The organism is Faucicola sp. SE7633 (assembly GCF_059264685.1).
Window position 1 is genome coordinate 1 of the sequence record NZ_JCADBW010000010.1, and the last position, 57,308, is coordinate 57,308.

56 protein-coding genes, 1 tRNA gene and 1 other RNA gene (1 of these 58 running past the window's edge) are annotated in these 57,308 nt (G+C 50.5%); 40 read left to right on the forward strand and 18 right to left on the reverse strand.

The genetic code is table 11. The features are described 5' to 3' along the window. The 4 genes from AC5L4R_RS05300 to AC5L4R_RS05315 form a co-directional block, all read left to right on the forward strand. The coding region (locus AC5L4R_RS05300) for a transposase (RefSeq protein WP_494478033.1) at positions 1 to 197 on the forward strand (197 nt) is incomplete at its 5' end. 211 nt (positions 198 to 408) lie between these two features. Next, positions 409 to 1,119, forward strand: coding sequence for an HAD family hydrolase (locus AC5L4R_RS05305; RefSeq protein ID WP_494473023.1), 711 nt, complete (start codon positions 409 to 411; stop codon positions 1,117 to 1,119). Between the two features lie 81 nt (positions 1,120 to 1,200). Further along, positions 1,201 to 2,296 (forward strand): peptide chain release factor 2 gene (gene prfB, locus AC5L4R_RS05310; RefSeq protein WP_494473024.1). Its coding sequence is split into 2 segments (ribosomal slippage): positions 1,201 to 1,272 and positions 1,274 to 2,296, totalling 1,095 coding nucleotides; the frame shifts between segments, so codons are not numbered across the junction. An 89-nt stretch (positions 2,297 to 2,385) separates the two neighbouring features. Beyond that, complete coding sequence (locus tag AC5L4R_RS05315; RefSeq protein ID WP_494473025.1) at positions 2,386 to 2,919, forward strand: gamma carbonic anhydrase family protein; 534 nt, start codon at positions 2,386 to 2,388, stop codon at positions 2,917 to 2,919. A 20-nt stretch (positions 2,920 to 2,939) separates the two neighbouring features. Here the strand turns inward: AC5L4R_RS05315 and AC5L4R_RS05320 are convergent, their stop codons facing one another. From AC5L4R_RS05320 to asd, 4 genes are all read right to left on the reverse strand, one after another. Further along, positions 2,940 to 3,542 carry a hypothetical protein gene (locus tag AC5L4R_RS05320; protein WP_494473026.1) on the reverse strand — a complete coding sequence of 201 codons (603 nt, stop codon included), beginning with the start codon at positions 3,540 to 3,542 and terminating at the stop codon, positions 2,940 to 2,942. Positions 3,543 to 3,640: 98 nt separating this feature from the next. Next, a complete protein-coding gene (locus AC5L4R_RS05325) occupies positions 3,641 to 5,410 on the reverse strand; it encodes a hypothetical protein (protein WP_494473027.1) in 1,770 nt (589 codons plus the stop codon). A gap of 64 nt (positions 5,411 to 5,474) precedes the next feature. After that, positions 5,475 to 6,959: a type IV pilus assembly protein FimV gene (locus tag AC5L4R_RS05330; RefSeq protein ID WP_494473028.1), complete on the reverse strand. Its 1,485-nt coding sequence runs from the start codon at positions 6,957 to 6,959 to the stop codon at positions 5,475 to 5,477. Between the two features lie 334 nt (positions 6,960 to 7,293). After that, entirely contained in the window at positions 7,294 to 8,427 is a 1,134-nt protein-coding gene (gene asd, locus AC5L4R_RS05335) for an aspartate-semialdehyde dehydrogenase (protein WP_494473091.1), read from the reverse strand. Positions 8,428 to 9,063: 636 nt separating this feature from the next. Between asd and rpe the strand changes: the two genes are divergently transcribed. The 7 genes from rpe to AC5L4R_RS05370 all read left to right on the forward strand — a co-directional run bounded on the left by rpe (position 9,064) and on the right by AC5L4R_RS05370 (position 13,946). Further along, the gene (gene rpe, locus AC5L4R_RS05340) at positions 9,064 to 9,789 is read left to right on the forward strand and encodes a ribulose-phosphate 3-epimerase (RefSeq protein ID WP_494473029.1); all 726 of its coding nucleotides are present in this window, start codon (positions 9,064 to 9,066) and stop codon (positions 9,787 to 9,789) included. Between the two features lie 49 nt (positions 9,790 to 9,838). Beyond that, a complete protein-coding gene (locus AC5L4R_RS05345) occupies positions 9,839 to 10,177 on the forward strand; it encodes a hypothetical protein (RefSeq protein ID WP_494473030.1) in 339 nt (112 codons plus the stop codon). Between the two features lie 18 nt (positions 10,178 to 10,195). Next, on the forward strand, positions 10,196 to 10,504 hold the full coding sequence (locus AC5L4R_RS05350) for a hypothetical protein (RefSeq protein ID WP_494473031.1): 309 nt from the start codon (positions 10,196 to 10,198) through the stop codon (positions 10,502 to 10,504). A gap of 187 nt (positions 10,505 to 10,691) precedes the next feature. Further along, entirely contained in the window at positions 10,692 to 11,228 is a 537-nt protein-coding gene (gene pal, locus AC5L4R_RS05355) for a peptidoglycan-associated lipoprotein Pal (RefSeq protein ID WP_494473032.1), read from the forward strand. A gap of 127 nt (positions 11,229 to 11,355) precedes the next feature. Beyond that, positions 11,356 to 12,087 (forward strand): 4'-phosphopantetheinyl transferase family protein, encoded by a 732-nt coding sequence (locus AC5L4R_RS05360; RefSeq protein WP_494473033.1) that lies wholly within the window; start codon positions 11,356 to 11,358, stop codon positions 12,085 to 12,087. A 233-nt stretch (positions 12,088 to 12,320) separates the two neighbouring features. Continuing rightward, positions 12,321 to 12,533: a cold shock domain-containing protein gene (locus AC5L4R_RS05365; RefSeq protein ID WP_067057832.1), complete on the forward strand. Its 213-nt coding sequence runs from the start codon at positions 12,321 to 12,323 to the stop codon at positions 12,531 to 12,533. A 234-nt stretch (positions 12,534 to 12,767) separates the two neighbouring features. Further along, entirely contained in the window at positions 12,768 to 13,946 is a 1,179-nt protein-coding gene (locus AC5L4R_RS05370; protein WP_494473034.1) for a DEAD/DEAH box helicase, read from the forward strand. 80 nt (positions 13,947 to 14,026) lie between these two features. Here AC5L4R_RS05370 and AC5L4R_RS05375 read toward each other — a convergent pair whose 3' ends face one another. Both AC5L4R_RS05375 and ssrA read right to left on the reverse strand, forming a co-directional pair. Beyond that, the gene (locus AC5L4R_RS05375) at positions 14,027 to 14,359 is read right to left on the reverse strand and encodes a septal ring lytic transglycosylase RlpA family protein (RefSeq protein ID WP_494473035.1); all 333 of its coding nucleotides are present in this window, start codon (positions 14,357 to 14,359) and stop codon (positions 14,027 to 14,029) included. Between the two features lie 544 nt (positions 14,360 to 14,903). After that, positions 14,904 to 15,262, reverse strand: a transfer-messenger RNA (tmRNA) gene (ssrA, locus tag AC5L4R_RS05380). A gap of 204 nt (positions 15,263 to 15,466) precedes the next feature. On the opposite strand from ssrA, the gene AC5L4R_RS05385 reads away from it, so the two are divergent. Further along, complete coding sequence (locus tag AC5L4R_RS05385; RefSeq protein WP_494473036.1) at positions 15,467 to 16,297, forward strand: hypothetical protein; 831 nt, start codon at positions 15,467 to 15,469, stop codon at positions 16,295 to 16,297. Positions 16,298 to 16,333: 36 nt separating this feature from the next. Here the strand turns inward: AC5L4R_RS05385 and AC5L4R_RS05390 are convergent, their stop codons facing one another. Beyond that, positions 16,334 to 17,083: a YebC/PmpR family DNA-binding transcriptional regulator gene (locus AC5L4R_RS05390; RefSeq protein WP_494473037.1), complete on the reverse strand. Its 750-nt coding sequence runs from the start codon at positions 17,081 to 17,083 to the stop codon at positions 16,334 to 16,336. 515 nt (positions 17,084 to 17,598) lie between these two features. On the opposite strand from AC5L4R_RS05390, the gene AC5L4R_RS05395 reads away from it, so the two are divergent. Further along, a complete protein-coding gene (locus AC5L4R_RS05395; RefSeq protein ID WP_067057959.1) occupies positions 17,599 to 18,423 on the forward strand; it encodes an ion transporter in 825 nt (274 codons plus the stop codon). Positions 18,424 to 18,499: 76 nt separating this feature from the next. After that, a complete protein-coding gene (locus tag AC5L4R_RS05400; protein WP_494473038.1) occupies positions 18,500 to 19,831 on the forward strand; it encodes an ABC1 kinase family protein in 1,332 nt (443 codons plus the stop codon). A gap of 117 nt (positions 19,832 to 19,948) precedes the next feature. On the opposite strand, the gene ilvA is transcribed toward AC5L4R_RS05400, so the two are convergent. Continuing rightward, on the reverse strand, positions 19,949 to 21,505 hold the full coding sequence (gene ilvA, locus AC5L4R_RS05405) for a threonine ammonia-lyase, biosynthetic (RefSeq protein ID WP_494473039.1): 1,557 nt from the start codon (positions 21,503 to 21,505) through the stop codon (positions 19,949 to 19,951). Positions 21,506 to 21,717: 212 nt separating this feature from the next. Between ilvA and rpiA the strand changes: the two genes are divergently transcribed. Further along, positions 21,718 to 22,380: a ribose-5-phosphate isomerase RpiA gene (gene rpiA / locus AC5L4R_RS05410; RefSeq protein WP_494473040.1), complete on the forward strand. Its 663-nt coding sequence runs from the start codon at positions 21,718 to 21,720 to the stop codon at positions 22,378 to 22,380. An 83-nt stretch (positions 22,381 to 22,463) separates the two neighbouring features. On the opposite strand, the gene AC5L4R_RS05415 is transcribed toward rpiA, so the two are convergent. Then, positions 22,464 to 23,186, reverse strand: a complete 723-nt coding sequence (locus AC5L4R_RS05415) for a Bax inhibitor-1/YccA family protein (RefSeq protein WP_067057845.1) — start codon at positions 23,184 to 23,186, stop codon at positions 22,464 to 22,466. A gap of 304 nt (positions 23,187 to 23,490) precedes the next feature. On the opposite strand from AC5L4R_RS05415, the gene AC5L4R_RS05420 reads away from it, so the two are divergent. Next, the gene (locus AC5L4R_RS05420; RefSeq protein WP_067236885.1) at positions 23,491 to 24,426 is read left to right on the forward strand and encodes an NAD(+) kinase; all 936 of its coding nucleotides are present in this window, start codon (positions 23,491 to 23,493) and stop codon (positions 24,424 to 24,426) included. Positions 24,427 to 24,584: 158 nt separating this feature from the next. Here the strand turns inward: AC5L4R_RS05420 and AC5L4R_RS05425 are convergent, their stop codons facing one another. Beyond that, positions 24,585 to 25,928: a lytic murein transglycosylase gene (locus AC5L4R_RS05425; protein WP_494473041.1), complete on the reverse strand. Its 1,344-nt coding sequence runs from the start codon at positions 25,926 to 25,928 to the stop codon at positions 24,585 to 24,587. Between the two features lie 241 nt (positions 25,929 to 26,169). Beyond that, a tRNA-Met gene (locus AC5L4R_RS05430) sits at positions 26,170 to 26,246 on the reverse strand. 333 nt (positions 26,247 to 26,579) lie between these two features. On the opposite strand from AC5L4R_RS05430, the gene AC5L4R_RS05435 reads away from it, so the two are divergent. Beyond that, the gene (locus AC5L4R_RS05435) at positions 26,580 to 28,421 is read left to right on the forward strand and encodes an FMN-binding glutamate synthase family protein (protein ID WP_494473042.1); all 1,842 of its coding nucleotides are present in this window, start codon (positions 26,580 to 26,582) and stop codon (positions 28,419 to 28,421) included. A 21-nt stretch (positions 28,422 to 28,442) separates the two neighbouring features. Here AC5L4R_RS05435 and AC5L4R_RS05440 read toward each other — a convergent pair whose 3' ends face one another. Further along, positions 28,443 to 30,095 carry a sensor histidine kinase gene (locus AC5L4R_RS05440; RefSeq protein ID WP_494473043.1) on the reverse strand — a complete coding sequence of 551 codons (1,653 nt, stop codon included), beginning with the start codon at positions 30,093 to 30,095 and terminating at the stop codon, positions 28,443 to 28,445. A gap of 10 nt (positions 30,096 to 30,105) precedes the next feature. Then, positions 30,106 to 30,741: a response regulator gene (locus AC5L4R_RS05445; protein WP_494473044.1), complete on the reverse strand. Its 636-nt coding sequence runs from the start codon at positions 30,739 to 30,741 to the stop codon at positions 30,106 to 30,108. 235 nt (positions 30,742 to 30,976) lie between these two features. Here AC5L4R_RS05445 and AC5L4R_RS05450 point away from each other — a divergent pair, with 235 nt between their 5' ends. The 12 genes from AC5L4R_RS05450 to radA all read left to right on the forward strand — a co-directional run bounded on the left by AC5L4R_RS05450 (position 30,977) and on the right by radA (position 41,884). After that, the gene (locus AC5L4R_RS05450; protein ID WP_494473045.1) at positions 30,977 to 31,576 is read left to right on the forward strand and encodes a 6-pyruvoyl trahydropterin synthase family protein; all 600 of its coding nucleotides are present in this window, start codon (positions 30,977 to 30,979) and stop codon (positions 31,574 to 31,576) included. Between the two features lie 83 nt (positions 31,577 to 31,659). Continuing rightward, entirely contained in the window at positions 31,660 to 32,091 is a 432-nt protein-coding gene (tsaE, locus tag AC5L4R_RS05455) for a tRNA (adenosine(37)-N6)-threonylcarbamoyltransferase complex ATPase subunit type 1 TsaE (RefSeq protein WP_494473046.1), read from the forward strand. A gap of 61 nt (positions 32,092 to 32,152) precedes the next feature. Beyond that, on the forward strand, positions 32,153 to 33,664 hold the full coding sequence (gene mutL / locus AC5L4R_RS05460; RefSeq protein WP_494473047.1) for a DNA mismatch repair endonuclease MutL: 1,512 nt from the start codon (positions 32,153 to 32,155) through the stop codon (positions 33,662 to 33,664). A gap of 13 nt (positions 33,665 to 33,677) precedes the next feature. Further along, positions 33,678 to 34,709, forward strand: a complete 1,032-nt coding sequence (miaA, locus tag AC5L4R_RS05465; RefSeq protein ID WP_494473048.1) for a tRNA (adenosine(37)-N6)-dimethylallyltransferase MiaA — start codon at positions 33,678 to 33,680, stop codon at positions 34,707 to 34,709. 383 nt (positions 34,710 to 35,092) lie between these two features. Next, positions 35,093 to 35,677, forward strand: a complete 585-nt coding sequence (gene hfq, locus AC5L4R_RS05470) for an RNA chaperone Hfq (RefSeq protein WP_494473049.1) — start codon at positions 35,093 to 35,095, stop codon at positions 35,675 to 35,677. Positions 35,678 to 35,982: 305 nt separating this feature from the next. After that, positions 35,983 to 36,996, forward strand: coding sequence for a KpsF/GutQ family sugar-phosphate isomerase (locus tag AC5L4R_RS05475; protein ID WP_494473050.1), 1,014 nt, complete (start codon positions 35,983 to 35,985; stop codon positions 36,994 to 36,996). Between the two features lie 24 nt (positions 36,997 to 37,020). Beyond that, positions 37,021 to 37,611 (forward strand): KdsC family phosphatase, encoded by a 591-nt coding sequence (locus AC5L4R_RS05480; RefSeq protein ID WP_494473092.1) that lies wholly within the window; start codon positions 37,021 to 37,023, stop codon positions 37,609 to 37,611. A gap of 23 nt (positions 37,612 to 37,634) precedes the next feature. Beyond that, positions 37,635 to 38,213 carry an LPS export ABC transporter periplasmic protein LptC gene (gene lptC / locus AC5L4R_RS05485; RefSeq protein WP_494473051.1) on the forward strand — a complete coding sequence of 193 codons (579 nt, stop codon included), beginning with the start codon at positions 37,635 to 37,637 and terminating at the stop codon, positions 38,211 to 38,213. A gap of 255 nt (positions 38,214 to 38,468) precedes the next feature. Next, positions 38,469 to 38,945: a lipopolysaccharide transport periplasmic protein LptA gene (gene lptA / locus AC5L4R_RS05490; RefSeq protein ID WP_494473093.1), complete on the forward strand. Its 477-nt coding sequence runs from the start codon at positions 38,469 to 38,471 to the stop codon at positions 38,943 to 38,945. Between the two features lie 45 nt (positions 38,946 to 38,990). Beyond that, positions 38,991 to 39,734 (forward strand): LPS export ABC transporter ATP-binding protein, encoded by a 744-nt coding sequence (lptB, locus tag AC5L4R_RS05495; protein ID WP_494473094.1) that lies wholly within the window; start codon positions 38,991 to 38,993, stop codon positions 39,732 to 39,734. 12 nt (positions 39,735 to 39,746) lie between these two features. Further along, a complete protein-coding gene (locus AC5L4R_RS05500) occupies positions 39,747 to 40,226 on the forward strand; it encodes a PACE efflux transporter (protein WP_494473052.1) in 480 nt (159 codons plus the stop codon). 254 nt (positions 40,227 to 40,480) lie between these two features. After that, the gene (gene radA / locus AC5L4R_RS05505) at positions 40,481 to 41,884 is read left to right on the forward strand and encodes a DNA repair protein RadA (protein ID WP_494473053.1); all 1,404 of its coding nucleotides are present in this window, start codon (positions 40,481 to 40,483) and stop codon (positions 41,882 to 41,884) included. 64 nt (positions 41,885 to 41,948) lie between these two features. On the opposite strand, the gene AC5L4R_RS05510 is transcribed toward radA, so the two are convergent. Beyond that, complete coding sequence (locus tag AC5L4R_RS05510; RefSeq protein WP_494473054.1) at positions 41,949 to 42,557, reverse strand: septal ring lytic transglycosylase RlpA family protein; 609 nt, start codon at positions 42,555 to 42,557, stop codon at positions 41,949 to 41,951. 588 nt (positions 42,558 to 43,145) lie between these two features. On the opposite strand from AC5L4R_RS05510, the gene AC5L4R_RS05515 reads away from it, so the two are divergent. The 8 genes from AC5L4R_RS05515 (at position 43,146) to argJ (ending at position 49,838) form a co-directional block, all read left to right on the forward strand. After that, on the forward strand, positions 43,146 to 43,448 hold the full coding sequence (locus tag AC5L4R_RS05515; RefSeq protein ID WP_494473055.1) for an HU family DNA-binding protein: 303 nt from the start codon (positions 43,146 to 43,148) through the stop codon (positions 43,446 to 43,448). A gap of 290 nt (positions 43,449 to 43,738) precedes the next feature. Beyond that, a complete protein-coding gene (locus AC5L4R_RS05520) occupies positions 43,739 to 44,086 on the forward strand; it encodes a lipopolysaccharide assembly protein LapA domain-containing protein (RefSeq protein ID WP_494473056.1) in 348 nt (115 codons plus the stop codon). Positions 44,087 to 44,205: 119 nt separating this feature from the next. After that, complete coding sequence (pyrF, locus tag AC5L4R_RS05525) at positions 44,206 to 44,931, forward strand: orotidine-5'-phosphate decarboxylase (RefSeq protein ID WP_494473057.1); 726 nt, start codon at positions 44,206 to 44,208, stop codon at positions 44,929 to 44,931. A gap of 30 nt (positions 44,932 to 44,961) precedes the next feature. Beyond that, positions 44,962 to 45,756, forward strand: a complete 795-nt coding sequence (locus AC5L4R_RS05530) for a metallophosphoesterase (protein WP_494473058.1) — start codon at positions 44,962 to 44,964, stop codon at positions 45,754 to 45,756. Positions 45,757 to 46,037: 281 nt separating this feature from the next. Next, positions 46,038 to 46,757: a histidine phosphatase family protein gene (locus AC5L4R_RS05535; protein WP_494473059.1), complete on the forward strand. Its 720-nt coding sequence runs from the start codon at positions 46,038 to 46,040 to the stop codon at positions 46,755 to 46,757. Positions 46,758 to 46,861: 104 nt separating this feature from the next. Further along, entirely contained in the window at positions 46,862 to 47,695 is an 834-nt protein-coding gene (locus AC5L4R_RS05540) for a Cof-type HAD-IIB family hydrolase (RefSeq protein WP_494473060.1), read from the forward strand. A 75-nt stretch (positions 47,696 to 47,770) separates the two neighbouring features. Then, a complete protein-coding gene (gene xthA, locus AC5L4R_RS05545; protein ID WP_494473061.1) occupies positions 47,771 to 48,583 on the forward strand; it encodes an exodeoxyribonuclease III in 813 nt (270 codons plus the stop codon). Positions 48,584 to 48,620: 37 nt separating this feature from the next. Beyond that, positions 48,621 to 49,838 carry a bifunctional glutamate N-acetyltransferase/amino-acid acetyltransferase ArgJ gene (gene argJ, locus AC5L4R_RS05550; protein ID WP_494473062.1) on the forward strand — a complete coding sequence of 406 codons (1,218 nt, stop codon included), beginning with the start codon at positions 48,621 to 48,623 and terminating at the stop codon, positions 49,836 to 49,838. Between the two features lie 100 nt (positions 49,839 to 49,938). Here argJ and copM read toward each other — a convergent pair whose 3' ends face one another. From copM to AC5L4R_RS05565, 3 genes are all read right to left on the reverse strand, one after another. Further along, positions 49,939 to 50,640, reverse strand: coding sequence for a CopM family metallochaperone (gene copM / locus AC5L4R_RS05555; RefSeq protein ID WP_494473063.1), 702 nt, complete (start codon positions 50,638 to 50,640; stop codon positions 49,939 to 49,941). Between the two features lie 51 nt (positions 50,641 to 50,691). After that, the gene (locus tag AC5L4R_RS05560; RefSeq protein WP_494473064.1) at positions 50,692 to 51,468 is read right to left on the reverse strand and encodes a TrmH family RNA methyltransferase; all 777 of its coding nucleotides are present in this window, start codon (positions 51,466 to 51,468) and stop codon (positions 50,692 to 50,694) included. 84 nt (positions 51,469 to 51,552) lie between these two features. Continuing rightward, on the reverse strand, positions 51,553 to 52,542 hold the full coding sequence (locus tag AC5L4R_RS05565) for a class 1 fructose-bisphosphatase (protein ID WP_494473065.1): 990 nt from the start codon (positions 52,540 to 52,542) through the stop codon (positions 51,553 to 51,555). Between the two features lie 130 nt (positions 52,543 to 52,672). On the opposite strand from AC5L4R_RS05565, the gene AC5L4R_RS05570 reads away from it, so the two are divergent. The 3 genes from AC5L4R_RS05570 to AC5L4R_RS05580 all read left to right on the forward strand — a co-directional run bounded on the left by AC5L4R_RS05570 (position 52,673) and on the right by AC5L4R_RS05580 (position 57,086). Further along, complete coding sequence (locus AC5L4R_RS05570) at positions 52,673 to 54,616, forward strand: DNA cytosine methyltransferase (RefSeq protein WP_494473066.1); 1,944 nt, start codon at positions 52,673 to 52,675, stop codon at positions 54,614 to 54,616. Between the two features lie 75 nt (positions 54,617 to 54,691). Next, a complete protein-coding gene (locus AC5L4R_RS05575; protein ID WP_494473095.1) occupies positions 54,692 to 55,666 on the forward strand; it encodes an aspartate carbamoyltransferase catalytic subunit in 975 nt (324 codons plus the stop codon). A gap of 259 nt (positions 55,667 to 55,925) precedes the next feature. Then, positions 55,926 to 57,086, forward strand: coding sequence for a dihydroorotase (locus tag AC5L4R_RS05580; protein WP_494473067.1), 1,161 nt, complete (start codon positions 55,926 to 55,928; stop codon positions 57,084 to 57,086). Positions 57,087 to 57,122: 36 nt separating this feature from the next. Here the strand turns inward: AC5L4R_RS05580 and AC5L4R_RS05585 are convergent, their stop codons facing one another. Continuing rightward, on the reverse strand, positions 57,123 to 57,308 hold the 3' portion of the coding sequence (locus AC5L4R_RS05585) for a hypothetical protein (protein ID WP_494473068.1). It continues 174 nt past the right edge of the window; 186 of the gene's 360 nt are visible here — the last part of the coding sequence; its start codon lies beyond the right edge, outside the window; its stop codon occupies positions 57,123 to 57,125.

Sequence of the window (57,308 nt, forward strand, 5' to 3'; positions counted from 1 at the left end):
AGAAACATACCAATACCCAAAAGAGCCAAACTAGAAACACCGTTGAGCGAGTATTTGGGCATTTTAAACTGCATTATGGCATGAATAAGGCTCGTCACCTTGGGTTAATGCAATTTCATACCAGTACTCTGCTTGCAAGCATAGTGCATAATTTAAAAACTGCCCTAGGCTTGAAGCGAAAATATGGGGTCGCTTAGGGTTATTGTGTCTATCGGTTGGTAAAACTAGCCAATAGACGTTAATTTACGGCAATTTAGGAGGCTTTTATGCCAATTCGGTGACTTTCTTCACTTCTTTAACACCAATTCCAGTTTTTAGTTGAGTTTGAAATTGGTGTCGAGAGACGGTCGCTGGTTTGTGCAAAGGTCTCAAATATTTACTATGGCTTAACATAATAAAGGAACTATCATGCCGACCCAATCGACGCTCCAACGTGAACTGGCGGTCTTTGACCTTGACCATACTTTGATTGACGCAGACAGCGATTACTTGTGGGGCGAATACTTGGTCAAAAACGGATTGGTTGATGAAGCCGATTTTCGCGCGCGCAATCAGCGCTTTTATGAGCAGTACGTCGAGGGCACGCTGGACGCGACCGAATATGCCGAATTTGTCGCAGGGTTTTTGGCGCAACACGATATACCAACGCTACACGCGTGGCGTGATGACTACGTGCAACACACCATCGCGCCGCATGTGCGCCCCAAAGCCCAACACGCCATACAGGCGCATATCGACGCAGGGCATGACGTGCTGATCATTTCAGCAACCAATGATTTTATTGTACAGGCTGTGGCGGCGTTGTTTTTGGAGGATACAACGCGAATTATTGCCACTCCGTTTGCCATTGAAAACGCGCGTTATACGGGCAAGCTTTCAGGGCGACCAAGCTTTCAGGACGGCAAGCTGTTTTATCTGGAGCAATGGCTGGCAACACAACAGGCGCAAGGCGTGACATACAGCAAAACCTATGCCTATTCAGATTCCAAAAATGACATTCCGCTGCTGACGTGGGCGGATGTGGCGGTGGCGGTATCGCCCGATGATGCCCTGCGCGCACACGCCTTGGCGCACCAATGGGCGATTGAGGATTGGCGGATAAACGCCAACGCCGACTGATACGATGTAAGCCTATATTGGCTAAATTGATGTATAATAGTAAGTTTTTAGAGTCAACCAACGCTAGCCCAAGGAGCTGTCATGGAAATCAACCCCTACCTTGAACGTATCAAAGACCTTGCCGAGCGCGGCGACCAACTTCGGGGGTATCTTTGACATCGATGCCAAAATCGAGCGTTTAGAAGAAGTCAATCTTGAGCTTGAAAACCCCGACCTATGGAATGACCCCGAGCGCGCAACCAAAATCAGCAAAGAAAAAGCCCAGCTTGATGGCGTGATTGGCGTGATAGACACGCTAAACGACAAACTCAGCGACGCGCGCGCGATGTTGGACTTGGCGGTAGAAGCTGACGATGCCAGTTTGTTGGATGATGTGCAAGCCGAACTCGATGCCGCCGATGAGCAAGTTGCGGATTTAGAGTTTAAGCGCATGTTTAGCGGTGAGATGGATGCCAACGACTGCTATTTAGACATCCAATCGGGCTCTGGTGGCACTGAGGCGCAAGACTGGGCCGAAATGCTGTTACGCATGTATCAGCGTTGGTGTGATGCGCATGGCTTTAAAGCCGAGCTGATTGAGCTGTCCTCGGGTGCGGTGGCGGGCATCAAATCTGCGACCCTGCATGTCAAAGGCGACCATGCGTTTGGTTGGCTGCGTACCGAAACAGGCGTACATCGTTTGGTGCGCAAATCACCGTTTGACAGCAACAACGGCCGTCACACGTCGTTTTCTGCCGTGTTTGTATCGCCTGAAATCGATGACAATATTGAAATCGACATCAACCCAGCCGATTTGCGCATTGACACCTACCGCTCAAGCGGTGCAGGCGGACAGCACGTCAATACCACGGATTCTGCCGTACGTATCACCCACCAGCCAACAGGCATCGTGGTGGCGTGCCAAAGCGAACGCAGCCAAATCTCCAACCGCGAAACCGCGATGAAAATGCTACGCGCCAAGCTATATGAACGCGAAATGCAACTACGCATGGAAAAACAGCAGGCACTAGAAGACAGCAAGTCTGACATCGGCTGGGGCAGTCAAATTCGATCCTACGTCCTTGATGATTCGCGCATTAAGGATTTGCGTACGGGTGTGGAAACATCAAACACACAAGCGGTGCTAGATGGCGATCTAGATAAGTTTATCGAAGCGAGTTTAAAAGCGGGTTTATAATGCTAAAAAAGGGCGCAGCAAACGCCCTTTTTTAAATAAAAGTTTTAAAAAAATTAAAAATATTTAAAAAAATACACGAGAATTGAACCATGCTCTATCAATACAACGGCAAACAGCCCACCTACCCATCACCATTTACTGGCTGGATTGCCGACTCTGCCCAAATCATCGGTGATGTGCATCTGGGCGACGCAGTCAGTGTGTGGTTTGGTGCGGTTATTCGTGGCGATAATAGCCCAATTTATTTGGGTGCGCGTAGCAACGTGCAAGAAAATTGTGTCATTCACACCGATGCAGGCATTGGCGTTGAAATCGGCGAGGGTGTGACGATTGGGCATTTAGCCATGTTGCATGGCTGCTGCATTGGCGACAACAGCTTGATAGGGATTGGCGCGATTGTGCTCAATCATGCTGTGATCGGCAAAAATTGTATCATTGGCGCAAATGCACTGGTCACCGAAGGCACGCACATTCCTGACAACTCGCTTGCCGTGGGCAGCCCTGCCAAAGTGATTAAAACTCTAAGCGACGCACAAATTGCCATGCTTGCGCAATCCGCCGCCCAATATGTCATCAAAGCCCAAGCGTTTAAAACAGGTTTAACCCCTGTGCACATGCGATAAAACGACGGCTACACGCGCAGTTACATCAACATCATCATCACCAGCCAACCAAACGCGCCGATCGCCAACGCAATACCAATCGCGCGCAAAATGCCTGCGGTGAATAAGTCTTCTGCGGTAGCATCGTCACGTCTGCGAAATGGCGCAAACACGATATCCAATGCTTTATTGCCAAATAACAGCCCAAACACCGCGCCTAGCACCGCCAATATCGGCAAAAACAGCCAATCGGTTTTGCCTGTGCCAATGCCTGACAGTGATTGCACCACATTGATACCCACGTCAATCAACAAACCAATGAGGGCATATAATAGCGTCACTAGCCCTGCGGTCAGTAGCCGACTGCCAAAGCTGACAGGTGCATCATCTGTCACGGGCGCGGCGGCGGTTGATGGCGGCTCAGCGTGCGCTAGCGGTGAGGCCATCGGCGCGGTAAAACGCTGATTCTCTGCCATAGGCGGCAAGTTCGTGGTACGCACTGCCGAAAAATAATCATCCGATGGCGCAACCGACGATTGTAGTGGTTTAGCCAAGTCATGCGTATCGCCAACATTGCCAAACGCATCATCGGGTACAGGCTCGGCAGGCTGGGTGATTGCGTGGGGGGAGAGCTTATCGGGCATGATGTTTTCCTTATCATGATAAAGCTTGTAACGATAAAATATAAAAAAAGGACAGCCCAAACCGTCCTTTTTAAAAAAAACACGCTAAATTTGCCAAATCAATACATTTTATCCAACAGGGCATGGATTTTGGCCTTAGCGTCGCCACTGACATGCGGTGCAATCTCATTGAGCAGGCGTTTGGCGCTGTCATATTCGCCAAGCTCAAGGTACTGCTCGGCAAGCGCAAGCGTGAGGGCGGTGCGATCCATTTGTTCAACATGGGCAAGCGCATCGCTCAAAGCCGGGCTTAGCGCGTCATCCGCCGTGGTGACAGTAGGCTCAGCGACGGTGGGCTGTGTGGCGCTAGGCGCGTACACCTCACTGCTGCTGACGGTAGGGAGTTCGGGAGTTTCAGCAGTTTCGTGGGTATCAGCACTGGTAGGCGCGCTGGTTTGGGGTTTGTCTTGATCGCTTTGTTCAAAATCTAGCTCAAAATCCGTCCAGTCAGTCGCTGTGTCATCAAGTGTTGCCAACGTTTGCGTTTGTGCAGGCGATTCGATGGCATTCGGGACATCGAGTGCCAAATCCGAAAAATCAAACTCGTTCGTTTCAATTTTTGGGGTATCGGTTGCAAGTGTGGGCGTGGCTTGCGCGGCGGTTGGCTCATCAAACGTCAAATCAATTTCGTCAAACTGCGCAATATCATCCACAGGTGGGGCATTGACCACGGGCGTGCTGGTGTTAAGTGCAGGCGTGGTTGCTGCCAGATTGGTGTCTTGCTGAGCTGGCGTGTCAAGCGTGAAATCATCAAAATCAGCCGCAGCGGTAGCGGCGTTGGTTGTGACAGGCGTGTGGACATCTGTTGATGGCTCGGCAGCCGTTACGGGTGCATCAAGTGTGAAATCATCAACATCAGACAAATCAAGCTCGGTATCGGCCGCGCTTAGCACCTTGTCTTGGGTAGAGGTGGTTTGTACCGCTGGCGCATCCGTTGCTGCCGCTTGTTGGTCGATTTGCCACAAGCTGTCATCCGCTGTTAGCTCGTCGCCAAGCGTTTGGTCAGGCGTGCGCGTATGCGCAGTGTCTGCGGGCAAGACCAGTTCGGTATCCGCGCTGGATAGGACATTTTCGTCAGGCTTGGTACTGACTGGAGCGTCGGTTGGCGCGGTTGAGGCTGGGCTTAGTGAGTCAAGCGCTAAATCAAAATCAAAGTCATCAAGCGCGGCTGTCGGTGCTGCTGCTGGCGTAGGCGTACTTGTGGCAGGCTGTGACGCGCTGATGGTGGGCTCGTCATCCAAAGAAAAATCAAAATCTAGGCTGTCATCGCTGACGTTGCTGGTGGTTGGAGCAGGCTCTGCCACCGTTGGGCTTGCGGTAACACTCGGCACTGCGCTGGTCGGAGGCGCGGCATTAAATGCCAGCTCTTCATCAACCAGTGATTTTAGGTTAGCTGCTTGCGTCTGTACTTGGCTATCATTGAAACCTTGCAGCGTTGGGTACAGGGCATTGAACGCATCATAATTTTTACTAACGGCGTAGGTGTTGAGCAGCAGCAGTGCCAAATCGCTGCGATTGGGTTCACGCGCCATGGCAGGTTTTAGCACCTGTTCGGCACGCTCATAATCGCGTTGGTCAAATAGGTTCTGGGCGGTTTTTAGCACATCCTCGCTGGGCTGGGTTGGCTGGCTGCTTGGCACGGTCGCTGGCGCTTGGTTGGCTGTATTGGCGCGCGCTTGCAGCTCTTGTTGTTGCTCAGCGAGGGTTTTGGGGCGGTTGCTGTTGGTTGTCATGCCACCATCACCGCCCGATTTTTTGCGCATAAGCACGACGGCTACGATTATTACAATCACCACGGCGGCGATAATGCCCATCATCATTGGGGTCATGGTGGATTCTCCTTGATTGAGTTATCTTAATGACTTCTTTATCAAATACTTGTTTAAGTCGGTGTCAGTTGGCTTGATTTAGCTGTTTAAGGCGCTGCTCAAGCTGGGCTAGTCGTGCGTTTTGGATTTGCAAGCGGTTCTCGGCACGCATCAGATTTTGGTTAAGCAGCCCTGCCGCGCGCGCTTGTTGGGCGGTGCGCTGGCGTTTGGATTGAACCTTGCTTAGCAGCGCATCACTCACATTGCCGTCACCTGTTTGGCTAAGTCCACCTTGTGCCGCACCGTTGGTTTGGCTGGGTGTGATGATCGTCATTTCAGTGCGACGCTTGGTGGCGCGGCGCTGAGCAACTTGGGTTTGGCGCTCGGTGGCGCGGGCCATGCGTCGCTGCCGCGCGCTGGGCTTTGCTTGGTCGTTGGCTTGGCGCGCGGTGCGTAGGTTGGATGCTTGGGTTGAATGCGTTTTATTTTTACGCGACGCGCTATGAGTGGTTTTAGCGTTGTTTCGTGCTTGCTCAGCGGCTTTAACGCTGCGCTTAGATGGGCGTGTGGCAAACGTGGCTGGAATGCTCAGCGTTGCATTGGCGTATAATTGGCTTGGGTCATCGTTGGCAAAGGCTTGCGGATTGGCCTCAACAATGCTTTGCATGATGGTTTGAATATCGGCATCGCCTTGTTTGGCTAAGTCGCTGGCAATCGTCCATAAGTTGTCATTGCGATCAACGACATAAGTGGTCGTGTCATCGTCAGCGGCAGGGGTGCGCGCACTCAAGTTGGGCGTTGCCTGTGGACTTGACAAATTGCGGGCAGGTTGTTGCATTTGGCTGGCGATAGCCTGTGGCGTCGTCTCAGTGTTGGCAGGTTTTGACGGTACTTGCCAAACAGGTGTGTTGGCTTGTGCATTGAGGCTATCCGCGCTTGTTGCACTTGTGGTGGGTGTGTCTGCCATCGTGATAGGCGCGGCATCAATAGGTGGCAATGCGTTTTTTGCCACCTCTGGGGCGAGCGTTTGCGGCAAGTTTGGCGCGGTGTTATTTTGCACTGTCGCGGCGGTATTTGGCAGCGTCATAGGTGCGTCAGCAACGCGCAAAGGCGGCGGCGGTGCTTGCTTAACCAATAATGGCTCATTGCTCACAGGCAGCTGCACCGCGTTGGTGTTGCCCACCACCACCGTGGTTGGGGTTGGCTCAATCAGCTTTGCCGCTGACTGTGGGGTGACGCGCTGTTTATTGTCTATTGGGAGCAGCAGTGTTTTGGGCAAAAGCCGCGTTTGGCCTGCGTTATTGATGGTCAAAAGTACATCGGTAAACGGCGCGGCAATCGGTTGGCGTGTGGTCAATACAATCACACCGCCATTGCTACTGGTTGGTTCAAAGCGAATTGCCATATCGCTGTCTTTATTGAGTCCCAGCTGGCGGTAGGCTTGTGGGTTGGCTAAATTCACGCTAAATGTGGCAGGGTCGATATCGGACACATTAATCCGCGCGCTAAGCGGTTGATTTTGCCCTGACTCCACATAGGTGTCGCCCACTTCAAGGGCAAAACTGGTCATGGGCAGCACCATCAATGTGCACAATAACCCATATGAAAAGTGCGGTCGAAACTGCGCAAACCTGTGCATACCATCCTCTGTTTGCCGTCATATCAAACGATTAATGGCAAAATATTTTAAAATATATCAACCACCAAATCACCATATTAAATTTTAATTATTAAAATATCAAACGGTTTTGGTAGGTAGAATTCTGCAATATGTTATAACAAAATTGCTCATAAAATACCAGTGGCATTGTTTTAATGTGCCTAAAATAAGCAACGAGCGGTAAAGCCATGCCTTACCGCTCGTGATACCGCGCTGCCCAAATCCTCAGCGGCGCAGTCAAGCCTTATAGCTGCCCACGAATGATTGCCAGCATACGACGCAATGGCTCTGCCGCGCCCCACAGCAGCTGATCGCCAACTGTGAACGCCGCCAAATACTGCTCGCCCAGCTGCATTTTACGCAAACGCCCCAGCGCCACCGTCAGCGTACCTGTCACCGCAACAGGCGTTAAACGCTGCATTGAGGCGGCTTTGGTGTTCTCAACCACATCCAACCACGGGTTGTTGCTATCTTTGAGCGCCTGCTCGATGTGATTGAGGCTGACATCGTGTTTTAGTTTGATCGTCAAGCCTTGTGAGTGGCAACGCATCGCACCGATACGCACGCACACGCCATCAATCGGCACGACCGCGCTATCTTGGCGGCCCAAAATCTTGTTGGTTTCGACCATGCCTTTCCATTCTTCACGCGATTGCCCGTTGTCAAGTTGGCTGTCGATATAAGGAATCAAGCTACCTGCCAAGGGCGCACCAAAGTGGGTCACATCATAATCCGCGCTGCGTTGTAGCGTTGCAATTTGACGGTCAATGTCCAAAATCGCCGCCGCAGGATCATTTAATTTGTCCGCCACGCCTTGGTGCAAAAAGCCCATCCCACGAATCAGCTCACGCATGTGGTTAGCACCGCCGCCACTGGCCGCTTGGTAGGTCATCGCAGACACCCACTCGACCCAATCTTGGCGGAATAACTCGCCAATCGCCATCAGCATCAATGACACCGTGCAGTTACCGCCGATAAAGTCCTTTTGCCCTGCCGCCAATGCCGCGTCGATCACCCCGCGATTGACGGGGTCAAGCACAATCACGCTGTCTGCTTGCATACGCAGCGTACTTGCCGCGTCAATCCAGTAGCCTGTCCAACCGCGTGCGCGTAACGGTTCATGCACGGCTTTGGTATAGTCACCGCCTTGGCAAGTGACGATGACATCACAATCTGCCAACGCTGCCAAATCGTGCGCATCTTGCAACTTACCTGCCTTGTTAATGACACCAAAGTCAGGCGCATCGCCACCTGCATTACTGGTTGAAAAAAACACGGGCGCAATGCCATCAAAATCGCCTTCTTCAACCATGCGCTGCATCAACACCGAGCCGACCATGCCGCGCCAGCCCACAAAACCTACCCGTAATTGCGCCATCATCTCCCCCTTTACGTTTTCCAAATGCTGCGCGTTACAATCATGCCAATACCACGCCATGGCTAGCCCTGATAGGCAAAACTTGACGCTTAAAACTTAACACCTCAAAAACCCATCAAGCCAACAACGTGGTAAATTTTAAATGACCTGCTACCATGCCCGTTTTTGCCAGATATTGCAAGCAAAATTTGCCCAATTTTTTGCCAAAAAAATCGCCTGCGGTTTTGCGCTGCCGTTTTGACTGACAAAATCCAATGCATGTAAGCCAAAACCTACAACAAGTTCGGCTTTTGGCGAATAGTCAGCCTATGCCCCGTAAGCTATACTGAGCGCACAACACAGGGAAAAACGCTCGATTCAGGATGAAACGCAGCGGTGTTGGTTCGGTAGGGAAGCCGAAGCTAGGATAGCGATAACTACAACCCATATGCCCGATCGCCCAAACTTGCTGCCCACAAGTTTGGGTTTTTTTTATTTTTAAACTATCGTTTAACCTGCTAAAATACCCCAAGCACGGCCCAAGTCGCTTACGATAGCTTAGACCCAGACAGCTTATAAAAGTTTAGGCTTAATATATCGGGCAACCACAAATGACCCAATCAATCAAATTACCCAAACAATCATAGTAGATACGCCATGACCGCCGCAACCCATACCGCCTTTAACCACCCCGACAACACCAGCCCATATCTCATCGCGCCGTCGATTTTGTCAGCGGATTTTGCTCGGCTTGGGCAAGAGGTCGAAGCCGTGGTGGCGGCAGGCGCGGATGTTGTGCATTTTGATGTCATGGACAATCACTATGTGCCAAACTTGACCTTTGGCAGCATGATTTGTCAGGCGCTGCGTGACTATGGCATCACAGCGCCGATTGATGTGCATCTGATGGTCAGCCCCGTGGATGGCATGATTGAGCAGTTTTTGGCGGCAGGGGCAAGCGTGATTACGTTTCATCCCGAAGCCAGTCAGCACATTGACCGCTCATTACAGCTTATCAAAGACGGCGGCGCGCAATGCGGCTTGGTGTTTAATCCTGCCACGCCGCTGCATTATTTGGATTACACGCTTGATAAAATCGACCAAATTTTGCTGATGAGCGTCAATCCGGGTTTTGGCGGACAGGCGTTTATTGCCAGTACGCTGGATAAAATCCGTGCCGTGCGGGCGCGTATTGATGCCTCGGGGTGTCATATTCGGCTTGAGGTGGATGGCGGCATCAAAGCTGGCAATATCCGCGCGGTGGCAGAAGCAGGCGCGGATATGTTTGTTGCAGGCTCAGCGATTTTTGGGCAAGCGGATTATCAAGCCGCCATCGCCGCCATGCGCGCTCAATTGGCGCTTGTCCGTGCCAAACAGGTGTAAGCCCAACAACAGATTTTCAGTATTCATACCAATTTGCGCGGCTCAAACCATGACCTCACCATCACTTGTCAAAACCGATACCAACCACCCCAAACCATCGCTTGTGCCGCTTGGTGTGACGTATGGCTTGGCGGTATTTGCTGTTGTGTTGGCGCTGGCAGGTTACGGCTTTCGTTTGGCATTGGGTGAGCCGTTTGCTGTGTTGTGGCGGCCGATGATTTTGACCTTGTTAGAGTTTTGCGTGCTACTGCCAGTCGGTTTTATGGCAGGCGCGTGGGTGATGAATCGCTTGAGCGGACGCGCGCCTATTCAAATGCGCAATGCCATGACGCTTGGGCTGCTTTTTAGCTGCGTTGCTATGTTGTGGCTGATGTCGGCATACTCTTAACCCTTTAATCCCTACAAAATGACCAAATCTAGCTTAAATCAGTATTCAATTTATCCTGCCAATTTGCCCAAATCGCTGATTAATTTATTGATGGGTGGTTGTGTGTTGTTGGGTTTATCGCAGCTGCGCCATGGCAATAACGTGCAAGGCTGGCTTGATGTTTTGGATTATTGGGCGTTTATGCTGCTATGGATACCCACTGGTGTGACAGTGGTGGCCTTGCCGTTTAAACTGCGTGACCCGACGTTTGAGCTTAAATTGGCGTATTATTTGGGTATGTTTGTCGCGTTTTTATTTGTGCTCAATCGCTTGCGCTATTGGCGTTAGATGACGGGACAAAATTACTGACAAACGCGCGAAAAAATTGCCTAAAGCCTGTTTACAAAAGCCTAGCATTTCTATTACTCTATAGCAAAACTGTGGTGTATTATTTTAGCGTTCAATGCAGCGGGTGTGAGGGCATTAGACCCCAACGCGCCCTATTGAATGCCTACCGATGTCAAAGGAAACTGCCATGCAACTTTTATCTCCCCGTGCTTTGCGCTTGTCTGCGATTGCTTGCGTCAGCCTTGCCGCTACTTTAACTGGCTGCTCTGCCAAAAAACCCACCTCAGAAGTCGTGGTTGCCCCCATGGGGGTCACAGGTGTCAATGGCAGCGCGTACTACGATGGCGGCGCGTTGGTCAATAACAGCCCAGCGGTGGTCGATGCAGCCAATGCCAATGGCATGGGCGATGTGGTGTATTTTGGCTTTGATAGCAGTGAGATCGACGCTCAAGGACAAGCGGTATTGTCGCAGCAAGCCCAGTTTTTGCAAGCCAACCCAAGCGCGCGTGTCGTGATTGCAGGGCATACCGATGAACGCGGCAGCCGTGAGTACAACATGGCGTTGGGTGAGCGTCGTGCCCGTGCCGCGCAAAACTACCTGACCAGCCAAGGTATTTCTGCCGACCGTACCGAAGCGGTAAGCTATGGTGAAGAACAACCTGCTGATCCAGGGCATGACGAAGCGGCCTGGGCTAAAAACCGTCGCGCGGTGTTGTCTTACTAAGCCGATGATAACGCCGCTTGCTAAGTCATTGGTTCAGCGTCGTCTGTGCCGCCACTTAGCAGGGCGTGGCCGTCGGTTAATCGATGGGAACATTTAGGCGCAAAACAGGACAGGCTGGGCTAAAGACATGCAGTGGTGGGCGTTCGATATCACGCCTGAGGCAAGCCAATCGACCAGCGTTTGTGCTTACTTGGCAATTGACCGTGTGGCTAATTACCGCTTAGCCAGCCATGATGTCGCCAATAGGCCGACGCAGGCAGCCATTAACGTTGGCAGTGCGGCCTGTCGTGCATTATTGATAAAATTACAAGCCAAAATTGGCTTACAGGGCAAATTATCCGATGCTGGTTTGCCCTATCGTTTGTTAGCCAGCCAGCACAATGCGCACGCAACACCATATTTTGTCAGCTTTAGCCACAGTAGCGCGCATATCGCTGTTTTGGTTGCGCCGTTTGCTAAGCTAGCTGTGGACATTGAAGACAAGCCAATCTCGGCAGCGGTGGCACGGCGGTTTTTTAGCCATGCCGAAAATGACTGGCTGGCAACCTTGACCAATCGCCAACAACGCCAAGCACGGCAGCTACTGTGGTGTCTAAAAGAGTGTACGCTCAAACAACGCCAAGCCCGTGATAGCCGTTTATTGGCTGGCATAGCGCACAATATATTGGATGATATTGCGCCCAAGCAGCTTCGCGCGCTGCTCACAGAGCAGGCAGGGCAGGCTATCAACTGTCTGTATCAAACCGCACCAACACCGCGTTTGATGGGCTATTTACCCACCAAACACTGCGCGGTTATGGTTTGTCAGCATTCGTGCAACAATTTTGCTAAAAAAACACAAAATTTCTTTGTTTTGTAAAAAAGCCATGCTATTATGCTTGCAGACTACAATGCAACGCCAACGTTGTATATCTTATGCCGTATCGTTGAGGTAGCACGCGCGGACATTGTAGAAGAGTAGATTTAGATAATGCTCACTGGCAAGATGGTTTGACACGACCTGCGCAGACTCACTGAACAAGGCGCGGCTTGTTCAACATCATGCCTTAACAACGTGAGCTATCTAATTAGCAGTAATTTGAGGAAATTATTATGTCAGTTCGTGAACAAGGCGTGGTAAAGTGGTTTAACGACTCGAAAGGCTTTGGTTTTATCCAACGTAGCAGCGGTGAGGACATTTTTGTTCATTTCCGCGCAATCCAAGGTGATGGCTACCGTTCATTGCAAGATGGTCAAAAAGTAGAATTCACCGTGGTGGAAGGCCAAAAAGGCCTACAAGCCGAAGAAGTCACCAAAATTGACTAAATAGATTGAAATTTACTACTAACAGTAAATTCATGATATAAAATATAAGTATAACAATAGGGTAGTGTCAAGTGACAATGCCCTTGTCCATGCGTTTGTAATCATTAGTAGAACGCGATTGGACGATTTTAGTCCGCCTAGTAATAAATTTAAAAATCATAGCGCGAAGGTTGGCGGTATACAAAACGCCCAGCTAATCAAGCCTACTTTGATTTGTTGTCAATTAAGGTCATTGTGTTCCAATTTTTTCGTGAGTTGCCATTGGTGCCCGCCTTGCTCAAAGCCATTGAGCGTTTAGGCTATGAGCGTTTAACCCCCATCCAAGCGCAGATTTTGCCTTATACACTGGCAGGACAAGACGCGATCGGACAAGCACAAACCGGTACAGGTAAAACAGCAACGTTTTTACTGACTGTCATTCAAGAACTACTCACAAACCCACTTGTCGCAAAAAAAGACGGTCAGCGTTATTTGGGTGAACCGCGCGCGCTGATTTTAGCACCAACGCGAGAGCTTGCCCAGCAGATTTACCAAGATTGCCAACAGCTGACCCAATTCACCGACTTACATACCGTGTGCTTGCTTGGCGGCATTGATTACGACAAACAGCTCAAGCAACTGCACAGCCAATTTGTCGATATCATCATCGCCACACCGGGGCGGTTGATTGATATGTGCCACCAACATGCGGTATTTCTTGATCGCCTTGAACTGTTGGTGCTTGATGAAGCCGACCGTATGCTGGATATGGGTTTTATTCCCGATATCAAGCGTTTGATTCGCATGATGCCGCCCAACACCCATCGGCAGACGCTGTTATTTTCAGCGACGTTTAACCAAGATGTCATGAATTTGGCGTATCGCTGGTTGTATCGTCCGATGTTTGTTGAGATTGCGCCTGAGCAAAAAACCAACGCCAACGTTGAGCAGCGTTTTTATACCTTGCTTGATAAAGACAAGCTCGACGCGCTCAAAACCATTTTGCAACATTACCATGGGCAAAAAGTGATTATCTTTGCCAATCGTAAAGACCAAGTGCGCACCTTGTACAATCGTATCCATGGGCAGCATTCGGTGGTGATGTTATCGGGGGATATCGCGCAAAACAAACGCGAACGCTATCTTGGTCAGTTTCGTGACGGCAAGGCAGATATTTTGGTCGCCACCGATGTGGCAGGGCGTGGTATTCATGTCGATGACGTGGCGTGTGTGGTCAATTATACCTTGCCCGATAATCCCGATGACTACGTGCATCGCATTGGGCGCACAGGTCGGGCAGGCAATCAAGGGTTGAGCATCAGTTTTGTTAGCGAGTCGGATGGTTTTAATCTGCCTGCGCTGCAAAGCCATCTTGACCAAGCGGTGCATACCACGCAATGGCAAGCGGCTGATTTTGCGGTCAATCAGAGCTAGGCGGTCGGCTTTACCGTCCCCAATAAAAAAGAGACAGCTTGTTGCTGTCCCTTTTTGGCAAACGCCTGACCAATACAAGATTAGTCCAAAGCTTGGATATCGACGTGTGCAATACCAGCAGATAAGTCTGCAATTTTGCTAAACGCCCCGCGCGATAAATCCAGTGCGCGTCCATACTTACCAAAGCCGCCTGTATCGGTTACCCGCACGATGACGCTTTTACCGTTTGCCCGATTGGTGACTTTTAACTTGCTGCCCATTTTGTGCGAATTGCTTGCTGCTGTTAGGGCATTTTGGTTAAAAACTTCACCTGACGCGGTCTTTTTGCCGTGAAACTGTTTGCCGTACCATGATACCACGCTGGCTTGGCTGGCAGTTGTCACAAGCAGTAGACTTGCCAAAAGATATTTCATCAAACGTTCCTTTTGTCGTTTAAACCTCGCGTGTCAAGCAGCCATACATCACTGCTTAAATAGCACTCAACCTAAAGCTCACGCTACCCAAGTCCGATAGCGGTACCTGTGAAAAAAATCTCACAGTCGCTGACTTGTTCGGTTTAACTGGTTGTTTGGCGTAGTAGGTTCGTAGTAGGTTATGGCAACATGCCTAACCCAAAACCACATAATAAACGCCAATCGGGGATTGATTAATTTAACTTTAGGAACGTGAATTATAATTTTATAATAGTTGCTAAACAAATTAGGTTTGGTAAATACCGTGGTGGTTTAACCTGCTTTTCATTGCTATATGACATTATTATGACAATAAAGTATTATTTTTGATATTTTTTCGTAGTTTTTTGGTATCTATAAATAAGAATTTAGAAATCAATGATTTTCATTAATAAATATAAAATAAAAGCCTATAAAATCTTGCTGTTTTTTGATTAAAAGCAAAAACTTAGCGCACAAACAATAAAAAAACCAATAACCGCTAGGCTATTGGTTTTTAGAAATTTGGTGGAGATGGCGGGAGTTGAACCCGCGTCCGCCAGCACTACGCTCATGAATCTACATGTTTAGATTCTGTCTATGGCTTTAACCCTTACTGAACCGACAGTCAGGATAGCAAGGGCGATTCTTTAGGATTTAAGCCAATACGGCAAGACAACGTATTGACCGATTCTTTGTGCGTTCGCTTCGGGGTGACCAACCTGATCAAAGACAATCAGTGGCGACCCAAACAGCCCTTAGGCTGCTAGAGCGTAAGTTTCGTCGTTTGCGACTAGTTTAATGTATATTTGATTTACGAGAGGACATACTCTCTCGACATGCCTCATTGAGTTTCATTACCAGCGTCGAAGCCAGAACATCCCCAATTAGATTGTTCATTATATGGGTTTTGTGCGTGCTTTTGCAAGGGGGTGGGCAAAATTTTTGTTCAGCCTGATCGCCAATGCTGCACCCTAGCAAACAAACCACGCTTAAATAAAACTGTCTTATTTGTGTGCTACAGTAAATTAATTTTACCAATTGATTTGTCGCCTTGTTTTTTAACGTTTTATATAAGAGGTTGGGGTTATGTCGTCGCAGTCTTCGGCCAATAAAGCCGCCAAATCACCCACGTCACAACAACAGCTCAAGCGCCAGCGCGAATGGGTGTATTTGGCACATTTTTTGGCATTGGCACAGTTACATCCGCTCAAAACCATCTCGGGGCAAGACGACGGGCAAGAGCCTGACTTTACCTGTGTATTTGCCAAACATGGCGGTGGAGAGTATGCCATCGGCATTGAGCTGACCACGCTGCCGCGTCTGCGTGACCGTTTGGGCAATGACAACCTGATGCTAAAGCGTTGGTATTGGCAGTCGCTGCTACAATGGCATAGCCGCTTTCATCCCTCAATATTGGCGGCAAAGTGTTTGACCGCGTCGACAAGTGGCAAGGTTATGACAGGTGCGTCACGCCCATCGCGCGCCCTTGCGGCATCCATGCAGCCGCTTGCCCGTCATACATGGGGCAACCGCGTGCAACAAACCGTTGCCCATACCGTGCGGTTTCTGCCGCGCGCATTTTTGGATGATATGGCAGATAGCCGCGGTGTGCCGATAGATTCGCTGATTTGTCAGCGTGATATCGATGCGGTGATGGCAAAAAAAGCCAGCAAGGTTGAGGCTTATCGGTCACGGCGCAAATTAGATGCGGTTTGGCTATTGATTCACACCAATGAACAGCAAGAAAATGGCGTGTTGGCGGCGGATGTTAGCACACCGCTGTGGCATGACAGCGATTTTGCGCGCGTATTTGTCACCCTGTATCCCAATGCGCAGCTGCTTGAGGTGGCAAAGTGCCGCACCGCTGTGCGACAAACGCCTGTGCCAAAGTATCAAACCGCACAGGCGATTGCTTAAAGTTTTTGGGCTTAAAACCCGACGCTTGGCGAACAGTTAAGCGTCAAGCTGCGCCATGATGTCATCGCTAAAATTCACGTTGGTGTAGACATCTTGCACGTCATCTAAGTCTTCTAGCATTTCAATCATACGCATGATTTTTTTGGCATCTTCAACGTCGGTGATATCGGCTGAGGTGGACGCTGACATGGTGACTTCGGCGTTGTCAGGTTTGATGTCGGCTTGCTCAAGCGCGTCCATGACTGTGCCAAAACTGTCGGGTTCGGTGATGATCAGTAGGGTTTCGCCGTCATTTTCGATGTCGGTTGCGCCTGCCTCAAGTGCAATGTCCATCACGCGGTCTTCTAGTGCCAAATCGCTGATGGTGATTTCACCGCGTTTGCTAAATAAGTACGCTACCGAGCCCGATGTACCTAGGTTGCCGCCATTTTTGCTAAACGCATGGCGCACTTCACCAACGGTGCGGTTGAGGTTGTCGGTCATGGTTTCGACCAAAACCGCCACACCGCCCAAGCCGTAGCCTTCGTAGGTGATTTCTTGCACGTTGTCGTTTTCGCCGCCGCCTGCGCCGCGTTCAATCGCGCGTTTGACGGTGTCTTTGGTCATGTTGGCGGAGTAGGCTTTTTCAACAGCGGCACGCAAACGAGGGTTGCTGGCGGGGTCGGGGTCGCCTTGTTTTGCCGCGGACACCAATTCACGAATGATTTTGGTGAAAATCTTGCCTTTGGCGGCATCTTGCTTGGCTTTGCGGTGCTTGATGTTTGCCCACTTGGAATGTCCTGCCATGTGATTTTTTCCTCCAAACGTGCTAGTATGTTGCACCAGCGATAGCAAAAACGCGATGTGAAAAACGGCGATATTATAAACGACGTACCTTGCTTGGTAAAAGGGGGTATGGGGTGAATTTTGCACGAATCGAGCAAATAACGTATGCGCCCTATATCACGTTTTGGCGTCGGATTTGGTCACTTCGATCTTTTTATTTAAAAAATGATTAAAAAATTAACTGATGTGGCTATATCGACGTGGATATGCAGACACGATGGGCAGCGTTAATCGGTTGCACGATAGGCGCGGTGTGGGAGTAAATCGGCTTGGCATCACGCACGAATTCAAACCAAAACTCAAATAAAAAACAGCCACCACGTACCGCCAGTACCGCTGATCAGCGCGACACGCTTGACGATAGCGATTTGTTTGACACAGATGACGCAGACAGCGAAGCGGAGCACGTCTGGGTGCCTGACGCGCCTGCCAAACGCAAACGCCGCTCGGGGTTTGGTGCCTTGCGTTTTGATAGCTTGCGCGATGATGAACAAGGCTTGCGCCATGCTATTCATGTCATTATCGATGGCACAGACACGCCGTTGGGCAAGGCGTTCGATATTTTGCTGTTGGTGGCGATTATCACCAGTTTGGCAGTGGTACTGCTCGATAGCGTGCTGGTGTTTCGCCTTAAATACGGCACCTACTTTTATTACGCCGAATGGTTTTTTACCATTTTATTCACTGTTGAATACTTGCTGCGCCTGTTTGCCGCGCCCAATCGTTGGCGTTACGCGCTAAGCTTTTTTGGTATCGTCGATTTTTTGTCGATTTTGCCGACGTATTTGGGCTTGTTTATCAGCATGGCAGGTGTGCAGTCGCTGCTTGTGGTGCGGATTTTGCGTATCTTGCGCGTGTTTCGGATTTTAAAACTTACCGATTACATGCAGCAGGCGGGCTTTTTGATGATGGCACTGCGCAGTAGTCGGCAAAAAATCATTGTGTTTTTTATCTCGGTGCTGATTTTGGTGACGATTATCGGCTCGATTGTGTATAGCATTGAGGGCGCGGATAACGGCTTTACCAGTATTCCTGTCAGTATTTATTGGGCGATTGTGACCATGACGACGGTGGGCTATGGCGATATTTCACCCAAAACGCCGCTTGGGCAAGCGCTGGCATCGATGGTGATGATTATGGGTTATTCTATCATTGCTGTGCCAACGGGATTGTTTACCGCAGAATTGAATAAGACCATGCGCCCACAATTGCAGCCTGTGAGTTGTCCAAATTGCGGCAAGTTTGGTCATGCGCGTGAGGCAAATTTTTGTGATCGTTGTGGTTATGATTTGCATGTGTAAGGCGCACGCGTTTGGCGTTTGACTTGCACCAAGTTTTGCGCGATAGTATCACCAACCCTTTGATAATAAAGATAGTATGACCGCTAAAAAACGCTTACTTAAATTGGCAAGCATGACCGCCAACATTGCAGGGCAAGCCGCCAAAACTGCTATCCGCCATGCCACGGGCAGCGAGGAGCAAAAGGCAGAAGCACGCAGTGAAATGCTGACCCAAGTCGGTGTGCAAATCGCCAATACGCTGGGCGAGATGAAAGGCGCGGCGATGAAAGTTGGGCAGATTGCCTCACAATACAAAGACATTTTTCCGCCCGAAATCGCGCAAGCCTTAGAAAAATTACAAAATGACGCGCCGCCTATGCCGTTTGATGTTATTGAGCAGCAAGTTGAGCGCGAATTGGGTCAGCCATTGGCAACGTTGTATGCCGAATTTGAGCCAGAACCGTTTGCAGCTGCGTCCATTGGGCAGGTGCATCGCGCGCGCTTGCCTGATGGACAAGCGGTGGTGGTTAAGGTGCAATATCCCGATATTGACGCGCACATCGATAGCGACTTAAAACAAGTGCGTCTTGCGCTCAAATTAACCGGGGTGCTAAAAATTGACAAGACATTGCAAGACCAAATTTTTGCTGAATTGCGCGACAGCCTAGTCGATGAGTTGGATTATCAAAAGGAGGCGCAAAATTTAGCGATTTTTGGTGAGTTTCATCGCGATGATGCAGGCATTGTGATACCTAGGGTCTTTGCCAGTCATTCAAGCCGCCGTGTATTGACGCTGTCTGAAGAGCGTGGCGAGCCGTTGTCGGTAGCGGCAACGTGGGATAATGACATCAAGCAACAAATCGCCACACGGTTGTTTCATTTTAGTGCAGGGCAGTTGTTTAAGCTGTATCGCTTGCATTGCGATCCACACCCTGGCAATTTTGCGTTTCGCTCCGATGGTACGGTGGTGGCGTATGATTTTGGTGGCATCAAAACCTATAGCCATGCTGAGGTGCGCCAGTTTTATCAAATTGCCTGTGATGCGCTGCGTGGTGACACGGCAGCGATTGACGCGAATTTGGTGACGCTGGGGCTTAAAAAAACGCCCGAACCACTGCCCGAACCGTTTTATCACAATTGGTTAAACCTTGTCCTTGCACCGTACGGGTTTACGGATTTACACAACCCCCCGTATGATTTGGCTCAACACGCGCCGTTTGATTTTGAGCATAGCCAAGTGCATCACCAAATCGTTGAGCAAGCCAAGCAGTCACTTAAATACTGGCAGCAGTTTCAGCCATCGCCTTTGACGCTGATGCTTGAGCGTACGCTGTCTGGGCAGTATTGGAATTTGGTTAATTTGGGTGTGAAGATTGATTTGGCACCGCTGGTTGATGAGTATATTGATTTGGATCAGCTCAACGCCTAAGCTTAGCGCTTAAGTATTGTTAAAAGGTCTAGCCAAAAAAACGGCTTGCTAATTTTAGTGGTGGCAAGCCGTTTTTTAGTCAATGATTTTTAGATCAGCTTTTTTCAAGTGATTGATTTAGCGTAAAAACAGCTGATAGCCCAAGTTGTCGGTAATGACCTCACAATCATAGCCAATTTGCTGCAGTTTGCTGACCACATCGCCAACGCTGTCAGCAGGCATTTGAATCCCTGCCAAAACGCGTGCCTCTGCCGCGCCGTGGTTGCGGTAATGAAACAGGCTGATGTTAAAGTCAAAATCTTGCCCCAGTGTTGTCAAAAACTTGAGCAACGCGCTTGGACGCTCGGGGAACATGATTCGCAGTAGCTGCTCATCAGGCAGGCAAGCGTGTCCGCCAATCAGATAGCGAATATGGGTTTTGGCGACTTCATCATCTGTCAAATCCACCGCCGCATAATTGGCTTGGGCGAAAAGTTCATTCAACGCCTTGCGCTCTGCTGCGCCACCTTTTAGGCCGATGCCAACAAAAATCTGCGCGCCATCGGGTAGCCCGGCTTCGGCATGGTGCAAACGGTAGTTAAACTCGGTGATGTTACGCCCATTGAGTGCTTGGCAAAACGCCAAAAACGCGCCGCGCTGCTCGGGGATGGTGACGGCAAAAATTGCCTCTTTTTTCTCACCAATCTCGGTGCGCTCTGCGATATAGCGTAAGCGGTCAAAGTTCATATTCGCGCCGCACAAAATCGCCACGCAACGTTTGCCATGTAAGTTATGCTCAGCGATGTATTTTTTCATACCTGCCACCGCCAATGCGCCCGCAGGCTCGACGATACTGCGTGTCTCGTCATACACGTCTTTGATGGCGGCGCACACTTCATCGTTGCTGCACGTTACGACCTCGGGCTCAACCACCGTACCTGTGCCGTCAGATTTGGGCATGCGCACCACGTCAAACGGCAACTCGCCGATTTGTGCCACTGCTGTGCCATCGACAAATAGCCCAACTTGCGGCAAGCGCACGCGTTCGCCCGTTGCCAACGCAGCTTGCAAACACGCTGCTTCTTCAGGCTCAACTGCCACCACCTTGACATGCGGTGCAACCTCGCCCAAAAACGCCGCCACACCTGCCAACAAACCGCCGCCGCCTGTGGCAACAAATACATAATCGAGCGCGCGCCATTGCTGCACCAGCTCAAGCGCGATCGTGCCTTGCCCTGCAATCACCAATGCATCATCATAGGGCGGAATAAACGTCAAGCCATCAGCTTGTGCGCGCGCGATGGCATAGCGATTGGCTTCATCAAAGCTATCCCCGTGTAGTACGACATTACCGCCCAATGCCTTAACTGCCTCAACCTTGATATCGGGTGTGGTGGTTGGCATGACAATCACATTGGGCAGTTGCAAACGGCTGGCAGAGTATGCCACGCCTTGGGCATGGTTGCCTGCTGATGCACAAATCACACCTTGCGCCTGTTCTGCGGCTGTCAGCTGACTAATGCGGTTGTACGCACCACGCAGCTTGAACGAAAACACAGGCTGCAAATCCTCACGCTTTAAGCGAATTTCATTGTTTAGCCGCTGAGACAGGCGTTTGGCAGGCTCAAGCGGTGTTCGCATCGCTGCCTCATACACCGTGGCTTGTAAAATTAACCGCACCCAATCTGCTAACATATTTCACCCCAATCATTTGGCATTATTTGCTGCCATCCTAGCGATGATGGCGGCCAACGGTTTTAAAATAAGATAGGGTAGGCGTTTCGCCGTGGTCTTGCAAGTTTTTTTGTGCATCATGTGAGATTTTGCTTGCACAACGCCGCTTGACGCTCACGCAATGGGTTCTTTATACTGGCAAATGTTTTCACCGCTCAATGATAGGTAACGCCATGACTGACAACCAACAACAACAAAAACAAGCCGCCGCACAAGCCGCGCTGGCGTATATCGAAACAGGTATGATTTTGGGCGTAGGTACGGGTAGCACAGTCAATTGCTTGATTGACTTGTTGCCACAAGTGCAGCTCAAAGGCGCGGTGGCAAGCTCAAACGTCACCGCTGAAAAACTAACCGCACTTGGCATTGAGGTGATGGACTTAAACCTCACAGGCACGCTGGATTTGTACATTGATGGCGCGGATGAAGTGGATAGCCAGCACAACCTCATCAAAGGTGGCGGTGGTGCTTTGACCCGTGAAAAAATCGTTGCCGCCGCCTCACGGCAGTTTATTTGTTTGGTTGATGCATCCAAAACCGTCAATCAGCTTGGGGTGGACTTTCCCGTACCGATCGAGGTTTTACCGCAAGCGCGTTCGTATGTTGCCCGTCAGTTGGTTGAATTGGGCGGCGAGCCTGTGTATCGTGAGGGCTTTGTCACCGATTATGGCAACGTGATTTTGGACGTGTACGGGCTTGATGTGCGCGACCCGTTGGCAATGGAGCAACGGCTCAACAACATCGTTGGCGTGGTGTGCAATGGTATTTTTGCCGTTAATCGCGCGGATATCGTGCTTAAAGCTACTGCCGATGGCGTGCAGACCTTACGCGCCTAACCCATCAGGCATTGCCAACAAAAAAACCTGCCGAATTGGCAGGTTTTTTAGATATATTTGAAAAATATCGTTAAGCTAATCGCTTAGTCTTGTAGATAACCAAGCAAGCGCGTGATTTCTAAGTACATCCAAATCAGCGTTGATAGTACACCCACACCAAGCACCCATTCATAGCTTTCATCCACACCTGCCGCTTGCGCGCGCTCGATGTTGTCAAAATCCAACAACAGGCTAAATGAGGCGAGCACCACCACAAACAGGCTAAAGCCAATCGCTAATGCGCCACCATCAAACAATCCAGGGATTGAGTTATGAAAGAAAATGCTTAAGAAAATTTGCAGCAAATACACCACCATCACGGCCAAAATTGCCGATACCATGATAGAGCGGAACTTTTGCGTCACTTTGACTACGCGCGCGCGATATAACGCTAGCATCACCGCACCTGTGGCAAAGGTCGATAGCATGGCCGTCACAGGTAGGCTTGGATCTAACCGTGCCGTAAACAACGAGATCGCACCGACTACCACACCTTCTAAAATCGCAAACGGAATAGCCAAAGTTTTTGCCATGTGTGGGCGAAAACCGATAAACACGCTTAGACCAAACGCCAACAAAATACTGCCCAATGACATCGCATTGATAAAGCCGTATGAAATACGCGCTGATACGCAGTAGCCAAAAAAGGCCAGCGCCGATATCACCGAAATTGCCAGCAAAAACGCGGTTTTGTTTGCCACACCGCGCGCTGTCAATGGCTGATTGCTGACCGTAAACTCAGCGCGAGAAATAATTGGATTTGCCATAATCCATCCTCTAATCAAAAAAAATTAACATCCTATTACTAGGCAAAAATAAAACCGCCTAAGCTTATCAATGGTGTTATCCTGCTGTTTTTGCAAGATTTATCTGCCAAAAATCCCTTGCGGTTATTGCATGCTACCATAGCAAGCTAAACCCTATTTGTATAGCCGTTTGTTGTGACAAAACGTAACGCTAGTCAATTGCATTTGGTAATAGCAAATTGAGACCAGCAAAACCGACCACCGACCAAAAAATCCGCCAAAACTGTGCTAAAATACAGACTTTCATCAGCCAAACGCTTGCCTTATGACTACAAGCCGCATTCGCAACCCCGCCTTTCGCCGCATTGGCGTGATGGGACGCGCCAATAAAACCAGTAATATTGAAAGTATTTATCAAATTTGTGATTTTTGCCATGCGCAAGGTTTGCAAGTGTGGGTGGATTGCACCACCGCGCGTCTGCCCGCGCTATCGGTTGAACGGCTAGGCGATGTGACCTTGATTGAGCGCAGCGTGCTGGGCGGTGCGTGTGATTTGGTGATTGTGGTTGGTGGTGATGGCTCAATGCTACACGCCGCGCAGGTTTTGGCAAAATACCCTGTGCCTGTGGTTGGCGTGAACCGTGGACGGTTAGGCTTTTTGACTGACATCAACCCCGAACAACTGCAACAACAGCTGCACGATATCCTAAACGGCGCGTATCAGCTAGACCATCGGTTTTTGCTCAAAATGGAGATTCGCCAAGGCGCGCATGTGATTTATGAAGACATGGCGCTAAACGACATCGTGCTGCACGCAGGCAAATCGGTGCACATGTTGGATTTTAACCTAACCATTGATGGACAAGCCGTGTCGCGTCAGCACAGTGACGGCTTGATTGCTGCCACACCGACAGGTTCTACCGCTTATGCCTTATCAGGCGGTGGCCCGATTGTGCACCCCAAGCTTGACGCGGTCTGCTTGGTGCCGATGTACCCACACACCTTGTCTAGCCGCCCGATTGTGGTCAGTGGCAATAGCGAAATTAAAATTCGTATCAACAAAGACAACCGCACCCAACCGATGGTCAGTGCCGATGGCAAGCCGTCTGTACCGCTTAACCAAAACCAACGCCTAGTGATCGGCAAACATCCCAATCGTTTGACGCTGCTGCATCCGCTGGATGTGGATTTTTTTGCTGCCTGTCGCACCAAATTAAACTGGAACAATTACAGCGAAGAATTTGCTATGGGCAATGAATAACGATTAGTAGTTCGGTGTGACGGTCGTGACAGCGAGATGATAAACCAAGATCAAGCCGCATGGTGGTTCAAAACTGGTCGTAAATGACAATTGTTCTTGCAAAAAAGCGTTATTGCAGACCAATAACGCTTTTTTAACGGTTAAAACAGATTGATTGGTTAAAAGCCAATCAACGGCGCGGCAGAACGTTGGCTAATAAAGCCATCAGGAATTTGTCCGCGCGACGCTTGCCAACGCGCAAACGCCATACGCGTGTTATTGCCTGCGATGCCATCGGTGCCTTGCGTGTCAAAGCCTTGCGCCGTCAAACGCTCTTGTAACTGACGCACTTGATAATTTGCCAATGGTTGTTCGTAGCGCGGCCAATCTTGCTGCAAGGTCGGCTGCCCGATAATGGCTTTTGCCAGTAGACTAACCGCCAGCGCGTAGTTGGATGAATTATTATAGACTTTAATCACATTAAAGTTGTTGGTTATCAGCAAAGCAGGCCCTTCTTTGCCTGCAGGTAGCCACAATTCGGCTTGCGCTGAGCGGTTGCTTGGATAGCCCATGAACTGCACGCCAAGTGCTTGCCATTCACCCAGCGATTTTTTGCTACCTAGGTTGCGATAATCAAAACCTGCAGGTAGGCGCACCTCATATACCGCATCGACACCGCGTTGCCAACCTGAGCGGCTTAGATAGCTTGCGGTTGAGGACAGCGCGTCTGCCATATTCCATGGGTTTTTGTGCCCATCGCCATCGCCATCGACGCCTTCAACAAGCCACGTTTGTGGAATAAATTGGGTGTGTCCCATGCCGCCTGCCCACGAGCCTTTTAGCTGCGACCAATCGACATCACCGCGCTGCACCAGCTGTAGCATTGCCAAAAGCTGCTCTTCGGCAAATGCCTTGCGCCGTCCGTCATACGCCAACGTTGCAAGACTGCTTGGTAGGCTGCTATTACCCGTGCCCTTGCCATACGATGACTCCATGCCCCAAATTGCGGTAACAATAGACGCAGGCACACCGTATTGGTTTTCGATACGACTCAATAGACTTTGTTGATTGGCGTAATTGCTGCGTCCTGCGCTCACACGCCCACTCGATAGCGCGCTATCAACGTATTCCCACGGCATTTTGACAAATTCAGCTTGGCTACGGTCAAGCGTGATCGCTTGCTCATTGTAATCTGCCCTTGCCAACAAACGCTCAATATCTTGCCGATTGTAGCCTTGCTGGCTGGCACGCTGAGCAAAGCTTATTTTCCACTCGCTAAAGCTACCATAGCGCGGCATCACAGGCGCAGGTGCTGGGGTTGGTACGGGTGTAGGGCGCGGCTGCACCACCACAACGGGCGGTTTTTGGACGATGACCACAGGCGGCTGCGGTGGCATGGGTTGTGGCGTAGGGTAGGTAGGTGCTTTGGGCGTGCTACATGAGGCGGCAAGCAAAGCAAACGCGCTATAGCCTGTTAGATGCAAAACCAGTTTGGTGGGCGAAAATCGGCGAAAATTCAACATAACACAAGTACCACAGAGCAAAAATTGACAAAATGAGGTGGGGCAAAATTGCCATTACGCGCCAAAAATATAACAGCAACGTCATGCAATGTCATGTGACAAAACGTAAAACTTGCCACAAGCAGCGGATTTTGCCATGGGTTTTTGGAGTAGGTAAAAATAATTGACAACAAAAAAGCCCTGCTAAAAAACAGGGCTTTAGTCACAATCTTTCTTATTTTATGAACTTTTATAAAAAAGATGGTGGCGATGCCGAGACTTGAACTCGGGACCTTACGATTATGAGTCGTACGCTCTAACCAGCTGAGCTACATCGCCTTACCAGTCCGTGCTGGTTGAGGCGCATATTATGCGGATTTGTCGGGCGCACGTCAAGCGTTTTGCGAAATTTTTTCTCACTTTTTTGTCGGGTTTGGGCGACTGGCCAAACTGTCGGTATCAAATCTACCCTGTGGGTCAGACGTTTGGTTTTAATGACATAGGTTTGTCATCTAAACTGTGGCACAATATACCGTTATATGTGCGTTGATTTGACAAGATTTTTCAGTCCTAATTGCCCAACATTGATTCACTATTTTTACCAACGTCGTTGATGGTTTGTGCCATGCGTTTGCCAACGTTCTGCCCAAACTGTGCGCGCAAGGATGATTTATGAACGACCAACGTGTGGACGTATTAGCCGAGCCTAAGCACAAAGAACCGTATTTGCAAGGTTTGTTGCTGCGCTATAGCGTGTTTGCGCTGGCGTTTGTGGTGTTTTTGTTGGGCTTGGTGCTGCTTAAATGGTGGCTGATTGGGCTTGGGTTGGTTGGCATTGCGTTGGGGATTTATGATATTGTGCAGGATAAACACGCGATTTTGCGCAATTATCCGCTGTCGGGGCATGTGCGCTATGTGTTGGAGAATTTTCGCCCCGAGATTCGCCAATATCTGCTTGAGGATGACCAAGTACAAGTGCCGTTTTCGCGTCAGCAGCGCGCACTGGCGTATCAACGTGCCAAAAACGTCAGTGATACCAATGCGTTTGGTACGCTTGAAGATGTGTATCAGTCGGGCAAGGAGTGGTTTTTACAATCCACGCTTAGCCACCCACTAAAAGAGACCAATTTTCGTATTCGGGTTGGCGGTGCGCGCTGTTTACAACCGTATGATATTTCGGTGTTTAATATTTCTGCCATGAGTTTTGGCAGTCTATCGGCGGCAGCGATTGAGGCACTCAACCAAGGCGCGAAGTTGGGCGGCTTTGCCCATGATACAGGGGAGGGTGCGATTAGCCCGTATCATAAAAAACACGGTGGCGATCTGATTTGGGAGCTTGGCACAGGTTATTTTGGCTGTCGTAACCATGATGGCACGTTTAGCGCGCAAAAATTTGCCGAACGCTCACGGCTTGAGCAGGTCAAGATGATTGAAATCAAGCTGTCGCAAGGCGCAAAACCCGGCAAAGGCGGCGTATTGCCCAAAGAAAAAATCACCGCAGAAATTGCCGAAACGCGCGATATTCCGATGGACAAGGATTGTATCTCACCTGCTAGCCATTCGGCGTTTGAAACGCCGCGCGAGTTGGTGCGCTTTTGGCAAACACTGCGTGAGCTGTCAGGCGGCAAGCCTGTTGGTTTTAAACTGTGCGTGGGGCAGCCGTGGCAGTTTATGGGGATTGTCAAGGCAATGCTAGCAGAGGACAATTATCCTGATTTTATCGTCATTGATGGCGCAGAAGGCGGTACGGGTGCTGCACCCGTTGAGTTTATGGACAACGTCGGCATGCCGCTGGTGGATGGGTTTTTGTTGGTGCATAACACACTGGTGGGCGCAGGCATTCGCGATAAGATCAAAATCGGTGTGAGTGGTAAGTTGATATCGGCGTTTGATATCGCGCGTATGCTTGCTATTGGCGCGGACTGGTGTAATTCGGCGCGTGGGTTTATGTTTGCCGTTGGCTGTATTCAATCACGCAGCTGCCACACCAACAAATGCCCAACGGGTGTGGCGACGCAAGACCCATATCGTCAGCGCGCGCTTGATGTGCCCGATAAAGCCCAACGCGTGTACAACTTTCATAAAAACACCTTAAAAGCCATGGCGGCTATTGTCGGTGCGGTGGGGCTTGACCATCCCAAGGACTTGCGCCCGTATCATATCGCGCGGCGCATGGATGATGGCAGTATCAAGCTGCTATCTAAGTTTTATTATTTTACTGAAAAAGGCGTGTTGCTGGATTTGGCAGCGCGCGCCGAAATTTTTAACCAAATGTGGGTGATGGCCAATCCCGATAGCTTCTTGGCGGACAATGAAGCCTTGATTGCCTATAACAACGACGCGCGTACCAAGCCGCCCGTACCCAACCGCCAGCGCGTGCCAACCAAGCGTGAAGAGCTTGCGCCCGATGACTTGGGCAACAATGGCGTAGGGCGCGACCCTGTACCTGGCCGCATTGACAGTGTCGATGTCAGCCCAACGCATTACTACACCTATGAAGATGACCCACACTAAACGCGGTAAAAAGCCACGCGCTTAGCCATCGGCCATCGGGCAGCTAATGCGAAAGCAAGTTTGCGCATGATGGGCGATATAATCAAGCGCGGCTTGGTTGGCTTGGCAAAATGCCTGTGACAAATACAGCCCAAGCCCTGTACCTTGGTTGTCGGTGGTAAAAAACGGGTCAAACAAATACGGCACATTGGCGGCAGGCACGCCTGCGCCTGTATCAATGACATCAATATGCACATATTGCCCTGCGTCATACACCGTGACGTGCACGCACGCCGTGCCTGTGTCACGTTGGCTAAAGCGCAGCCCGTTGTTGATTAAATTGATAAGCACCTGCTCAAGCTGCTGCGGGTCAAACCAAAACGTGGCGTGCGTGCGGCAATCGAGTGCCACGCGCTTATCGGCATAATGCTGGCGCACAAACGCGCTTAGCCATGGACTGACGCTAAGCCGTTGTTGGTTTGGGGGCTGCTGGCGTGATAAGCGTAACACATCCTCGATGATACGATTGACGCGCACAGTCTGTTGATACACCATATCCAGCAGTACGCGCTGGTCATCATCCAAGCTGCCATTGGCTACGCCATCATCGTTTTGGCTGTCCTCAAGCAGTAGCTGGCTGGCTTGGCTAATCGCTGCCAGCGGATTGCGGATTTCATGGGCGATACTGGCGCTAAGTTGCCCCAGTGAGGCTAATTTGAGCTGCTGGGCGCGGCTATGCTCACGGCGCAAATCCTCAAGCAGCACCAGCGCATACGGGCTATCTAGCTGCGTCACACGCACGCGGTATTCTAGGCTTTGGTTGCCGCTGCCTTCTGCTGAGGGGATAGCAGCTTGAGGCGCGGCAAGTGTCACCACCGCCGTGTGTTCTTGGGTAGCAATGATGGGCGTAAGCGTCTGAGCCAGTGTCGGCGACAACGTGGCAAGCTGATAGGTCGCCAATGGCTGATTTAGGTTGAGCTGGCGGCTGGCAACATCGTTTGCCAATAAAATATCCAAATCATGCGACACCACCAACACGCCTTGCTCAATAATCTGGACGATTTTTTGGTTAATGGCATTGAGCGCATTGACTTCATCGGTCTGACGCGCCGATAGGCTTTCAATTTGTTTTAAGCGTTTGGCAAGGCTGTGGCTAAAATACCCCACCACCACAAAGCTTACCGCCACCAGCACCGCGTTATTAAATGTCTCTACCGACGCATCTTTGAGCAGCGGATAATACTGCTGATAAATCACCAATACCAAAGCAAATGCGGTCAGCAAAATCGCCTGATTGGTATGCACCAGCATAAACGCCGCCGCGACCAACACCAGCAGCAGTAAGACAATTTGTAAATCTGAGCCGCCGCTGACGTACAACAGCAGACTAAGCACCAAATTGTCCACCACCAACGCCGCCATCATCGCATCATTGTGCGGTTTGTGCTGATACCCAACCAAAAACAGCAGCGCAAAAACCAAATAACCCACCGATGGCAGCGCGGCGACCGTCAGCTCAGGCGTAAGCTGACCAAACGGCTGTCCGCCTTGCCAATTAAGCGACAGCAAAAAATTCACCGAAAACAGTACGCCAATCACGCAGCGATATATGTTGTAAATCAGGCTTAAGCGTTTGGCTTGATCGGTGCGGCGTTCGACGGCAAATTGCGAGGAGAACGTCGGGTTGGTAATCATGGCGACAGGTTTATGGCTGAATCAGCCCGTGACGCATGGCAAGATGGGTGAGCTTGACATCGCTATCAATATTGAGTTTTTCAAAAATCCGATAGCGGTAGGTGTTGATGGTCTTCACACTGACAAACAACTGGTCGGCAATTTGTTGGGGGCTTTGGCAATTTACCACCATCATGGCAACTTGCATTTCGCGCTCGCTGAGTAAATCAAACGGCGAGCCTGCGTTATCCGCCAGCAAAATATCTGCCAACTGCTCAGCCACATCTGCGCTAAAATACCGCCCACCTTGCGCAACTTTTTTAATCGCCTTGATCATTTCATCTAGCGGCGTGCCTTTGGTGATATAGCCGCTCACCCCCGCCTTAATCAGCATCGACGGATAGGGCGGATTGGCCAATGCGCTCACCGCTAGGATTTTGCATTGTTTGTCGTTGTGTCGCAGGCGTTTGGTGACCTCAAGACCGCTCAAATTTGGCATATTGACATCCAGCAGCACCACATCGGGCTTGAGCTGTTTGGCAAGGCGAATCGCTGTTTCGCCATCGGCCGCTTCGGCAATCACTTGGATATCAGGACTGTCTGCCAACATGCGGCTGATACCCATGCGCACCAAGTCATGGTCATCCACCAATAGCACCGTAATCATTTTACCCTCGGATTTGTCAATAGTGTTAAGTCACCCCATGCTGGGATTCTAGCACACTTTTTGCCCAATACCTGTGCCAAACATGCACGCTCATGTTCAATTTTTGCAGGCAAACCTCCACCGATGATGGCGATTTAAACCGCTGGCTGCCAACATTCGCTAAAGCGCGGCAAAAATCGTATAATAAGCGTCTAAACGCGCGTTGCGCTCACTTATTTAAAAGACGCAAAAAATCATGCGAATTCGTAAACTGTTTAAATTTGAAAACGCCCATATCGTACGCAACTGTAGCTCTGAGCGATGCAAATACTCGATTCATGGGCATAGCTACCAAGTTGAGCTGATCTTACAGGCAAATCGGCTTGACCACGGGCAGATGGTGTATGATTTTGGCCTGCTCAAAGGCGCGATAAAAGACATCATCGACAGCTTTGACCACGCGATTTGTTTTTGGAATCAAGACGATAGCGACTATATCGCGTTTTGTCAGCAGTACAGCCAGCGCTGGGTAAGTCTGCCTGTGTCACCATCGGCCGAGCAGTTTAGTCGGGTGATTTTCTTTTGGGCGCGTGCCATCCTCAAGCAAACCCAAATGCAAAATGGTGAGGCGGATGTTGAGGTGTACTCAGTCATCGCGCATGAGACGGCAACAGGCTATGCACAATGCTTTGCCGAAGACGTGGATAACGCGCAAATGGGTGAGCTAAAACTGACGGATTTTGAATTTAGCCCCCAAGTCAAAGCTGAATGGACAGACCCAACCCTGTATGACAAGTTGCTAAACGGCGAAACGTTTGTCAATCCGCGCGTTAATTTACAGGTTAAAGCTGAGTGATGCGGCGCGGTGGGGATACTCAAGATAGCGCCCCGTCGCAAGCGCGTTCGTTGCAATCAGATGTTACGCCATGCAAGGTGAATATGGAAAAAATCATTCTAAAATCCGAAACCGACACCCAAGCCTTTGCCCAGCAACTTGCCGACATGAACCTAACAGGCAGTGTGTGGCTAGTGGGGGATTTGGGCGCAGGCAAGACCACCTTGACGCGTTACTGGTTGCAGGCACTGGGGCACACAGGCGCGGTCAAAAGCCCGACGTTTAGCTTGGTTGAGCCGTATCGCATTCTTCAACAAGATGGCACAATCAAGCCTGTGTATCATGCCGATTTGTACCGCCTCAATGACCCTGAAGAGCTTGAGTTTATCGGCTTTCAGGATTATTTTAGTGACGATAGCTTGGTGATTATTGAGTGGGCAAGCCGCGCCGAAAGCCACTTGCCTGCGCCCGATTGGGTGATTGATATACAGCGTGTGGCAGGTGGTGAGGCGCGTCAGGTGACATTGGGCAAGTGATATTATCACGTGTGTATTTTTAAGATTTTTAGAAGATAAAAGTAAGTAATTTTTAGCAGTCATGGCCAAGCGCATCCATAAACTATCGCCTCTACTCATTAACCAAATTGCAGCAGGTGAGGTTGTCACCCGTCCTGCATCGGTGGTTAAAGAGTTGGTCGAAAATGCCATCGACGCGGGCGCGACGCACATTGATATTCGCATTGAGCAAGGCGGACTGGGGCTGATTGAAGTTTGCGACGATGGGCGGGGTATCCATCCTGATGACTTGCAACTGGCGGTGACGCGCCATGCTACCAGTAAACTTGCCGATGTGGGCGAGCTGACAGGCATTGATAGCTTGGGCTTTCGTGGTGAGGCATTGGCATCGATTGCCGCGGTGGCGCACCTGACTTTAACCAGCAGCCATGATACCAGCGGTATCGGGCAGCGTTTGGTGCTTGATGGCAGCGAGGCGAGCCAAGCGCGGATTACCCCGATTGTTAAAACCCAAGGCACCACGGTCACGGTGCGCGATCTGTACTTTAATGTGCCTGCGCGTCGCTCACACCTCAAAAGTTTAACCACCGAATTTGCCCATATTGAACACGTGGTGCAGCGGCTGGCGATTGGCTTTGCGGATATTGATTTTACGCTGTACCACCAAGGCAAACCGCGCTTACGCCTTGCCAAAGCCGACAGCCAACAAGCCGTGCCGTCTTTACCCTTACCAAGGTTGGAGCAGGCATTGGGTATGCCACTTGCGCCGATAGCGCATGGCTTTGGGTTGAATTTGGCGCATCTAGCCGCGCCTGACACCGATGACGGTGCGCAAGTTTTGGGCTGGTTGTTTGTCGCACCTGATAACAGCAGCGCCTTGCCGCGCTTGTTGTATATCAACCAGCGATTGGTGAGCGACGTTGCTATCAGTCAAACTTTGCAAAAAGCCGCCCGTCAAGCCGATTTGCCCAGCCTTGGCTACGCGCTAAATTTCACCCTGCCAGCCGATTGGATTAACGTCAATATCCACCCCAGTAAGCAGCAGGTCAAAATCCAGCCTTTGACCAACATGTTGGCACGCTTGCAACACGCGGTGTTGGGTCAGCTCAAAACACTGCCCGTGGCGCAAAATGTGCGACAATATCCAACCATCGCGCCACCAGCCGCCAGTGAACAAACGCGCTTAGCGTCGGCAAGCACGTATCCAATGCCGCGCGCGCCTGTCATGCCCAAACAAGTCCACGCGCCCCAAGCGGTCTACCAAGCATCTGCCACGCCATCGCTAGCCGACAATAACAGTAACCACAGCAACCACAGTGCGCGAACGCCTGCCCCAACCGACGACCAAGCCGACGGGCAATGTCCGCCAGCGATTGTTTTACTCGGTCAAATCACCCATGCCAAACATGGCGATATCGTGTTGCTAGGTTGCCAACAGCAGCTGTATGCCCTGCCAAGCAGCGTTTGGCAGGGTTTGACCCAGCCAACACGGGCGGATTTGGACACCCACGCGCTGAGCATTCGTTCTATCAAGGCCTTGGCCGATTGGCTGCTGATGACAAGCGCACCGCCAACGTTAAGCGAGCCCATTTAAGCGAGCCTAAACCATGAAACCCGTTATCTGCCTCATTGCCCCAACTGCCAGTGGCAAAACTGCCTTGGCGTATGAACTGTTTGACACAGGCAATTACGCGCTAATATCGGTTGATTCAGCGCTGATTTATCGCGATATGGATATCGGTACGGCAAAACCAAGCCGTGATGAACTGGCACGCTATCCCCATGCGTTGGTTGATATCATCGACCCCGACCAAAGCTACAGTGTGGCGCAGTTTGTCGCCGATGCCGCCGCGCAAATTACTGCCGCGCATGTACAGGGCAAAACGCCGCTGTTGGTGGGCGGTACGATGATGTACTACATGGCACTGCTACAAGGTATCGGCAACCTACCGCCCACTGACCCTGCCATCCGCGAGCGTTTAAACACGCGCTTGCAGCAAGAAGGCATTGCGCCGCTGTATGAGGAATTGCGCCGTATCGACCCACCGACCGCCGAACGCCTCAAGCCCAATGACCGCCAGCGCATTGGGCGCGCGCTTGAGGTGTATTGGCAGACGGGTAAGCCATTGAGCGTTTGGCACACCCTGCCAAACCACGCCCTTGCCGATAACCCGACACAGGCATGGCAGATTTTTGCCGTCCTGCCTGAGCGCGCTTGGCTGCACGCGCGTATCGAACAGCGATTGGGGCAGATGTGGCAAGCAGGGTTGTTGGCAGAAGTCATCGCCCTTTGCCAACGCTACGCTTTACACGCCGATTTACCCTCTATGCGCAGCGTCGGCTATCGGCAAGTGTGGCAGTTTTTGCAAACCGTCGCGCCTGAGGTTTTGATAAATGACGTGGCAAAACAGGCAGCGGGCCTTACCAGTCCTGCCCGCTTAGCCAATCAATTGAGCCAATCAACCGACACCCATACGCAAGCTGCCTATCAAGCCATGCAACACCAAGCACTGTATGCCACCCGTCAGCTTGCCAAACGGCAATACACATGGCTGCGTAAGCTCAATCAACTAAACCTTGCGCCACAGCATCGCCTTCACACGCTGACGGATGTTCAGCAAATGCGCGCGTATATTTAACTTAAACACGCAACATCGGGCAACAAATTATCAACAATTTTTTGCGCATTCATCGCATTGCATCAGTTCAAACGCTCACCTTAACGCCAGCGGTATCAAATGGCTAAACTAATTTGATGATTTGTTACTGTAACTTGACAAGGGTTTTGCTTCGGTGCAAAATACGGACTTATCATGCGTATTTTAAAATTTGACTTGAGCAACTGGCGTGGTGACAACGTGATAAGTTCAATAAAATCCGTTAATTAAGTATAAGCAAGCGCCTTCAATGGTGCGGCAAACTCATAACACAGCCTTGCATTGATAACCCCTAACAACGAATCAATGATAAAACACAAAGCAGGTTGCCCTGTGCATCATGCGACAAAATTTTGGAGATAGACATGTCTAAAGGCCAAACCTTACAAGACCCGTTTTTGAATTCACTGCGTAAAGACCGCATTCCCGTATCCATCTTCTTGGTCAATGGCATCAAGCTGCAAGGACAAATTGAGTCATTTGACCAATATGTTGTGCTGCTCAAAAATACGGTTAGCCAAATGGTCTATAAACACGCCATTTCAACCGTCGTACCTGCGCGTAATCCGCGCAGCGCAGGGGCGATGCCCACAGGCGGCTTTGGACAAGCAGGCGGTATGGGCTATGAGCGCGGCGGCTTTGACCAAGGCCAAGGCTATGGCGGTGTGAGCCGTGGCGGCTTTGGTGGCCGTGGTGGTTTTGGCGCTGAGCGTGGCAGCTTTGGCGAGCGCGGATTTGATGGCGGTTATGACAGCGAGCCACGCGGCGGTTATGGTAGCATGAATCACAGTGAGCGCGGCGGCTTTGGCGGTGGCTATGACCGCAGCGGCTTTAGTGAGCGCGGATTTGATGGCGGTTATGACAACGAGCGCAATTTTGACAGCGGTTTGCCAAATCACGATAATGCCGACGACGACAGCGGCAGTGATGACAACCAAGAAAACTTTTAATGGCGACTATTTTTAATGGTCATCACAGCTGATTAATGGCTGTATTGTCTGTTAAACGCCCACAAGTCCGTCATGGTTACGGACTTTTTTGCTGTCTGGGCAGCAGTAAGCGGGCATCAACATGCAGCGCACCCATAAAACGGGATGAAAATTGCGCCCAATTGCGTTATGATGACAGCGATGATAGGGTAAGGCAAGTAAGCCAATCAATCGCCAAATTATTAAATCAGCAATGCTTGCATGGTTTGGGCGATTTTAACACCCTATGGTCGGTCAATTCGTTTGCTAATAGGTTTGAACCTGTCGTGACTTCTTTTGATACCACCGCGCCTTATACCGCCGCACCGCACCGCGATGCGGACTATTTGACCCACGCGATTGCTGCCATCCGCACCGAACAAAAGGCGCTGGATTTGTTGATTGAACAGTTGGATGAACGCTTTATCACCGCCTGCCAGCTACTTGAGCGTTGCCAAGGGCGTGTGGTGGTGACAGGTATGGGCAAATCGGGACTGATTGGGCGCAAAATTGCGGCGACGTTTGCCTCTACAGGTACGCCCGCGTTTTTTATGCACCCCGGTGAGGCAGGGCATGGCGATTTGGGCATGTTGGTGGCAGGCGATGTGCTGCTGGCAATTTCCAATTCGGGGCAATCTGACGAAATTCGCACGTTACTGCCTGTGGTCAAAAAACTCAATATTCCGCTCATCAGTATCAGTCGTGATCGCCGTGGCATTTTGCCGCAGTCAGCAGACGTTGCCCTGACATTGGGCGCGTCGGAGGAAGCCTGTCCGCTTGGGCTTGCGCCAACCTCTAGCACCACCGCAACGCTTGCACTGGGGGATGCGCTGGCTGTGGCGTTGGTGTATAGCAAGCATTTTACCTCCGAGGATTTTGCGCTGTCGCATCCTGCTGGCGCGTTGGGGCGCAAGCTTTTGACCCAAGTCAAAGACATCATGCACGCCGATAGCAAAAATCTACCAATCGTGCGTGATGATGCCACGCTCAATGATGCGGTGTTTAGCATGACAGGTGGGCGGCTTGGTATGACGGTGGTCACCAATGCCGCTGCACAGGTGGTTGGGGTATTTACCGATGGCGATTTGCGCCGTAGCCTTGAGCGTCAGTTGTCTTTGACCACGCCGATTGGTGAGATGATGACCGCATCGCCCAAAACCGTGGATGCCAACACACGCGCGTCGGACGCTTTGACCATGATGAATGAGTATAAAATCAACCAGCTGTTGGTACTACACGCTGATAACACGTTGGCAGGCATCGTGACCTTGCACGATTTGTTACAAGCAGGTGTCAGCTAAATTTTTAAAAAAAGAGATAACATGATGCAAAATTTAATGACCAAAGCCAGCCAAGTCAAACTGCTTGTCATGGATGTTGATGGCGTGCTGTCTAACGGGCAAATCATCTATGACCAAAACGGGCATGAGACCAAATGCTTTGACGTGCAAGACGGTTTTGGTATCGAGTGCCTACACGAGGCAGGGTTTCAAACCGCGATTATCACGGGGCGAAAATCGGCGATGGTTGATAAACGCGCCAAAGAGCTTAACATCACCTATTATTTGCAAGGGCGCAGCGACAAGCTGACCGCGCTCCAAGAGATTTTGGCAGAGACCGATATCACGTTGGCGGAGTGCGCGTATATCGGGGACGACTGGGTGGACATCAAAGCCTTGCAGGCGGTTGGTTTTGCGGTAGCGGTCGCCAATGCGCACAATGAAGTCATCAAACGCGCGGATATGGTGACCACGCGTGCAGGCGGTCAAGGCGCAGTGCGCGAATTGTGCGACGTACTGCTCAAAGCCACGGGGCATTATGAGGCTGCGTTGGCAAAATTTTTGTCCGATGAGGTCAGTGTGACCAGCACCGCGGTCAATGACACCCATGCGCCAGCTAACCACCCAAACACCTAACGAGTTTACAATCAGGGCAAACCGTGTCAAATAAGGTGTTGTTGGTGCTTGGTGTGATGCTGTTTATGGTGGCGGCGTATTTTTATCGTGAAAACCGCACGGCCTTGGTCAATCTTAACCTTGAGCCATCCGACATCGACTACCAAGCCACCGATGTGCAAGGCTTACAGACCGATGACAATGGCGCGATTAATTACCGCGTTGATGCCGAGCGCGTGCTGCATTACCAAAAAGCGCAGGTGGCGGTATTACACAACTTGCAGCTCAACTGGCGTAATCCACAAAGTGCGCAAACCGTGACCATTGATGCCAAACACGCACAGCTCAACGAAAACAATCAACAAATCCTGCTGGCGGATGATGTCACCATGCACAGCCGCACGCCCGATGCCAAGCCTGATATCACACTGACGGGGCAAGATTGGGTGGGTGATCTCAACCGTAAAACCTTGTACAGCCAGCAGCCAATTCACGTTGAGCAAGGCAACAACGCCTTTGACGCGGCGCAATTTAGCGCAGATACAACCACGGGCGATTATACCTTTACGCGCGTGCAAATGCAGTTTGCGCCGCCCAACCCGTCGGTCACGGCGGCTGAGTGATTGACGGGCCGGGTGGGTCAAATTTGGCTTGAAATCCGTGCGATTTGCCCCACTAAACGCAATTAAGCCCATATAATGACCCACAATTTTCGCGCTATTTTGGGATGCGTGGGTAAACATCGCCAAATCTAAAACCTTAACTTTAAAACCTTGATTTTAAACCATTGCCACAGGTTGCCTATGCGTCCCTTTTGCTTGACCAACGCCGTTTCTGTTTGTCTCCCACCTGCCAAGTTTGGTGTGTGGGGCGCGGTTATGTGTATCGCCATCAACGCGCACGCCTTGCCATCAGATGCCAATCAGCCGATTCGCTTGCTTGCGGACAAGGCAACCTACAGTGAGCGCACGGGCGTGACCAGCTACAGTGGCAATGTCAGCATCACCCAAGGCACGCTTAAGATGACGGCAGAGAATTTAACCGTCAATCTGACCCCAACGCGCGCGATTGACAGCGCGGTGGCGACAGGCAGCCCTGCCACGATTCAACAAATCGTCACACAAGAAAAAGGCCTTGCCAAAGGGCAAGCCAACCGCATTGACTACAACGTCAAAACAGGTATCGTGACCCTAACGGGCAATGCCAAGCTCACCCAAAACGGTGGCAGCTTTTCGGGCAACGTCATTCGCTATAGCCTCAAAGTGGGCGATATCGAAGCCACCGCAGGCAATAGCCAGCGTGTTGAGCTGGTGTTTCCACCGCAAGATAGCAACCGCGTCGGTTTGCGTCGTTAAGAGGTGGGTATGTTAGAGTCTGTCACTGCCACGCCGCGCCAACCCATGGACACAGCCCATGCCAGCCGCCATTTGGTCATGCAACACCTTGCCAAACGCTATGGCAAACGCTGGGTGGTCAAAGACGTGTCATTTTCGGTTGAGCAAGGGCAAGTCGTTGGATTGCTTGGGCCAAACGGTGCAGGCAAGACGACAAGCTTTTATATGGTCGTTGGGCTGGTGGCGATGGACAAGGGGCAGATTCATCTGGGTGGACAGGATATTTCGCACTTGACAATGCCCGAGCGCGCCCAAGTCGGTATCGGCTATTTGCCGCAAGAAGCGTCGATTTTTCGTAAGCTCACCATTGAGCAAAATATTTTGGCAATTTTGCAGACGCGGCGTGATTTGGACAAGCGCGGACAGCAGCAGGCACTTGAGCAGTTGATGGCTGATTTTAACCTCAGCCATGTGCGCCATTCGTTGGGCTTGAGTGTGTCGGGCGGTGAGCGCCGACGCTGTGAGATTGCGCGTTGTTTGGCCTCAAATCCCAAATTTATTTTGCTGGATGAGCCGTTTGCAGGTGTTGACCCGATTTCGGTTGGCGATATCAAAGACGTGGTTTTAACCCTCAAGCAGCGCGGCATTGGCGTGCTGATTACCGACCACAACGTGCGCGAGACGTTGGCGATTTGTGAAAAGGCGTATATCGTCAGTGAAGGCGCGATTATCGCCGATGGCACAGCCGATGAGATTTTAAATAATACCTTGGTGCGGCAGGTGTATTTGGGTGAAGATTTTGTGGTGTAGCGGCAGCGTGTGATGAGTGTGCCCGATTTACCGCCCAGTCATGCCACCCGTCAGTCACCGATGTCGGTTGCTGAGCGCGTCGGGCAGGCGGTATTGTTTGAGGCAATCGCGCTGTTGTTGTCATTCGGTTTGGTGCAGATTTTTGGCCATCAACCACCCACAGGCGGCAATGACTGGCAAGTTTGGGTGATGCTGCTGGGTATATCCTTGCTGGCGATGGTATGGACATTCGTCTATAACGTGTTGTTTGATAAGGTGTTTACCCAAGACAAGCTAAGCCGCCCGTTTTGGCTGCGCGCGCTACATATCATCGGGTTTGAGGGCGGTTTGTTGTGTTTTACCTTGCCGCTGGTGATGTGGGTGTTAGGCATTGGCGTTTGGCAGGCATTGATGCTGGATATAGCCATGTCACTGACGGTGTTGGTGTATGGGTTTGGGTTTTATTGGCTGTATGACGTAATACGCGCACGCGTGCTAGCAGCCAAGCGATGATTGATAGTATTTTTAATAAATATAAATAATTAATATTAATATAAACTTGAATCTGGCAGCCACTTGCCCCATTGATGGGCGTAAGCAACCATCCCATTAACTATTTAACCATTTAAATATAAATTAAACATCACTGGGTTAAAGACACAAACCGCGGTGCTAGCCCTGTTGGCTGTGCCACCCAAGTCAGTGCGCCTGTGTGATGGTGTGAAGTGATAATGCAAACGTTTAACCCATAAAGGAATCAGCCAAACATGGCAAAAGCCAAATCCAGCTATATCTGCCAACAATGCGGCGCGGTATTCGGCAAATGGTCGGGGCAATGTGCCGATTGTGGCGCGTGGAATAGCCTTGTGGAAGCGCCTGCCGTTGCCGCCATGCCGCATCACAAGGCCACGTCCAGCAAAAAAACCAGCAACTACGCAGGCGAGCAGTCCGCTGTGATGCCGCTCAATGCGGTGCCGCTAACACTTGATACACGCTTACCGACAGGTGTCAGTGAGTTTGATCGCGTGCTGGGCGGTGGACTGGTGGCAGGTTCGGTGGTGCTGATTGGCGGTGACCCCGGTATTGGTAAATCGACGATTTTGCTGCAAACCGCCATTCACATGGCGCAAGATGACAGCCTAGCAGGCAGTGCGCTGTATGTCACGGGTGAAGAATCCTTGTCACAGGTTGCCATGCGTGCGCAGCGGCTTGGCTTGCCCAATGATCGCTTGCAGGTGCTGGCAGAGACCAACGTTGAGGCGATTTGCCAAGTATTGAGCCAGCTTCAGCCTGCGGTCGCGGTGATTGACTCAATTCAAACATTATTCACCGAAGCCATTCAGTCCGCCCCAGGTGGTGTCAGCCAAATCCGTGAATCGGCAGCGATTTTGACACGCTATGCCAAGCAGACGGGCACTGCGTTGTTTTTGGTTGGACATGTGACCAAAGAGGGCGCGTTGGCAGGGCCGCGCGTGCTTGAGCATATGGTCGATACCGTGCTGTATTTTGAGGGGCAGTCGGACAGCCGTTTTCGTATGATTCGCGCGGTCAAAAACCGTTTTGGCGCGGTCAATGAGCTGGGTATTTTTGCCATGACAGATACGGGGCTCAAAGAGGTCGCCAACCCGTCGGCGATTTTTTTAAGCCGTTATGACCAACCTGTGGCAGGCTCGGTGGTGATGATTAGTCGTGAAGGCACACGTCCGCTGCTGGTTGAGGTGCAAGCTTTGGTTGATGATGCACAAGGCCAGCCACGCCGCATGGCGATTGGGCTTGATTTTCAGCGTCTTGCTATGCTGCTTGCGGTCATGCATCGGCATGGCGGTATTCACACCAGCGGCCAAGATGTGTACGTCAATGTGGTCGGTGGGGTCAAGGTGCTAGAGACGGGATCGGATTTGGCAGTCTTGCTGGCGTGCGCGTCTAGCATCAAAGAAAAGCCATTGCCTGATACGCTGGCGGTATTTGGTGAAGTGGGGCTGTCGGGAGAAATCCGCCCCGTACCCAACGGACAAGAGCGGCTAAAAGAGGCCATCAAACACGGGTTTACCCACGCCATCGTACCCAAAGCCAACATGCCCAAAACCCAGCTTGAGCAGTTCAAAGGCTTGACAATTATTGGCGTAGAGCGGCTTGAGCAAGCCATTCATAGCGCGTTTGAAGCGATTTAACGCGCTATCAGCGCGCGCGATTGCCACCTAAAAACTAAAAACGCACCATTTCAAAAATGTGCCATTACAAACCTGCAGGATCGGCAACGCGCTCAATCAAGACATCGCCCGAACCTGTGTTGCTGATACCGATTTGTTTTGCCGCCGCATAAGACAAATCCACCACACGGTTACCCGAAAATGGCTTGCGATCATTGACTTTGACCACCACGCTTTTGCCGTTGGATTTGTTGGTAACTTTGATATAGCAGTTCATCGGCAATGACGCATGGGCGGCGGTCAGGGCGTTTTGGTCAAACGCATCGCCGCTGCTGGTCTTGCCACCGTGAAACTGTCGCCCATAAGAAGACGCCACGCCAGATTGGGTAAAGCGGCTGACCGTATTAGACGCGATTGCCGTCAGACGTGACAATACGTCGCTATCACCACCATTAGACGCGGTGGGGGCAGATTTGGCTTGGCTCAACAATGGGCTGCTAAGTGCCAAAGACGTATTGGCAGGCTGACGCACAGACTTGACCAAGTCCGATGCGTTGTTATGCTGGCGCGACAATTCGGTGAGAACATAGTCCAGATTAAGCGTATCTGCTGCTTGCACCTGCATCATGCTACCTGCCAGTAGCACGCCACCTAGCCACTTGATGCTGCGCGTTGTTAGACCATCTGCATTCATACAAACCTCAAGATTGAGTTGGGATAGGCAGCCGTATCAATGCTTGGTAAAAAGCGTGCTTGCCTATCTTGTTTATCTGCTGCAATTCGCTGCAACAATCGTGCCAAATTTGACTATACCAGATTCAACCAATCAGACACTTTAATCAAAAATCAAGTTAGCCTCTTGGCGAATCGTTCATCCACTGCTTGGCTGTGGGTTTTATTGGGTGGGGCTGTTATATTTTCAACACCCGCCCAGTTTTTAAAGGTTTTTAAGCTAGACCGCTGTGTTTTGCCCCCAATTATTAAAAAGGACACAACAAAAAACCTACAACGGTAAATTATTATAACATCAAATTTTTAGCAAAATAGCTTCAATTGTCCAGATTTACAAAAAAATTCGCCGAAAAACTGTCATCAATCGACAAAGTTTTGCTATTTGGCGCAATTTGGCTAAAATCTTATTGCCAAACGTATAGGCGTTTGCTTAAAATTTGATTATACTATGTAGCAATTGGTATGTTTTTGTAAGCTTAACCTGTGGTCAATTTGGCTAGGTAAATCAGACAGTTAAGCAGTTAAATTGGGGTGCGATGTGGCAGAGCGTATGCAAAAAGTTGTCAATAAATCGGATTTAATCGCAAATCTAACCAGTCAGTGCGACGGTTTAGAAGAGCAGCTGGTCGAGGACGCGGCGCAAAAATTGTTTGATTTGATGGCGCAAACGTTGTGCCGCGACGGGCGCATTGAGGTGCGCGGATTTGGCAGTTTTTGCTTGCATTATCGCGATGCGCGTACCGCGCGTAACCCAAAAACAGGCAAAAAAGTTGCGGTCAAGGCCACCGCGATTCCGCATTTTAAACCCGGTAAGGCACTGCGCGAGCAAGTTAATAAAACCGCCAAGCCCTAAAGCGTTCGCCAATATAACCAACGCGATGGCTAAGCTTAATATAAGCCAATAGTCTTGGGCAAATTTGGTAAACACTTGTCACAAAAACACGCTGTCATGTTACGCCAATCTTGCGTTAAACTTGCTGGTGGTATTTAGTGAAATACCGCTAAGATAATAAAAGTTCGTTTAAATTTGTGTGGTGTAAGTTTTCCTAGGCCGTTTCAACAGATATAAGTTTTAACAACCGTGTAGCGAGCGGTAAACGTGAATGCACATGGCCTTGCCAATAACATATTAAGGATAAGCGTATGCGTGTTGTGATGTCGATTTTGTTGGGTTTAATCATCGCCTATGGGTTGTTTTTGGTGTTTGCCAATAGCCAGCCTGTCATGGTCAATTTGCTGTTTAGCACTGTGCCGCAGATGGCATTGGGCTTGATGCTGATTTTGACGCTGCTGCTGGGCTTGTTGGCAGGTATTTTGATGTCGCTGATGATGTTTCGCGTGTTCCAAATTCGCGCAGAAAATCAGCGGCTATTGCGCGATTTGGCCAGCGCGCAGCAAAAACTGGTGGAAACCCAAAGCAACTATGAACAACACCTAAACCAAAGCCGCAATGCAGGTATTCCGCTGTCGGTCAATAATCCAACGGTTTAACCCTCTATTAAAGGGGCTCGTTAAAGTGGCTTAAAAAAAGCTTGGGTATGATGGATAAAGCCATTTTTAAGCCATCCGTTATTTTAAGCTATCAGTTAATAAATTTATCAAGTTTAGTTATGTCTGCTGCTCATTTTTCAAATACTGTGCGTTCACCGATTATTGTGGCGTTGGATAACATGACCGATAGCCAAGCCTTGGCATTGGCAGAACAGCTTGACCCAACGCTCTGCCGCGTCAAGGTTGGTAAAGAGCTGTTTACCCGTTATGGGGCGGGTTTGATCCAAGCCTTACACGGGCGTGGGTTTGAGGTGTTCTTGGATTTAAAATTTCACGATATCCCCAACACCACCGCACAGGCAGTTTTGGCGGCGGCAGATTTGGGTGTGTGGATGGTCAATGTCCACGCCAGCGCAGGTTACACCGCCATGCAGACAGCAAAACAGCGGCTGCTAGACGCAGGCCACCAGACCAAACTGATTGCGGTGACGGTGCTAACCTCAATGACGCAGGCGGATTTGGCAGGCATTGGCGTGACAACAAGTGTCGATGCGCATGTGGAGCGTTTGGCGCGGCTGACACAAACGGCAGGGCTAGATGGGGTGGTGTGCTCGGCGCAAGAGGCCGAACGTTTGCGGCAGGCGTGTGGGCCGTCTTTTTTGTTGGTGACACCAGGCATTCGGCTGGCAGATGACGCGGCAAATGACCAAAGTCGGATTTGTACACCGCAGCAGGCATTGGCGTTAGGGGCAGACTATTTGGTCATCGGTCGCTCTATTACCCAAGCGCAAGACCCATTGGCAAAGCTTGCGCGTATTGTTGCCGATTTGCCTGCGCGTGTTTAGGGTTGGCGAAAGGCGATTAGGACGAGGTTCATGGCAGCGGTACGGTTTTTGGTGCTCAGTGATTTGCATATTGACAGCTATGCGCGGTGCGGCTTGCCAGTGGGTCAGATTCCTGAGGTGGATTGCGATGCCATCATCGTGGCAGGCGACACGGCAAACAATACCGTCGGTGTTGAATGGCTAATTGTAGAGGCTGAGCGCTTACAAAAGCCGTTGTTTGTTATCACAGGCAACCATGATTATTTTGGGGCAGATATCGCGGCGCAAGACGCAATCTTGCGTCAGCTGACCGCAGGCACGCAAGTGACGTTTTTGCAATGCGATGCGGTAGACATCGCAGGCGTGCGCTTATTGGGCACGACGTTGTGGACGGATTACACCTACAACGCGCAGCCTGATACGTTGGCGATGGCAGCGCATACCATGCGTGATTACCGTGAGATTATCGCTTATGGTCGTGCCTTTACACCTGCCGATAGTGTGGCGTTGCATTTGCAACAACGCGTTTGGCTCAAAGATGCCCTACAAAAGGCTGCCGCCGAGGGTGTACCCAGTGTGGCCATCACCCACCACAGCGTCAGCCCACGTTCGGTGTCTGAGCAATACAAGGATTTTGCCAGTAATGCAGGTTTTGTTACCGATTTAAGCGCGTGGATGACAGCGGATTTTGCGCCCAAACTTTGGGTGCACGGGCATACCCACGAAGCGTTTGACTATCAGCAAGGGCGTACGCGTGTGGTGGTCAATCCGCGCGGCTATCCCACAGAGGTCAGTAGCACAGGATTGCTGTTTGATTGGGCAAAGGTCGTTAGCGTCGAGGCCTGACAATCCTTTGAGGGCAAACATTGCGTTTTGGCATGCCAAGATTGCCGCTACAAGACGGCCAAGCCCGACCGCAAACCTCACACACAAACCCACCTAAGTACGCGCTTACAATAGCTGATGCGTTAAATTGTGCGTACGTGCAATATTTTACGCATTTTTGCGCCAAGTCTTGGCAAAATCCCCCCAATTTGCTATAACAGTGGTTTGTAGCCGATACTAAATTGGCTGCCTAATGTGTCAGCGCGTTTGAATTGCCACAGTTGATGGGATAAGGAGACCACATGCCCCAACGGATTTCGCCTGTGCCTACCCATTTGCCACCCAGCATGATTGATTCGGTGAAATTGTTGCCAACGGCTAAGCGGCTGATTTTGTTCACCCGTCATTCTTTGCGTGTCAGCTCCGACGGGCAGGGCTTTGCCAGCTATGCCTTGCCATTGACACCGCAAGGGCGTGTGTTGGCGCGCGCGTGGGGCAGTTGGCTGGCGACAAATTTGGATTATTGCCTTGATGTCGATAGTATCAGCAGCCCGATTCAACGCTGTGTTGATACGGCGCTGTTGATGCAAGAGGGTGCAGGCGTGGCGCGCGCGGTGGCTGAGCAGGCGCTGCTGGTCGAGCCAGGCAGCCTTGTCACCGAGCCTGAGGCGGTCAGTGGGGTGTTTCGTGAAATCGGCGCGTTGAATTTTATCAACCGTTTTTTGGCGCGCCAACTGGCAGGTACTAAGACACCACAGCAAGGCGCGTGGGATATTTTGCGTCTGTTTTATGACCATCAGCCTGAGCACGGGCATTTGTTGTTGGCGGTGAGTCATGATACGTTGTTGGCAGCATTGCTGGCGCTGATGCAAGGCGTTGGCAAGATTGATTGGAACGACTGGCCAAAAATGATGGAGGGCGTGTTTTTGTGGTTTGATGACGCGCCGTTTGAGCACGCGCAGGTGCATTTTATCTGGCGTGGGCAGGTGCATGCGCGCAGACTGGCAGATATCGGCCTTTAAGCGTGTAAATTTAGGCGTATAAATTTAAAAATTGGTGTCATCAGTATTTTAACCAAAAATTTTCATGTATTTTTAAAAATAACCACGGTGTAACGACAACCACCATGCCAAATTCAGTGCCCAATCACAACCACACGTCCGCGCCGAGCTTAAACCAGCCACCCAAAATCGTCTTTTTTGACATTGATGATACGTTATACATCAAAGCAGAGCGTCGCGTGCCCGATAGTGCGGTGGCGGCATTGCACGGGCTCAAAGCGCGCGGAATTTTGGTTGCGATTGCAACGGGGCGTGCGCGTCGGGTGTTGCCTATGCCCATCGAGCAGCTGGTGCAAGCGGTTGGGATTGATTTGTTGGTCACGGTCAATGGGCAGCGCAGCCACTATCGCGATGTGCCTTTGACCCAATACGCGCTTGCGCCCGAGCAGGTGCAGGCGGTCAGTGCGACGCTGGCGCAGGCAGGCATGTCATACGGCTATGTGATGGATGATGCGGTGGTGGCGTTGGCAGAGGATGAGGTGTTTCGCGATACCTTGGTAAAATTGGGTATCGGCTACAGTCGTCTTGCGCCGACGGATTTTGACCCACAAACGCCCGTGTATCAGATTTTGGCGTTTAGCACGGATAACCGCCAACCGCTTGATTTGCCCGAGGGCTTACGCACCGTGCGTTGGCATGATAGCGGCATTGATATTTTGGATGCGGCAGGCTCAAAGGCGCGTGGCATCGAGCACGCCCTCAACCATCTGGGCTTGACATGGGCGGATACGCTGGCATTTGGCGATGGCATGAATGACATCGAAATGCTACAGCACGCGGCATGTGGCGTGGCGATGGGCAACGCGCGTGCCGAGCTCAAGGCAGCGGCGGACTATGTGTGTCCGCCTGCGTGGGAGGACGGGATTTATCGCGGCTTGCAGGCGCTTGGCGTGCTCTAAGTTATGCTAAAATACGCCATTTGACCCCGCGTATTTGCCATGGGTCAGGCGATAGAATCATGGAGAAATCACGCCATGCCGCGTTTTGTTAGCTTTAATATCAACGGTTTACGCGCGCGTCCGCACCAGTTGCAGGCGATTCGCGACATCATCGACCCCGATGTGATTGGCTTGCAGGAAACCAAAGTCCATGACAAGGCATTTCCGCTGGCGATGGTGCAGGATTTGGGCTATCACGTTGAGTATTTTGGGCAAAAATCGCATTATGGTGTCGCGCTGCTGTCTAAAACCGCGCCGATGTTGGTGCAAAAAGGCTTTGTGCACGACACGCCCGACAGCCAGCGCCGTTTTATTCATGCGCGTTATGACTTTGGCGGTAAGTCCATCGATGTGCTAAACGGCTATTTTCCGCAAGGTGAAAACCGCGACCATCCGACCAAATTTCCGATGAAGCGCGAGTTTTACCAAAATTTAACCAATTATATCAATGAACTGCGCAAAGACGGTAGCAGCCTAATTGTCATGGGCGATATGAACATCGCGCCCAATGATATCGACATCGGCATTGGCGAAAAAAATGCCCAACGTTGGCTAAAAAATGGCGTGTGCTCATTTTTGCCTGAGGAGCGCGACTGGTACGCCCATTTGATGGCGACCGATTTGCAGGACACCTACCGCGCCTTGCACCCCGAGGGCGACGCGCTAAGCTGGTTTGATTATCGCTCCAAAGGCTTTGATGACACGCCCAAGCGCGGCTTGCGCATTGACCATATTTTGATGTCACCCGATTTGCGCGACAAACTCAATGGCGCAGGCGTAAGCTACGCCTTACGCGGTATGGAAAAACCGTCCGACCATGCGCCAATTTGGGCGGATTTTAGCGATTGATGGTTTAAATTTAACAGCCTAAAAAAAAGGAACAGCTATGGCGGTTGGCAACATTGAATTGGTGAAATTATTGCCGATTGATGGCATAAAAATCGGTATCACCGAAGCGCAGGTGCGTTACCCAAATCGCAAGGATTTAACGGTTTTTGCATTGTGCCAAGGTGCGACCACCGCTGTCGTTACCACGCAAAACCAATTTTGTGCCGCGCCCGTTCAGCTATTGCGCCAACACATCCAGCAAAAAAGCCCGCGCTATTTATTGGTCAATACGGGCAATGCCAACGCCGCCACGGGTACAGACGGGTTGGCGCGCGCCCGTGCCACGTGTGAGGCGTTGGCAAATCTAACCGATACCGCCACCGCACAGATATTGCCGTATTCTACAGGCGTGATTGGTGAGACCTTGCCCAATGAGCGCATAGTCGCCGCACTGCCAGCCGCGTTGGCAAACTTGGACGAAGACAACTGGCTGGCGGCGGCGCATAGCATCATGACCACCGACACCGTGCCCAAAGGGCATAGCGCGCAAGTGAGCGTTGATGGCATGACCTATACAGTGACGGGAATCAGCAAAGGCGCGGGCATGATTCGGCCAAACATGGCGACCATGTTGGGCTTTGTTGCCACCGACGCACCGATTGCACCCGATGTGCTACAAACTATGCTGCGTGACAGTGTGGCGACTTCGTTTAACCGCATTACCGTTGATGGCGATACCTCAACCAACGACTGCTGCACGCTGATAGCCACAGGCAAAGCAGGTGGCGCGACGATTGATAGCACCGCGCACCCACACTATAAGGCGGTGTATCAGGCGATTGCCAGTGTTATGCTACGCATTGCTCAGCTGATTGTGCGGGATGGTGAGGGCGCAAGCAAGTTTATCACCGTGCAGGTGACAGGCGGCAAAACCAGCGATGACTGTGCCAAAGTCGCGTACGCCGTCGCACACTCGCCCTTGGTCAAGACAGCATTTTTTGCCAGTGACCCAAACTGGGGGCGGATTTTGGCGGCGGTTGGCTATGCTGGGGTGGATTTAGACCAGTCTGACATCAATGTATCGCTGGATGATGTGCCAATTTGCGCCCGTGGTGGCTTGGCAGAGGGGTACACCGAGGATAAAGGGGCAGCGGTGATGCGCCGCCCTGAAATTACCATCCATATTGACTTGGGGCAAGGGACGGCTGCTGATACGGTGTATACCTGCGATTTGTCGTATGAGTATGTCAAAATCAACGCCGATTATCGCAGCTGAGCAAAAAAGTTGGTAAATAAAAAGGCGCATGATTCGCGCCTTTTGTTTGTTTTAAAACGCTTAACCAGCTGGCAGGTTCAAAGTCTAAACGTGATAAAAATCAATAACCTTTGGTTTTTAGCCAATGTTGCATCTGCTGAATTTCAGGGGCTTGGGCGTCTTTGATTTGGCGGGCAAGCTGGCGGATATCGCGGTTAGTGCCGTATTGTAACTCCACGTTTGCCATATCAATCGCGCCTTGATGGTGCGGAATCATGCCTTGGGCAAATGCCACATCGGGGTCAGCCGCCATAATACCGCGCATCATGGCATCATGGTTGGTTTGGTTGTTGGCTTGATACGCTTGCGCGATGGCAGCGGCGTTGGCGGCAGTGGGTTGGTTGGCTTGGTTGGCGGTCAGCCACTGCTGCATGTAGGCGATTTCTTTGGTTTGGGCATCAATGATACGTTGCGCCAGTGCGCGCATTTGTGCGTCTTTGCCATATTGTTGTTCAATTTTTGCCATATCAATCGCGCCTTGATGGTGCGGAATCATGCCTTGCACAAAACCTAAATCGGCATTTTTGGCCTCTGTGCCTTGGGTCATCGCATGGTGCATGGCGTGCATACTATCCATGTAGGCTTTGACGTGCGCAGGCTGGTCAGGGTTGTGAGGGTGGTGGGACGGTTGGTGGTGGGTGTTGCCATGCGCTGGCGTGGTCACGTTTTGCTGGGTGGCGTGCTGGGGGGTGGCGGTGTTTTGACTACAACCGACAGCGGCAATGCTGGCTAATACAACGCTGGCTAAAAAGATTTTTTGCATAGCGCAATATCCTGTTTAACTAAAAATTTTGTATAAACTGACTGAATGCAACTAAGTATAACATCGTTGGCGCAACATTTCATACAAACACAACGCCCCAGCCACGCCCACATTGAGGCTTTCTTGTCCATTTGGCTGCGGCAAGGACAAAGGCTGCGCCCGTGCAAGCAATTCGGTACTTACGCCTTGTCCCTCATGCCCAAGCACCAACGCCAACGGCTGGCGCAAATCGGTGTGATAAATCACCGTGTCACTGTGCGAACTGGTGGCAAACAACGGTACATTGACCTGTGTCAATATATCAGCAAGGCTGACTTGTTCATAAATCGTTAGGCTAAACACCGCGCCCATGCTAGCGCGCAAGGTCTTTGGTGACCACACCGACGCTGTGCCTGCGGTACAAATCACCGTCGTAACCCCAACAGCCGACGCGGTACGCAGCAGTGTGCCCAAATTGCCGTTATTCTGTACACCGTCGATGATTAAACAGTCGCTTTTGATGGGCGTTGCAAATGCCACGCTTGGTGCGTCGATGATGGCCATGATGGGCAGACTCTCGCCAAGACTGCGGATATTTTTGTATAAACCATCGCTCACGGTTATGGTTTTGACATCGGCTAGGCGGTTTAACAAGCCGTTGATTTCAGCGTTTTGTAAGCCGTTTTCGCTGACAATCACGGTATCGGGTGTTAGGCTAGCATGTAAGTATGCGTCCAATAAATGCGTACCCTCAAGCACGGTTTTGCCAAGTTTTTTGCGCTGGCGAGACTGGGTGAGTAGGGCATGGGCGGTTTTGATGGTGGGGTTGTCTTTGGAGGTGATAATCATTGGTTATCCATTTGATAAGCCAAAAGGCGACTGTTTCGATCAAAGTCGCCAATTTTTACGCTTGGCACGTGCAATTATCGAAAATTATGGCATCGCTGCATGCAGCTGCTGGATATATGCCACTTCATTTTTTGCACCCAGCACCACAGGCACGCGCTGATGAATATGGGTCGGGGTGATGTCCAAAATACGCTGCATGGCGTCGGTTGCCTCGCCGCCTGCTTGCTCAATAAGCAGTGCCATCGGGTTGGCTTCATACATCAAGCGCAATTTGCCTGCTTTGTTTGGGTCTTTGGTATCAAACGGATAGCTAAACACGCCGCCACGGCACAAAATCCGATGCACATCGCCGACCATCGCCGCCACCCAGCGCATATTATAATCCTTGCCGCGTGCACCTGTTTTGCCTGCCACCAATTCATCAACATAACGCTGCATAGCTGGCAACCAGTGGCGGTAATTTGACGCATTGACCGCGTATTCTTTGGTGTCCGCGTCGATGCGGATGTCCTGCTTAATCAAGACAAATTCATCATGACGGGTATCAAGGCTAAACATCGCCACGCCATCGCCGAGTGTCACGGCCATGACGGTTGATGTGCCATACAGCACATAGCCTGCCGCAAGCTGTGCTGTGCCTGCTTGCAAAAAATCGCTATCTGTTGCTGCGTGGCCTTGGTTGTGGTACGGCAAAATCGAAAAAATCGTGCCCACAGGCATGTTAATGTCGATATTGCTTGAACCGTCGAGTGGGTCAAATAGCACCAAGAGCGTACCGTCTGCATTGGCAGCGACGGCGTTATCCATTTCTTCTGACGCGACACCTGCGCACGCGGTGTTGTGCGTCAAAGCATCCATGAGTAAGTCATTGGCAATCACGTCAAGTTTTTTTTGCGCTTCGCCTTGCACGTTTTGGTTACCTGCCTCGCCTTGGATATCGGCAAGCGCGCCTTGGCGCAGCAGGTGGTTAATTTCGCTACCGACTTGGCTAATGGTGGTGATGGCGCTGGCGACGGCTTTATTTTGGCAGTGATGGGCGAGATAATCGGCTAGGGTGGTGACGTTGATTTGCATGGGATTTTCCTTTTCAATTAATTTTAATGGGCAGAAATTTTTAGCAAATTGTAGCATGTTTTGGGATGGGTTTTTAATGTTATCACCGCAGATTTGGAGTAAAATAGCTCAAATTTATGGGGCGTATTTTATGAATTTTGAGAAAAAATTTAGCTTTATTGATTTGTTTGCAGGCATTGGTGGGTTTCATTTGGCATTGGCAAGTTTGGGTGGTGAGTGTGTGTTTGCTTCTGAAAAAGACAGCTTTGCTCGGCAAACTTATCAACATAATTTTGATACTTCCAAATTTGTGTTCAATGATGATATTCGTAAACTCTCCCTTCATCAAGTTCCCGACCATGACATTTTATGTGCAGGTTTTCCGTGTCAGCCGTTTTCTCAAGCTGGTCTAAAAAAGGGCTTTAGTGATGGATCGGATTCAGAACGGGGTAATTTATTTTTCTGTATTTTGGATATTTTAGAAGCCAAACAGCCCAATGCTTTTATTTTGGAAAATGTCCGACATTTGGTTAATCATGATGATGGACGCACGTTTGAGATTATTTTAACTTTGCTCAAGAAGGCAGGTTATACAGTATATTATCAAGTGCTAAAAGCCTCTGATTACAATATTCCACAGCATCGCCCACGGGTATTTATTGTCGGGTTTAAAAATGCTGACAATCTACCGCCTTTTGTATTTCCACCAAAATTGCCTTTGACTTATACCATGTCGGATGTATTCGGCGAACCATGCGAAAAGGATGTAGGTTTCACCTTGCGTGTTGGTGGTAAAGGCTCAGGCATTGATGACAGGCGAAATTGGGAATTTTATCGGGTAGGTGGTGAGGTTAAACGCATAGGTATCACGGAATCAAAAAAAATGATGGCAATTCCCGATAGTTATGAGTTTCCCGTGTCAAAAACCCAAGCGATGAAACAGCTGGGCAACAGCGTATGCGTTGAAGTGGTGCGACAAGTAGCACAGTCGGTTTTTGCTTATTTACAGCAGCACTATAGCCATTTTTATCCCAAGATTGTGCAGGCGCAAAGTCATATGATAAAACGTAATAAAGGCGAATTGAGTGAAATTTATGCGTTATGTAAAGTAATTTTTGAGCAAATTATTTCTTATGGCGATAGCAATGCCCATGCCACCGCTGATAGCATTCAAGTGCTAAAAATCCATACCAATCAATCGCTGATTGATTTACAACACACCCAATTTGGGGTCATAAAAAACGGTAAACAAACAAACTATCAATTAGCCGATTTTTTGACGCAAGCAGAATTAAACCAGATTTTAGCCGATATTAAAGCGGGTAAAAGTACATTTAGTAGCGCCATATTAGAGCAAAAGATGATAATTTTGGGTGAAACCAAAACCAAAGGCACGTCTTTAGAAAAAGGCGATATTTCGTTGTCATTTTTGGACAATGGGCAACTGTTTGGTGAGCAACAGACCAGTATCAAATCATTTTTAGGCGGTTCGCCCACGTTGCTCAATGCCTCACAAGCAACCAATTTTATTTATGAAATTCAAGAAATTACTACCAGTGATATGGATGTGATTAACGCCATTGATAGCCGAGCCAAGGTTAAAGATAGATTACAAAAAATTTATGAATTGGGTGGTTGCTTGAGCTTTTTGGGTTGTGAAAACCCGACTTATGAAAGTACCTTACGAAAAGTCGATAGCCAAATGCCCGAAATCTTAGCACAAGCTTTATTGGCATTTTTTACCAAACGCATGGACAATAAATTGAGCAGTTTTCCCACTAGCCAAATTTCTGACCCTGCCAAAGCCGAGCAAATCACTTGTCGTCTAAAAGACTTTGTCAAAGCCACAATTTTAGGGATTTTCCCGACTCACGCATGGAACGGTGATTTAACTGCCAATTCAGTGCTACTGGTAAAAGAAAGTGGCGAGTTGATTTTTTACCATACCAATCACGACGCTATACTAAAAGCGTTTTTTTATCAGCACACGTTCTTTGACACACCTTCTTCCACAAGGCATCGGTTTGGCAACGTATATTTTGAAAATGGCAAATTTTACTTTAAACTTAATTTACAGCTAAGGTTGGCACAATAAAAAGGCGCAACGATGAACATTTTAACCACCCAAACCCTATCCAACAAAGACTTACAAACCAAACTTGACACCGCCATGGCAAAACCTGAAAAGCTTGGCGACGGCATTCGGCATTTTATCGGTGTTGAGGGCTTAAGCCGCACCCAACTCATGCAGATTTTGGACAAAGCCAATGGCTATTTGTTGGGCGATGGCAAAATCAAAAACAGCGACGAGCTAGACGGCTGCACGGTGATGAACCTGTTTTTTGAAAACTCTACGCGCACGCGTACGACGTTTGAAGTCGCGGCAAAACGCCTTGGCGCGAATGTGACAAGCATTGATATCGCCAAATCCAGCACGCAAAAAGGCGAAAGCTTGCGCGATACGTTGTGGAATTTGCAAGCCATGACGGCAGATATTTTTGTTGTGCGGCACAGCGCATCGGGCGCGGCGCATTTTATGGCGACCGAGGTGACACCGAATATTGCCATCATCAACGGCGGTGATGGCTGGCACGCCCACCCAACGCAAGCGTTGCTGGATATGCTGACCATTCACCGCGAGGCGGCGCGCCCGTTTGAGCAGTTGCGCGTTGCTATCATCGGTGACATCAAGCACAGCCGTGTGGCGCGCTCAGATATTGCCGCGCTCAAAACTTTGGGCACGACAGACATTCGCGTGGTTGCCCCCAAAACCTTGCTGCCCAAGGGCATTGAACGCTACGGTGTGCAGGTGTTTAATGACTTGGATAAAGCGATGGTTGATTGCGATGTGGTGATTGGTTTGCGCATTCAAAACGAGCGCATCGGCTCACCGTTGCTACCTTCAACCAACGAGTATTTTAAAGCGTATGGCATCACCCCAGAGCGCCTTAAACGCGCGCGCCCTGACGCGATTGTCATGCATCCAGGTCCAATGAATCGTGGCGTTGAAATCGCCTCAAGCGTGGCCGATGGGGCGCAATCCGTGATTTTAAAACAGGTCAATAACGGCATTGCCATCCGCATGGCGGTGCTAGCACTGGCCATGCAAGGACAACGCCAAGCGCGTCAGCAATCTATGGCATAACCAACGATTTTTAACGCTTGTTGTTTGCGCATCGCATAAGGACAGGCCAATCAGCGCGCCAGCAATTTCAACCACTTGGGTCAGTCAAGAGATTTGTCGCTGCGCTCAGGATTGACAAAATGCGATGGTTGGCAGTGGCGTGATGAATTCGCCCGTGTAGATTAAAGCCTATCGATGGACAAATGGACGCGCGCGTTTTTACTTAACGTCAGCGGCGTAACGTATGACCGATGGATGACAACTAAACCAAGAGAACCGCATGAAAAATTTACTTCCCCCCAACTGGCAATTTGATAACGCCCAACTACCCACCGACGCTGATGGCAAATGGTTATTGCCGCCACTGGTGGACTTGTGCGCGCGGCTGCGTGAACCGGGACACCAACAACACGGTACGCTCAAATCTGAAGGTCTTGCCGCCCGTCAAAACGGCTTTTTGCACGTGGTTATGCCGCCTGACACCCAACCTGTGCTAGAAAATGGCTCACTGCTGGCAGGCTTGCGTGAGCGCGCGTACCACGACGCAGGCATTCATCTGCATGTGTTGGGTGCATTGACAGCAGGGCTGGCAGGCGAGTTTCCTGCCAATATGCTTGGGCTTAAACAAGGCGGCGCGATTGGCGTGACCAATGCGCGGCGCAGCTTTGCCAATGATGATGTGCTGCTACGCGCGCTTGAGTATGCGGCCACGTTTGACATCAAGGTGTTTTTCTATCCCGATGAGCCAATCCTGTCCAAAAATGGCGTGGCGCATGATGGCTACATTGCCTCATATCACGGTTTGGCAGGCATTCCGTGGATTGCCGAGACGGTCGCGCTTGCCAAACAGTTGTTGATTGTTGAAGAAACGGGCGTGTCGGCGCACTTTAGCCAGCTGACGTGTAAATCCTCAATGGATTTAATCCGCTGGGCAAAACAGCGCGGCTTACCGATTACCTGTGATGTTGCCATGCACCAGCTACACTTGACCGATGATGCGCTGATTGGCTTTAACGCGCTGGCGTACGTCCTACCGCCACTACGCAGCAACACTGACCAAAAAGCGTTGCTTGAAGGCCTACAAGATGGCACGATTGACGCAATTTGTAGCCACCATGAGCCTTTGGCAAAAACCGCCAAACAAGCGCCGTTTGCCGAATGCCAAGCAGGCATTAGCAACTTAGACACCTTTATGGCGTTGGGTTGTCAGTTGGTGCGCGATGGTACATTGACCGCCGAGCAACTGGTGGAGAAAATCGCCATCAACCCTGCGCGTATTGCAGGTATTGACACCCAATGGCGCGATATCGGCGGCGCGGTGTTGGTCAATCCAGACCATACGTGGCAAGTGACTGCCGATGCCATGCACTCGGCAGGCAAAAACACCCCGTTTATCGGCAGCACCTTGACGGGGCGTGTTGAGCAAGTTTACTTTGATTAACTAGTTAATGTGATTTTAAAATAAAAAAATCGCTAATTAACGCGCATGTTTCCAGTCGTTGCCATGGCGGTTGGCGTTGGTGTTAGTGGAGTGGCGGGCGTGATCGCGATTGTGCCCGTTGCCGTAGTGGTTGGCATGGTAGCTGCGGTCTTGGTGTGGCTTTTGGGCGTTGTTGTAGCGCGTTGGCGATTGGTGCTTAACCTTGCGATATTTGACCGTCTT

Coding starts and splice junctions, on each gene's coding strand:
- AC5L4R_RS05420 (WP_067236885.1), top strand. CDS start 23,491: ATGACTACAAGCCGCATTCGCAACCCCGCCTTTCGCCGCATTGGCGTG.
- rpe (WP_494473029.1), top strand. CDS start 9,064: ATGACCGCCGCAACCCATACCGCCTTTAACCACCCCGACAACACCAGC.
- miaA (WP_494473048.1), top strand. CDS start 33,678: ATGAAACCCGTTATCTGCCTCATTGCCCCAACTGCCAGTGGCAAAACT.
- AC5L4R_RS05330 (WP_494473028.1), bottom strand. CDS start 6,959: ATGACCAGTTTTGCCCTTGAAGTGGGCGACACCTATGTGGAGTCAGGG.
- AC5L4R_RS05350 (WP_494473031.1), top strand. CDS start 10,196: ATGACCAAATCTAGCTTAAATCAGTATTCAATTTATCCTGCCAATTTG.
- ilvA (WP_494473039.1), bottom strand. CDS start 21,505: ATGTTAGCAGATTGGGTGCGGTTAATTTTACAAGCCACGGTGTATGAG.
- AC5L4R_RS05540 (WP_494473060.1), top strand. CDS start 46,862: ATGCCAAATTCAGTGCCCAATCACAACCACACGTCCGCGCCGAGCTTA.
- AC5L4R_RS05425 (WP_494473041.1), bottom strand. CDS start 25,928: ATGTTGAATTTTCGCCGATTTTCGCCCACCAAACTGGTTTTGCATCTA.
- mutL (WP_494473047.1), top strand. CDS start 32,153: ATGGCCAAGCGCATCCATAAACTATCGCCTCTACTCATTAACCAAATT.
- AC5L4R_RS05530 (WP_494473058.1), top strand. CDS start 44,962: ATGGCAGCGGTACGGTTTTTGGTGCTCAGTGATTTGCATATTGACAGC.
- AC5L4R_RS05520 (WP_494473056.1), top strand. CDS start 43,739: ATGCGTGTTGTGATGTCGATTTTGTTGGGTTTAATCATCGCCTATGGG.
- AC5L4R_RS05535 (WP_494473059.1), top strand. CDS start 46,038: ATGCCCCAACGGATTTCGCCTGTGCCTACCCATTTGCCACCCAGCATG.
- AC5L4R_RS05305 (WP_494473023.1), top strand. CDS start 409: ATGCCGACCCAATCGACGCTCCAACGTGAACTGGCGGTCTTTGACCTT.
- xthA (WP_494473061.1), top strand. CDS start 47,771: ATGCCGCGTTTTGTTAGCTTTAATATCAACGGTTTACGCGCGCGTCCG.
- pal (WP_494473032.1), top strand. CDS start 10,692: ATGCAACTTTTATCTCCCCGTGCTTTGCGCTTGTCTGCGATTGCTTGC.
- lptA (WP_494473093.1), top strand. CDS start 38,469: ATGTGTATCGCCATCAACGCGCACGCCTTGCCATCAGATGCCAATCAG.
- AC5L4R_RS05480 (WP_494473092.1), top strand. CDS start 37,021: ATGCAAAATTTAATGACCAAAGCCAGCCAAGTCAAACTGCTTGTCATG.
- AC5L4R_RS05365 (WP_067057832.1), top strand. CDS start 12,321: ATGTCAGTTCGTGAACAAGGCGTGGTAAAGTGGTTTAACGACTCGAAA.
- AC5L4R_RS05575 (WP_494473095.1), top strand. CDS start 54,692: ATGGCAAAACCTGAAAAGCTTGGCGACGGCATTCGGCATTTTATCGGT.
- AC5L4R_RS05500 (WP_494473052.1), top strand. CDS start 39,747: ATGAGTGTGCCCGATTTACCGCCCAGTCATGCCACCCGTCAGTCACCG.
- AC5L4R_RS05315 (WP_494473025.1), top strand. CDS start 2,386: ATGCTCTATCAATACAACGGCAAACAGCCCACCTACCCATCACCATTT.
- AC5L4R_RS05320 (WP_494473026.1), bottom strand. CDS start 3,542: ATGCCCGATAAGCTCTCCCCCCACGCAATCACCCAGCCTGCCGAGCCT.
- AC5L4R_RS05325 (WP_494473027.1), bottom strand. CDS start 5,410: ATGACCCCAATGATGATGGGCATTATCGCCGCCGTGGTGATTGTAATA.
- radA (WP_494473053.1), top strand. CDS start 40,481: ATGGCAAAAGCCAAATCCAGCTATATCTGCCAACAATGCGGCGCGGTA.
- AC5L4R_RS05385 (WP_494473036.1), top strand. CDS start 15,467: ATGTCGTCGCAGTCTTCGGCCAATAAAGCCGCCAAATCACCCACGTCA.
- AC5L4R_RS05510 (WP_494473054.1), bottom strand. CDS start 42,557: ATGAATGCAGATGGTCTAACAACGCGCAGCATCAAGTGGCTAGGTGGC.
- AC5L4R_RS05450 (WP_494473045.1), top strand. CDS start 30,977: ATGCGAATTCGTAAACTGTTTAAATTTGAAAACGCCCATATCGTACGC.
- lptB (WP_494473094.1), top strand. CDS start 38,991: ATGGACACAGCCCATGCCAGCCGCCATTTGGTCATGCAACACCTTGCC.
- AC5L4R_RS05400 (WP_494473038.1), top strand. CDS start 18,500: ATGACCGCTAAAAAACGCTTACTTAAATTGGCAAGCATGACCGCCAAC.
- hfq (WP_494473049.1), top strand. CDS start 35,093: ATGTCTAAAGGCCAAACCTTACAAGACCCGTTTTTGAATTCACTGCGT.
- AC5L4R_RS05345 (WP_494473030.1), top strand. CDS start 9,839: ATGACCTCACCATCACTTGTCAAAACCGATACCAACCACCCCAAACCA.
- copM (WP_494473063.1), bottom strand. CDS start 50,640: ATGCAAAAAATCTTTTTAGCCAGCGTTGTATTAGCCAGCATTGCCGCT.
- tsaE (WP_494473046.1), top strand. CDS start 31,660: ATGGAAAAAATCATTCTAAAATCCGAAACCGACACCCAAGCCTTTGCC.
- AC5L4R_RS05515 (WP_494473055.1), top strand. CDS start 43,146: ATGCAAAAAGTTGTCAATAAATCGGATTTAATCGCAAATCTAACCAGT.
- AC5L4R_RS05445 (WP_494473044.1), bottom strand. CDS start 30,741: ATGATTACGGTGCTATTGGTGGATGACCATGACTTGGTGCGCATGGGT.
- AC5L4R_RS05390 (WP_494473037.1), bottom strand. CDS start 17,083: ATGGCAGGACATTCCAAGTGGGCAAACATCAAGCACCGCAAAGCCAAG.
- AC5L4R_RS05580 (WP_494473067.1), top strand. CDS start 55,926: ATGAAAAATTTACTTCCCCCCAACTGGCAATTTGATAACGCCCAACTA.
- AC5L4R_RS05415 (WP_067057845.1), bottom strand. CDS start 23,186: ATGGCAAATCCAATTATTTCTCGCGCTGAGTTTACGGTCAGCAATCAG.
- AC5L4R_RS05360 (WP_494473033.1), top strand. CDS start 11,356: ATGCAGTGGTGGGCGTTCGATATCACGCCTGAGGCAAGCCAATCGACC.
- argJ (WP_494473062.1), top strand. CDS start 48,621: ATGGCGGTTGGCAACATTGAATTGGTGAAATTATTGCCGATTGATGGC.
- AC5L4R_RS05560 (WP_494473064.1), bottom strand. CDS start 51,468: ATGATTATCACCTCCAAAGACAACCCCACCATCAAAACCGCCCATGCC.
- pyrF (WP_494473057.1), top strand. CDS start 44,206: ATGTCTGCTGCTCATTTTTCAAATACTGTGCGTTCACCGATTATTGTG.
- AC5L4R_RS05435 (WP_494473042.1), top strand. CDS start 26,580: ATGAACGACCAACGTGTGGACGTATTAGCCGAGCCTAAGCACAAAGAA.
- AC5L4R_RS05440 (WP_494473043.1), bottom strand. CDS start 30,095: ATGATTACCAACCCGACGTTCTCCTCGCAATTTGCCGTCGAACGCCGC.
- AC5L4R_RS05570 (WP_494473066.1), top strand. CDS start 52,673: ATGAATTTTGAGAAAAAATTTAGCTTTATTGATTTGTTTGCAGGCATT.
- asd (WP_494473091.1), bottom strand. CDS start 8,427: ATGGCGCAATTACGGGTAGGTTTTGTGGGCTGGCGCGGCATGGTCGGC.
- rpiA (WP_494473040.1), top strand. CDS start 21,718: ATGACTGACAACCAACAACAACAAAAACAAGCCGCCGCACAAGCCGCG.
- AC5L4R_RS05375 (WP_494473035.1), bottom strand. CDS start 14,359: ATGAAATATCTTTTGGCAAGTCTACTGCTTGTGACAACTGCCAGCCAA.
- AC5L4R_RS05565 (WP_494473065.1), bottom strand. CDS start 52,542: ATGCAAATCAACGTCACCACCCTAGCCGATTATCTCGCCCATCACTGC.